Source organism: Lactiplantibacillus modestisalitolerans (assembly GCF_005405425.1).
Lineage (GTDB): Bacteria > Bacillota > Bacilli > Lactobacillales > Lactobacillaceae > Lactiplantibacillus > Lactiplantibacillus modestisalitolerans.
This window is the reverse complement of sequence record NZ_BJEA01000022.1, coordinates 1-41,163: the sequence shown is the minus strand read 5'-3', so window position 1 is coordinate 41,163 and position 41,163 is coordinate 1. Positions and strand designations below refer to the sequence as shown.

39 protein-coding genes are annotated in these 41,163 nt (G+C 50.1%); 23 read left to right on the top strand and 16 right to left on the bottom strand.

What is annotated here, in order from left to right; genetic code table 11:
- Positions 1-105: 105 nt before the first annotated feature.
- On the top strand, positions 106-420 hold the full coding sequence (locus FFM79_RS11690) for a fluoride efflux transporter FluC (protein ID WP_225424450.1): 315 nt from the start codon (positions 106-108) through the stop codon (positions 418-420).
- A complete protein-coding gene (locus FFM79_RS11685) occupies positions 420-779 on the top strand; it encodes a fluoride efflux transporter FluC (RefSeq protein ID WP_137643663.1) in 360 nt (119 codons plus the stop codon). Before FFM79_RS11690 ends, FFM79_RS11685 begins: the two co-directional genes overlap by 1 nt.
- A 99-nt stretch (positions 780-878) precedes the next feature.
- Here the strand turns inward: FFM79_RS11685 and FFM79_RS11680 are convergent, their stop codons facing one another.
- Positions 879-1,073 carry a small multidrug resistance protein gene (locus tag FFM79_RS11680; protein WP_137643662.1) on the bottom strand — a complete coding sequence of 65 codons (195 nt, stop codon included), beginning with the start codon at positions 1,071-1,073 and terminating at the stop codon, positions 879-881.
- A gap of 123 nt (positions 1,074-1,196) precedes the next feature.
- Positions 1,197-2,384 carry an acetate/propionate family kinase gene (locus tag FFM79_RS11675; RefSeq protein ID WP_137643661.1) on the bottom strand — a complete coding sequence of 396 codons (1,188 nt, stop codon included), beginning with the start codon at positions 2,382-2,384 and terminating at the stop codon, positions 1,197-1,199.
- Between the two features lie 111 nt (positions 2,385-2,495).
- Here FFM79_RS11675 and FFM79_RS11670 point away from each other — a divergent pair, with 111 nt between their 5' ends.
- Positions 2,496-3,371, top strand: a complete 876-nt coding sequence (locus tag FFM79_RS11670) for an NFACT RNA binding domain-containing protein (protein WP_137643660.1) — start codon at positions 2,496-2,498, stop codon at positions 3,369-3,371.
- Positions 3,372-3,460: 89 nt separating this feature from the next.
- Here the strand turns inward: FFM79_RS11670 and FFM79_RS11665 are convergent, their stop codons facing one another.
- A complete protein-coding gene (locus tag FFM79_RS11665; protein WP_137643659.1) occupies positions 3,461-3,685 on the bottom strand; it encodes a hypothetical protein in 225 nt (74 codons plus the stop codon).
- 460 nt (positions 3,686-4,145) lie between these two features.
- Positions 4,146-4,769: a histidine phosphatase family protein gene (locus FFM79_RS11660; protein ID WP_137643658.1), complete on the bottom strand. Its 624-nt coding sequence runs from the start codon at positions 4,767-4,769 to the stop codon at positions 4,146-4,148.
- Positions 4,770-5,134: 365 nt separating this feature from the next.
- Between FFM79_RS11660 and serC the strand changes: the two genes are divergently transcribed.
- The 8 genes from serC to FFM79_RS11625 all read left to right on the top strand — a co-directional run bounded on the left by serC (position 5,135) and on the right by FFM79_RS11625 (position 13,601).
- Complete coding sequence (gene serC / locus FFM79_RS11655; RefSeq protein ID WP_137643657.1) at positions 5,135-6,220, top strand: 3-phosphoserine/phosphohydroxythreonine transaminase; 1,086 nt, start codon at positions 5,135-5,137, stop codon at positions 6,218-6,220.
- A 2-nt stretch (positions 6,221-6,222) separates the two neighbouring features.
- A complete protein-coding gene (locus tag FFM79_RS11650) occupies positions 6,223-7,392 on the top strand; it encodes a phosphoglycerate dehydrogenase (RefSeq protein WP_137643656.1) in 1,170 nt (389 codons plus the stop codon).
- A 10-nt stretch (positions 7,393-7,402) separates the two neighbouring features.
- On the top strand, positions 7,403-7,843 hold the full coding sequence (locus FFM79_RS11645) for a GNAT family N-acetyltransferase (protein WP_137643655.1): 441 nt from the start codon (positions 7,403-7,405) through the stop codon (positions 7,841-7,843).
- A 199-nt stretch (positions 7,844-8,042) separates the two neighbouring features.
- On the top strand, positions 8,043-9,707 hold the full coding sequence (locus tag FFM79_RS11640; RefSeq protein ID WP_137643654.1) for a peptide ABC transporter substrate-binding protein: 1,665 nt from the start codon (positions 8,043-8,045) through the stop codon (positions 9,705-9,707).
- Between the two features lie 202 nt (positions 9,708-9,909).
- Positions 9,910-10,767, top strand: a complete 858-nt coding sequence (locus FFM79_RS11635; protein WP_137643653.1) for a helix-turn-helix transcriptional regulator — start codon at positions 9,910-9,912, stop codon at positions 10,765-10,767.
- Between the two features lie 78 nt (positions 10,768-10,845).
- Positions 10,846-10,971 carry a hypothetical protein gene (locus FFM79_RS12820; protein ID WP_263854457.1) on the top strand — a complete coding sequence of 42 codons (126 nt, stop codon included), beginning with the start codon at positions 10,846-10,848 and terminating at the stop codon, positions 10,969-10,971.
- Positions 10,972-11,521: 550 nt separating this feature from the next.
- Positions 11,522-11,740 (top strand): hypothetical protein, encoded by a 219-nt coding sequence (locus FFM79_RS11630; protein ID WP_137643652.1) that lies wholly within the window; start codon positions 11,522-11,524, stop codon positions 11,738-11,740.
- A gap of 961 nt (positions 11,741-12,701) precedes the next feature.
- Positions 12,702-13,601 carry a LysR family transcriptional regulator gene (locus tag FFM79_RS11625; RefSeq protein ID WP_137643651.1) on the top strand — a complete coding sequence of 300 codons (900 nt, stop codon included), beginning with the start codon at positions 12,702-12,704 and terminating at the stop codon, positions 13,599-13,601.
- A 158-nt stretch (positions 13,602-13,759) separates the two neighbouring features.
- Here FFM79_RS11625 and FFM79_RS11620 read toward each other — a convergent pair whose 3' ends face one another.
- Entirely contained in the window at positions 13,760-15,433 is a 1,674-nt protein-coding gene (locus FFM79_RS11620; protein WP_137643650.1) for a glycoside hydrolase family 13 protein, read from the bottom strand.
- Positions 15,434-15,891: 458 nt separating this feature from the next.
- Between FFM79_RS11620 and nhaC the strand changes: the two genes are divergently transcribed.
- Together nhaC and FFM79_RS11610 are read left to right on the top strand one after the other, a co-directional pair.
- Positions 15,892-17,304 carry a Na+/H+ antiporter NhaC gene (gene nhaC / locus FFM79_RS11615; protein WP_137643649.1) on the top strand — a complete coding sequence of 471 codons (1,413 nt, stop codon included), beginning with the start codon at positions 15,892-15,894 and terminating at the stop codon, positions 17,302-17,304.
- 110 nt (positions 17,305-17,414) lie between these two features.
- On the top strand, positions 17,415-18,329 hold the full coding sequence (locus tag FFM79_RS11610) for an NADP-dependent oxidoreductase (protein ID WP_137643648.1): 915 nt from the start codon (positions 17,415-17,417) through the stop codon (positions 18,327-18,329).
- Between the two features lie 482 nt (positions 18,330-18,811).
- Here FFM79_RS11610 and FFM79_RS11605 read toward each other — a convergent pair whose 3' ends face one another.
- Complete coding sequence (locus tag FFM79_RS11605; protein ID WP_170177461.1) at positions 18,812-19,294, bottom strand: flavodoxin; 483 nt, start codon at positions 19,292-19,294, stop codon at positions 18,812-18,814.
- Positions 19,295-19,457: 163 nt separating this feature from the next.
- Here FFM79_RS11605 and FFM79_RS11600 point away from each other — a divergent pair, with 163 nt between their 5' ends.
- The 4 genes from FFM79_RS11600 to FFM79_RS11585 all read left to right on the top strand — a co-directional run bounded on the left by FFM79_RS11600 (position 19,458) and on the right by FFM79_RS11585 (position 22,690).
- Complete coding sequence (locus tag FFM79_RS11600) at positions 19,458-20,033, top strand: TMEM175 family protein (protein WP_170177460.1); 576 nt, start codon at positions 19,458-19,460, stop codon at positions 20,031-20,033.
- Between the two features lie 123 nt (positions 20,034-20,156).
- Positions 20,157-20,894: an SDR family oxidoreductase gene (locus FFM79_RS11595; protein WP_137643645.1), complete on the top strand. Its 738-nt coding sequence runs from the start codon at positions 20,157-20,159 to the stop codon at positions 20,892-20,894.
- Positions 20,895-20,999: 105 nt separating this feature from the next.
- Complete coding sequence (locus FFM79_RS11590) at positions 21,000-21,887, top strand: LysR family transcriptional regulator (RefSeq protein WP_170177459.1); 888 nt, start codon at positions 21,000-21,002, stop codon at positions 21,885-21,887.
- 284 nt (positions 21,888-22,171) lie between these two features.
- Positions 22,172-22,690 (top strand): folate family ECF transporter S component, encoded by a 519-nt coding sequence (locus FFM79_RS11585; protein ID WP_137643643.1) that lies wholly within the window; start codon positions 22,172-22,174, stop codon positions 22,688-22,690.
- Positions 22,691-22,757: 67 nt separating this feature from the next.
- Here the strand turns inward: FFM79_RS11585 and FFM79_RS11580 are convergent, their stop codons facing one another.
- The 8 genes from FFM79_RS11580 to FFM79_RS11545 all read right to left on the bottom strand — a co-directional run bounded on the left by FFM79_RS11580 (position 22,758) and on the right by FFM79_RS11545 (position 32,097).
- Positions 22,758-24,281 (bottom strand): flavocytochrome c, encoded by a 1,524-nt coding sequence (locus FFM79_RS11580; RefSeq protein WP_137643642.1) that lies wholly within the window; start codon positions 24,279-24,281, stop codon positions 22,758-22,760.
- A gap of 191 nt (positions 24,282-24,472) precedes the next feature.
- Positions 24,473-26,002: an acyl-CoA dehydrogenase family protein gene (locus tag FFM79_RS11575; protein ID WP_137643641.1), complete on the bottom strand. Its 1,530-nt coding sequence runs from the start codon at positions 26,000-26,002 to the stop codon at positions 24,473-24,475.
- 189 nt (positions 26,003-26,191) lie between these two features.
- On the bottom strand, positions 26,192-26,839 hold the full coding sequence (locus FFM79_RS11570) for a TetR/AcrR family transcriptional regulator (RefSeq protein ID WP_137643640.1): 648 nt from the start codon (positions 26,837-26,839) through the stop codon (positions 26,192-26,194).
- Positions 26,840-26,857: 18 nt separating this feature from the next.
- Positions 26,858-28,474, bottom strand: coding sequence for an ABC transporter permease (locus tag FFM79_RS11565; protein WP_137643639.1), 1,617 nt, complete (start codon positions 28,472-28,474; stop codon positions 26,858-26,860).
- A 5-nt stretch (positions 28,475-28,479) separates the two neighbouring features.
- Positions 28,480-29,397, bottom strand: coding sequence for an ABC transporter ATP-binding protein (locus FFM79_RS11560; protein ID WP_137643638.1), 918 nt, complete (start codon positions 29,395-29,397; stop codon positions 28,480-28,482).
- A gap of 611 nt (positions 29,398-30,008) precedes the next feature.
- Entirely contained in the window at positions 30,009-30,515 is a 507-nt protein-coding gene (locus FFM79_RS11555) for an alcohol dehydrogenase (protein ID WP_137643637.1), read from the bottom strand.
- A gap of 408 nt (positions 30,516-30,923) precedes the next feature.
- The gene (locus tag FFM79_RS11550) at positions 30,924-31,253 is read right to left on the bottom strand and encodes a helix-turn-helix transcriptional regulator (RefSeq protein ID WP_137643636.1); all 330 of its coding nucleotides are present in this window, start codon (positions 31,251-31,253) and stop codon (positions 30,924-30,926) included.
- Positions 31,254-31,380: 127 nt separating this feature from the next.
- The gene (locus FFM79_RS11545; RefSeq protein WP_137643635.1) at positions 31,381-32,097 is read right to left on the bottom strand and encodes a GntR family transcriptional regulator; all 717 of its coding nucleotides are present in this window, start codon (positions 32,095-32,097) and stop codon (positions 31,381-31,383) included.
- Positions 32,098-32,290: 193 nt separating this feature from the next.
- On the opposite strand from FFM79_RS11545, the gene FFM79_RS11540 reads away from it, so the two are divergent.
- From FFM79_RS11540 to FFM79_RS11525, 4 genes are all read left to right on the top strand, one after another.
- Positions 32,291-32,560, top strand: coding sequence for a hypothetical protein (locus FFM79_RS11540; RefSeq protein WP_137643634.1), 270 nt, complete (start codon positions 32,291-32,293; stop codon positions 32,558-32,560).
- Positions 32,561-32,935: 375 nt separating this feature from the next.
- The gene (locus FFM79_RS11535) at positions 32,936-33,496 is read left to right on the top strand and encodes an ECF-type riboflavin transporter substrate-binding protein (protein WP_137643633.1); all 561 of its coding nucleotides are present in this window, start codon (positions 32,936-32,938) and stop codon (positions 33,494-33,496) included.
- 3 nt (positions 33,497-33,499) lie between these two features.
- Positions 33,500-35,218 (top strand): ABC transporter ATP-binding protein, encoded by a 1,719-nt coding sequence (locus FFM79_RS11530; RefSeq protein WP_137643632.1) that lies wholly within the window; start codon positions 33,500-33,502, stop codon positions 35,216-35,218.
- A complete protein-coding gene (locus tag FFM79_RS11525) occupies positions 35,200-36,039 on the top strand; it encodes an energy-coupling factor transporter transmembrane component T family protein (RefSeq protein WP_137643631.1) in 840 nt (279 codons plus the stop codon). Before FFM79_RS11530 ends, FFM79_RS11525 begins: the two co-directional genes overlap by 19 nt.
- Before the next feature lie 134 nt (positions 36,040-36,173).
- On the opposite strand, the gene FFM79_RS11520 is transcribed toward FFM79_RS11525, so the two are convergent.
- The gene (locus tag FFM79_RS11520) at positions 36,174-37,700 is read right to left on the bottom strand and encodes a hypothetical protein (protein ID WP_137643630.1); all 1,527 of its coding nucleotides are present in this window, start codon (positions 37,698-37,700) and stop codon (positions 36,174-36,176) included.
- Between the two features lie 138 nt (positions 37,701-37,838).
- On the opposite strand from FFM79_RS11520, the gene FFM79_RS11515 reads away from it, so the two are divergent.
- A complete protein-coding gene (locus FFM79_RS11515) occupies positions 37,839-38,192 on the top strand; it encodes a hypothetical protein (protein WP_137643629.1) in 354 nt (117 codons plus the stop codon).
- 71 nt (positions 38,193-38,263) lie between these two features.
- Here the strand turns inward: FFM79_RS11515 and FFM79_RS11510 are convergent, their stop codons facing one another.
- Complete coding sequence (locus FFM79_RS11510) at positions 38,264-39,958, bottom strand: oleate hydratase (RefSeq protein ID WP_137643628.1); 1,695 nt, start codon at positions 39,956-39,958, stop codon at positions 38,264-38,266.
- 228 nt (positions 39,959-40,186) lie between these two features.
- Between FFM79_RS11510 and FFM79_RS11505 the strand changes: the two genes are divergently transcribed.
- Complete coding sequence (locus FFM79_RS11505) at positions 40,187-40,840, top strand: DUF6198 family protein (protein ID WP_137643665.1); 654 nt, start codon at positions 40,187-40,189, stop codon at positions 40,838-40,840.
- Positions 40,841-41,163 lie beyond the last annotated feature (323 nt).

The following is a 41,163-nucleotide window of genomic DNA, read 5'->3' as shown; positions in this document are numbered from 1 at the left end:
TTTGAGCTTCTTAACTGACGCCCACCCGCGAGGGTGCATTGCCTAAACGTTTTCGGATAGAACCTGTTTAGTTGCAGATTTTTTACGCCGAAGCCCGTTACTTTAGTGACGGGAGAGTTCACGAGTACCCTGATTGTTAACCTCGTTGGGGCCTTCCTACTTAGCTTTATAACCACCGGCCTCCCCGCCAAGTTGCCGGTTAGTCCGACCCTGATGACTGGTTTGAGTACCGGCCTAATTGGGAGTTTCACGACTTTTTCAACCTTCTCCGTTGAAACGCTACAGTTAATTCAAAGTGGCCATAGCGTTTTGGCAAGTGGCTATTTAGCCCTCAGCCTTGGTGGTGCCTCCGTAGCAGCTTGGTTAGCTATTAGCTGTAATAACCGGTGGTTACAGCATCCTAAGGGTGGTGCTGATTGATGGGACCCGCTTTACTCGTCGGAGTTGGCGCATCGGCGGGGGCTCTCATTCGCTACGGCATTATGACGATTGCCCGCCCACTTAATGACCGCTGGCAACTCCCCGTTACGACGTTATTAATCAACCTAAGCGGTGCGGCCTGCCTTGGCTGGCTACTCGCGCTTTCTTTGACCACCTCCTGGCAACTATTTCTAGGTACCGGCCTTCTCGGCGGTTACACGACCTTTTCAACGATGATTAACGAACTCGTATTACTCGTCCGCCATCACCACCGCAAAACGGCTAGTTATTACGTGCTTCTCAGCACCTTGGGCGGGCTTGCGTGCGCTTGGCTTGGCCAACTACTCGCTTTCAATTAGAGTCTGGATATTACCGTCCTATGGAAAAGGGAGGCTGCGAACACATCGCAGTCTCCCTTTTAGTTTTTGAATCAATGCTGACACACGCGCTTTACGTTATTAATGACTGAGGGGACTCGCCAACCACACGACGCCGGCAATTGCAATCACGGCCAGGCCAATCCAGAGCATGAACCGCAGCAAGAATAAGCCGATGACGATGGTGAAAAGAATCCCAATTAATTTAAAACCAATTTTAAAGACAACTTTTAGCAACCAGAATGCAATCACTAAAGCAATCAAAAAACCGATCATGTTTGCGCTCTAAAGTAGAGCTTCCCTCCTTGACGATACCGGTGCGCCGGTATCCTTAAGTCTTAGTTTACCAGCTGGTTTGCGTCCCGCCTAGTCCTGTGCTCAGAATTTAAGGTGTTCTTATTAATCTTGTAACGCTGCAACCTGGCGAACCATCGCTAACTCTTCGTCCGTTGGGATGAGCAGCACTTTAATCTTAGAGTCGGCACTGCTAATAACCCCTTCGGCTCCCGCCGCGTTTAAAGTGGGGTCAAGCGCAACCCCGAAGATTTTCAACCCGTCAACGATTTGTTGCCGTAATTCAGCGTTGTGTTCCCCAATGCCACCGGCAAAGATCAACGCGTCAGCGCGTTGCAATTCAGTTAGGTAACTCCCAGCGTACTTCACAATCCGGTTAACAAAGATTTCAATTGCCAGTTTGGCCCGGGGGTTAGTTTGTTCCTGGGCCTTAATTTCCCGCATATCAGGGGAAATCCCGGAAACGCCTAACAAACCGGATTCATTATTTAACATCATCATGATTTCATTCGGGTCGGTCACGTTTTGTTGTTGCATTAAGAACGGTAAGACCGCCGGATCCACGTCTCCGGCACGGGTTCCCATCGTCACCCCAGTCAGCGGCGTAAAGCCCATCGAGGTATCGTAGGCGCGCCCATTTTTAACCGCGGCCAACGAGGCGCCACTCCCCAAGTGCATCGTTACTAAGTTGACTTGGTCCTTGGGTTGCTTCAATAATTCCGCAGCGCGGCCAGTTAAATAGCCGTGTGAAATTCCGTGTTCCCCATAACGCCGAATATGGTAGCGTTTCGTGAGGTCGTACGGCAGGCTATAGATGGCATTCATTTCGGGTAAGTCCGTAAAGAATTGGCTATCAAACACCGCGTACTGCTTAACGTCCGGGAGCGTTTGGGCCATCGTTTCAATCCCCTTGGCTTCCATCGGGTTATGAAGCGGCGCGAAGTTACTCAAGTCCTTGATGGCCGCTAACACATCCGGCGTCACTTCCACCGCGTGCTTAAACTGCTCGCCACCGGCAACGACCCGGTGCGCAACCGCCGTAATTTCGCTTAGGTCCGCGATAACGTCTAACCGTTGCAATTCCGTTAACATCATCTGGGCGGCATGATTTTGATCTAAATTATCAACCGTCGTTTCGTATTTTTGATGATCACCATACTTAATCGTAAAAATGGAACCAGGCATACTGATCCGTTCAACCAAACCACTAGCAACCACCGTTTCAGCGGGCATTTCAAATAATTGCCACTTTAACGAGGAACTACCGGCATTAATAATTAATGTTTTTTGCATTTCAAAATCACTCTCCCCTTAATAGGATACCGAACTTTTCTGAAAAATGGTGAACTATTTTCGAGCGTGTATAATATAACTTAACCACTGAAAACAAAGGACGATTTTTAAATGACAACTTTAAGCGATGTTGAACTCGTTCAACGCGGGCTCCAACACCAATTACACCACACTGAAAAACAACTGGAATCACTAACTAAGGCCCTAGCCCACATGGCTGATCCGGCCGAACTCAAACTAAAGGGGACGCTCCTAAAAACGTACGCCCATCAAATCGAGGGCCGCCATAATTACGTTGAAGTCCCCGATTACCGCAACCCTGAGCACCAGGTAACGATTCAACTCGACAGCAGCAAGTCAATTATGGCTAACGCTGAAAACTACTTCGACCGTTACCGTAAGTTAAAACGCGGACACGCCACCGTACTCGCTAACCGCCAGCAAGCCGAAGCTAATTTAGCTCAACAACGCGCCCGTCAGCAAGGTTTCGATCCCAATGATGCTGATCAAGTGACCGCGCTAAAAACGGCATTAATTGCGGAGGGCGCCATTCATACGCAGGTTTTACATTCATCGAAGGCCCCCGCGCCCGCTCATCCGCGGCGCTTTTACACCCACGACCACGTGTTAGTGGAGGTCGGCAAAAATAGTCATCAAAATGATCACTTAACGCTGACCGCCCGCAAGGACTACTACTGGATGCACGCGGGCGGCGAAATTCCGGGCTCCCACGTTGTCATCCACAGCACTCAGCCCACCGAAGCGACGCTCCAAGAAGCAGCCGTTTTAACGGCCTACTATAGTAAGGGCCGGGGGTTAAAGCGGGTCCCGGTCGACGTCCTCAAGGTTGGGCAGCTCCACAAACCCCACGGCGCTAAATCGGGATTAGTCACCTTTAGTGGTGGGGCCCGTACAATCACGGTCGTCCCCGACGCTCATTTGGTAAAAGAACTACGGGACCCGCGCGACCGGCCAACAACTGAATAACCGTATTTAAAAAGGCTTGCCGTTACCGACAAGCCTTTTTACTTGGCAGCGCGTCACCAGTTCCGCTGGTCCGCTCCCCCGGTGATCCGTTACGACCGTTGCCACCAAGATTCCTTTAGAAAATCAATGCCGGTTACTTGCGCCAGTGCGACCGCGGTTACCACGCCTGCGCGCTGGTTTAGCAACAACCGCGTCCCGTTAACTGCCGCAATTAAACCGCTGGGACGTTGCCCGTCCGCTAAGGTTAACCGCACGACACAATTCAATTCATAGGCTTGTAATAACGACGCTTCAATTGGTTTCAACTGTTCCATTCAGATCACCCCATCGAAAATAATAGCTATATCATAGCACAGATTTAGAACGTACGTTCGCAATTTATCATTACAATTTGATGACGTTGCCAGGGCGCCGTTCTGTCCGCTTCAATAATCCACATCGTTAACTAATTAAGCTGTAAATGACCCGGGTAACCGAACATTTTATTAAAAAATTCCAATAACGGCCGGTCAACTTTAATGAACTTAGTCCCTTGAATTCAATCGTCATTGCCGATTCAAAATATTTAGCGCGCAAGTTCCAATTAACGAGTAATCATCAACATGCCCCGCTAATAATCCAACCATAAAAACAGGTGGTCCCGGCATGCCCGGAACCACCCGACTTAGGAGTTTTATAGATATGTGGTCGCCTGTTGCGATCCAACCGCGTTACACGCGTCATGCACCGCGGTCACCATTAATTGTAAATCGAATTACTGGTGACGTTAAATAATTAGAAGCCAAATTGACGATTATAATACGTTAAGTAGGCCCGCTCTGCTTGCGCGTTCACCGTAATTTTGGTGACACTCGTATTATCAGGCTCCGGTAAACTCATCGGGTCGGCCGGTTTCAGAACTGCCATGGCCATTGCCTTAACGGTAAAGCCGTGGGTAACGACGATAATTTGCTCGTCCGGATACCGTTGCGCCGTCGCCGTCAAAAAGTCCCTGACCCGGGCCACCACGTGATCAAACGTTTCACCCGCGGTCGCAACGTCAACGTAGCTTGGCAAAACGTCCTTTAACTGGGGGTCAAAGTACTGCGGGTAAGTTGCCAATAGGTCCGCGTTTTTTTGACCGTCCCACTGGCCGTACGAGATTTCTAGTAGGCGCTCGTCGGTCGTGACCGGCAAGTCGTGGCCGTGATTTAAAATCGCCGCGGTCGCCCGGGTGCGGTCAAGGGGACTACAAATCAGCCGGTCGGCAAAACTAATATCAAACGCAGTCCGTAAGGCTTGCGCTTGTTGCTTACCAGTTGCGTTCAATTGAGTTATGGCGGTGTTGATCGTGCCCTGTTTCAGATTTTGAGCATTGGCAGTCGTCTGCCCATGCCGGATTACGTAAAAATTAGTCATGCGCGTGCGTCCCTTCTAGTATTAAGTCTAAATTAAGATTAACCGACTTTTCTTAATTGTGCCATCATTTTTTCTCATCAACCGGCTTGACAAATTTCGGTTTCCTTGCTAAGTTTGAAGCAACGAAATTAAGGAGCGGTTTACATGTTTAACCTAACACAACCCAATTTAAAAGTCTCCTCCTGGTCTACACATTCATCTGTGTTGGCCTAATTTCGTCTGAAATCACAGCCCGAACACGGATGTTCTTCACATTCGATGCGCCGGGCGTTCTCTTAACTTGTCTTTAACCGTCCTGGTGGTCGAACGTGACCGTCAGGACTTTTTTACTGCCAAAAAACCATTTTTAGAAAGTAGGAACTGCCATGCCAACCTATAATTTTTCCGCCGGTCCGGCCGTCATGCCGCAACCAGTTGTTGCTCAAATCCAAGCCGAATTACCTTCCTTCCACGATTCTCAGATGAGTATCATGGAAATCTCACACCGTTCGGCACTCTTCGATCAGGTCATTAATGAGGCCGAACAAGATTTACGTGATTTGATGCAGATTCCGGACAACTACCGGGTGCTCTTTTTCCAAGGTGGCGGAACGTTACAGTTTACCGCGGCGCCACTGAACTTAGCGACTAAGCACCACCACATTGGGCTACTAGATAGTGGACACTGGGCGAGCCGGGCCGCTGACGAAGCGCAACGGGTCAACACCACGGTCGATATTCTTGGTAGCGGCGCAGCTAACCACTTCACCGCCCTACCGTACCCCGAACAACCGGTTGACCAGCAGTTAGATTACGTCCACTTAACGACCAACAACACGATTGAAGGCACGATGTATACCAAGTTACCGGAAACGGGCCGGGTTCCCCTCGTGGCCGACATGTCGTCCAACTTTTTGGGCCAACCCTACAACGTTCGCGACTTCGGCATGATTTTTGCCGGTGCTCAGAAAAACTTAGGACCGGCGGGCTTGACCATCGTCATCGTTCGTGACGACTTGCTTGGTCACGCAACCAACCTCCCCAGCATGCTCGATTACCAACTGTTTGCGGATAAACGCTCAATGTTCAACACGCCGCCAGTATTCGCCATTTACGCGGCTGGCTTAGTCTTAAAATGGTTAAAAGCCCAGGGCGGGTTGAAAGCCATCGCCAACCGCAACCAGCAAAAAGCCGGGTTACTTTATGACTTTCTCGACCAGTCCAAACTGTTCACCAACCCGGTCAAACCAGCCGACCGCTCAACCATGAACGTGCCATTTGTTACCGGTGACGCCGCCGTCGACCAGGCCGTTATTGCGGGTGCGACTGAACACGGGCTCCTCAATTTAAAGGGCCACCGGTTAGTTGGCGGGATGCGTGCTAGTCTGTACAACGCGATGCCGCAAGCTGGCGTTCAAGCGCTGGTTGATTACTTGGAAAACTTTGAACAACATAATAAAGGAGTGCACTAACGATGTATCAAATTAAAACTTATAACGCCATTGCCCAGGCCGGGCTCGACACCTTTACGACCGATTACGCCATCAATCAATCCGACCAACCGGACGCTTACTTAATTCGTTCCGTTGACTTACACCCAGAGACGCTACCGAAGTCCTTAAAAGTCATCGCCCGCGCTGGGGCTGGTTATAACAACGTCCCGTTAGATCGCGCCACCGCCAACGGAACCGCCGTCTTTAATACCCCCGGTAGTAACGCCAACGCCGTGAAGGAGCTGATCGTGGCCCTCCTCGTAATCGCCTCCCGGAACCTGATGGCGGCCGCCAACTACTCGGCAAAGCACACCGAAGCGGACGTTTCCCAACGAACGGAGCACGATAAGACCAAGTTTAACGGGACAGAATTGCTCGGGAAAACGCTCGCCGTCATTGGGCTCGGTCACGTCGGCTCACTCGTCGCCAATGCCGCGCTTAACCTCGGCATGAACGTCATCGGTTACGACCCCTACCTATCAGCCGACGCCGCTTGGAACATCGCTAAGCCGGTACAGCGGGCCGCAACCTTGGCCGCTGCCGTCAAAAACGCGGATTACGTGACGGTTCACGTACCTAAGAATGAGGACACCGTTAACTTGATTGATCAGGACGAACTCGCCGCCATGCCGGCCACCGCCCAGTTATTCAACTACTCGCGGATTGGGATCGTCAACAACGCGGCCGCCGTGGCCGCGTTGCACGCCGGTCAGCTTGCCCACTACTACACGGACTTCGGTGAACCCCAGTTGGCGGATGATCCCCAAGTCACGGTCACACCGCACATTGGCGGTTCGACGGTCGAAGCGGAGATCAACGGGGCCACCCAGGCGGCCAAAACGATCATGACCTACCTTGAGACCGGAAACGTCCACGCAGCCATTAACTTGCCGGACTTGAACGTGCCGTTCAACGCGGCCTACCGTTTCACCGTGATTCACGAAAACGTGCCGAACATGGTCAGCCAGATTACGTCGAAGTTGGCGGCTGCCAACCTTAACATTGCAACGATGGCCAACGCGGCCAAGGCCCACACGGCTTACACGATCATTGACGTTGACGACCTCGACCACCAAAGCAGCCAGCAGTTAATTGACGCGTTATACCAGATTCCGGCAGTTGCCCGTGTCCGGCTGTTAATCCACCATTAAGGATGATTGCATGCAAATTCAGTTATTACAGCGCCCGACTAACCAACAACTCGACCAACTAATGGCGTTGTGGCTCGACGGCAACCTGCACGCCCACCCGTTCGTTAAAGCGGACTATTGGCGTAAGCAGGCCCCAGCAGTGCGTACGGCTTTAACGCAAGCCCAACTAATCGTGGCGCAAACCGCACCCACCGAACCGTTTTGTGGCTTTCTCGGTTTACAGGGGTGTTACATCGCGGGGCTATTCGTGGCTCCCGCGGCCCAGCAACAGGGGGTTGGAAGCGCCCTCCTCACCGCGGCTAAGGCCCGCCAACCCAAACTTCAGTTGGCCGTCTACGTCGCCAACCGCAAGGCCGTGGCGTTTTATCATCACAGTGGCTTTCAAGTCCACCAGCAAAGCGTGGATAAGGCAACCCGCCAACCCGAATACACGATGCGTTGGCACCGTTAGGCCCGTCCTTAACATGCTTGCGTTTTGAACACTATTCACTTTCACTAATAAAGGTCGTAACCGATTTGAACGCGGTTGCGACCTTTTTTTCGTTAATTATTTTAATTATTAGAAAATAAAGATTGATTTTAATCATTTTTTAATGTATTCTCATCTCTATATCATACATAGTCATTTTTTTGGTAGGGGGAATATCTATATGCAATGGAAAACAGTTGCAACGGCGGCGGCCGTCACGGTCACCGCTGGCGTTTTACTTACAGGTTGTGGCAGTAAATCGTCATCTAGTTCACAGAATGCCGGCAATACATCCGGTGACATGGCCAAAACGCAGGTCCTAAATTGGTCGGAAAATGGTCAGGATATTACGACTTTGGACCCGTCGAAAGCGACCGACGTGATTAGTGGGACGATGATCAGTAACTCGCAAGAAGGGCTGTACCGCTTAGGTAAAAACAGTAAGGCAACCCCCGGGATTGCGACTAAGACCAAGGTTTCTAAGGATAAGTTAACGTATACCTTTACGTTACGGAAAAACGCTAAGTGGAGTAACGGCGACCCCGTAACGGCAAAGGACTTCGTTTACGGCTGGCGGCGCACGGTTAACCCTAAGACCGCATCCCAATACGCCTACCTCTATTCTGGGATCAAAAACGCGGACAAAATCACCAAGGGTAAAGCTAAGGTTTCATCCCTGGGGATTAAAGCCGATGGCAAGTACAAGTTGACCGTTAGCCTGGAAAAACCAATGCAATACTTTAAGTTGCTAATGGGCTTCGTGGTCTTCTTCCCACAAAACCAAAATGCCGTTGAAAAATACGGGAAACAATACGGGACGAGCGCTAGCAAGATGGTTTACAACGGGCCGTTCAAGATGACCGGCTGGAAGGGGACCAACTCAACTTGGACCCTGGTTCGCAACAATAATTACTGGGACAAGAAGCACGTTTACTTGACCAAGATCCACGACCAAGTAGTTAAGTCGACGACAACCGCCTTTAACTTATTCCAGAGTGGTAAGTTGGATCAAGCCACCCTTTCTGGTCAACAAGTTAAGAACGAAAAGAACAACTCGAAGTTGGTTATCCGTAAATCTTCCCGGTTAAACTACATTGAATTTAACCAGAAGAAGGTTAAAGCGCTCGCCAACACTAAGATCCGCAAGGCAATGTCATTGACGTTGAACCGCAAGCAGTTGGTCTCCAACGTTTTAGGGGACGGTTCAGTGACACCGAAGGGCTTCGTCACAACCGGACTTGCTAAGGATCCAACCACGGGTAAGGACTTCGCCACTGAAAACAGTGTCAAAGATTCCGTTACTCACGATACCGCCAAGGCTAAACAGCTTTGGAAGGAAGGACTTCAAGAAACTGGTAAGAAGTCGTTAACGATCACCTTAACTCACGACGACACCGACCAAATGAAGGCCCTCTCCGAATACGTTCAAGGTCAATTGGAGAAGGAATTACCAGGCTTAACCGTTAAAAGTGTTACCGTTCCTTACAAGACGCGGATTGCCCGTGAAATTGCCGGGAACTTCCAGATGGTTATCTCCGCATGGCAAGCGGACTTCGCGGACCCAATTTCCGACTTGGGTATCATGACCTCCGATAACTCGTACAACTTCGGTAGCTGGAACAACGCCGAATTTGACGCCGCTATCAAGGAAGCTAATAACACGACGAGCAAGTCCGCACGTTGGGCAGCGTTAGCGAAGGCTGAAAAGACGATTGGGACTGACCAAGGGGTCGCACCATTGTCACAAAACGTCATCGCGCAAATGGTCAACCCGAAGTTGAAGGGGCTGGTTTACAACACTGCCGGCATCAACTACAACTTCAAGAGTGCCTACATGGCTAAGTAAAATAATTTGAACCGCAAGCCCCTTTAGGTGGGACAATGGGACGTTTACCGCAGCAGCGGTAGACGTCTTTTTAGCGTTGAAATATATTTTAAGAATATTTTTGATACCAATTCAATATTGACATTATTATATAAAAAGCGTTTAATTGATAATGAAAGCAGTTTCATTACTGGTAATCAAAGACTAAAAAGGATGTGTTCGCTTGAACATTGAACTGTTTATCGCCCGGCGCAAAGCCCTGGGCCTCTCACAAAAGGCTTTAGCCGATGGGATCTGTACCCAGGCCACCCTGAGCAAGTTCGAAAATAACGGGAAAGCTCCCGCAATTCGAATCGTTGCGCAGCTCTGCCAGCGACTAAACCTTCAATTAGAAGACGTCTTTCCAACCGAGCGGGTCGCCGACGCCGCCGTTTTGAAAGTCCTCGAACAGGTGGAATTTGATCTAATTACGGCCGAATTCCAAGATGCTGAGAAGCAATTAGCCAAAATTGCGCACCAACCGCGCCACGACCAAGAGACAAAGTTACAGTATTGCTATTTAAAGGGGTACGTGGCCGCTTTAACCGACCAGCCCATCAGTGACGTGCTCTTTAACTTCGATCAAATCATCACCGATTTAGACGAAGCCCACATTACGATCTATACCCAACTCGCCTATTGCGGCACTGGGATTGCTTACCAGCGCGATGGGGATAACGAGAAGGCTCAGTACTACTTTGAAAAGGTCCGCCACGCCTTGCCGAACCTCTCGCTAGAAACGACGGCTAGCGTTTGGCGCGTGATTAATCTTTCTTATTATACTGGTGCTTTTTACGCGCACCTCGGTGAACAGGCGGAGGGCTTACGCCTATTAAACTACGGCATCAAAGTTTGCTCGCAGTTCCACGTCACCTACTACGCCGCGCGCATCAAATTTTTACAAGCCCAGCTTGCAACTGACCGCGACCAAGTTCAAGAGTATTTATGTGACGCGGCCGCCTTTGCAAGAATTAATACCAACCGGCAATTACTTAAGAAAATATCAAATTATTCGCAAAGTCATTCAATACCGGCAAAATAATTGCAATTCGCTGAGAAGTCACTTACACTGCAAGTATCAAGAGATGTTGCTTTAGCACTCGTAAAGGGGGTTCTGTCCATGTTATTAGCAGGTTTATTAACCGCAGCTGGTTTGGCAGCTGCCGCCGGTGTCATCGCTGGCAGTAACCGCGAACCCGCCGCACAACCAGTCAGAATCGATCACGAGCGGCAGAATCGCCGTTAGTGATACTTTAACTATTGAACCGTATTCGGCTATCACCATTTAAAGACGCAAAAAGGACCGTGCCATTGTCATGGTCCTTTTTGCGTGCCTCCAATCCGCTCAGAAGCGCTAACCACTAGAACGCCGCCCCTTATTAAGGTCTATGATATTTGGTGTTGATCTGCTAAGAAGGTTGCCAATTGAATTTTCAATCAGTTCGTTGTGATTAGCGAAATAGCAAGCAAGATTACATTATATTTAGTAACCATTCTGCAGGATTATCTGCATTAATTGTGACTTATCAGAGTCACCCAAGAAACTCAATATAAAAACCAGTCTAGCCAGTAGCGGGTGTAACCATGGCTCAGTGGTTTTTCTGAGTGAGCTCAAATCGATGCCCGCAGTGTTCCAGCCACCCGGTTACACCCGCTGCTGGCGGCAATTTCAACACCAATTAGTACAGAACCCTTATTACCCTGATTACTACCGCAAGGGCTTCGCATTGACTTGGAACCGTTCTCGTAATTATAATTATTTTTATTGCAATTGTTTCACGATGAAAGGAACTCATATGAACGATAAATTTATTTTAACGAACGTCCGGCTCGTCTTCGCCCTCATTACAATTATTGGGGCCGCCGTTATTACGAACCGCGTCCTGCCCGCCGACTTATATCCGACCCTGCGCCACTACTTTACGGTGATGGTTATTCTGGGAATCGGCCTCGACATCGTCGGGCGCTACCAACTGAGCGCCCGGACTACCGAGCAAAAGCGCTCCCGTAAGTAACGTCAATTCTCATTAGCCCCCTAGGTTTATCACCCAATTAAATAATTAATATTTATAGTCAATTAACCAACAACCCTTAAAAGTGGGATTTATAGCTATTTTGTCTTAGTTGGTATTATAATTATTTATGTAAAAAATGATTAACCGCAATCCCATTAACTGGGCATCCCGATTTGCCACTGACACACCTACTTAATCGCGGTCGCTAACACCGGCTCAAAATAGAACAACCCCTTAACTAATAAGTGGTGCTTATATAACCTTCGTCAATAAGTTTAAACTTAATCTTATGTTCGTTAAAACTTGCTTATCCTTATTCGATTAGTTTATAGTTTAAAGGGGTTAACTTTATCCGGCCCGTTTGGGGTTCCTAAAATGGTAAGCGCTGTCACGACACGGGTTCGCCAGTTGACTTTAGACCAATTTTAATTTATCACCCGATATCCAACAGGGGGTTAACTGATAATTATTTTTTATACCGTTACTATTTTCAACTATCTAGTGATAATTTTAATTAAAAAAGTAATTTTATCAGTATAATCACCACTTATCCATTGACCCCTTTAACTTATTGCGGTAATGTTTGACTGATGACCTACGTTTATCATGGTTTTACGGGCAAAAACGGCTCGTCAACACCCTGATTAGGCCCATTCGCAAGTTATGACACCCCTTTAACTGATAATCAAAACGGATGACATCAAAGTGGCATCCGCATTAAATTAACACCTATACCAATCATCTGTTTGGCGTTATTAATAATCCTTATAATTGGCAAACTTGCCTGCCCATCACTTCGATTAGGCGCTAGGTTAGTACCCGTTAAAACGGGCCACTTTCCGAGTCCCAATCATGGTATGATTAAGCTAACCTACCAAGTTGACGCTGGCACGACGCGTACTGTGGGGTCGTCATTATTAAGCGCTGAATACTCATCATTTTTTCGGAGGCAGTATTTGTCATGAATATTAAAGATTTGTACTATTTCCAACGCCTGATTAGCACCCAGAGCTACACCCAAACGGCGGCCGACTTTTACGTTAGCCAGCCCACGATTTCTCAGGCCATCAAACGCTTGGAGCGTCACTTTCAGACGACGCTCTTCTTTCGCCAGGCTAAAACTAAGGCGCTCGTGTTAACACCTAGCGGTCAGCAATTACTGCTTGCAGCCAATGATATTATCAACCACTGGCAACACGTTAACGAATCCATTAGCCACTTACGGCAACATACGCTACGACTTGGAATCGAACCATCCGTCAGTGAACATTACTTACCTACGATTACCAAGCCCATTATTGATCAGGGATTGCTCAAAAGCGTTCATACGGTTGAAATGGGCGCTAACCAACTCGTTAAACAGGTTCTAGCTGGTCAACTCGACTTAGCAATTAGCGGCAACCTCGACCAAACCCTTGACGAACGGCTAGCAGTGACCCCGTTACGGCCATTCGACTTTAAGATTTTAGCCAGTCCCAAGCATCCGCTCGCCCAAATGGATGAGCCGACCTTTGCGGACGCACTAAAGTCACCCTTCGTCATTTTAAACGCGACCTACTTAAACAAGCTCGTCTTCCGGCAACTTGCTGAACAGCTTTCCATTGAGCCCCAGATTCTGTTTGAATCTGATAGTAGTACCCTGATAAGTGGACTCGTCCGTGAAGACCTCGCCCTCGGTTTTGTTTCCGACGTCACGATGCTCAGCCACCAAGAAGACCTCGTGGAACTACCTATCAGGGGCGTACAGGTACCAAACGTCCACATCAACTTAATTCGGCGGGCCCACCAGTTCCCAATCGGGTTATTTAAACAAGTGATGGACATCGTCGAGCAGACCTTTAAGGACGACGCCCAATCTTGACCATCTAGTCAAAAATAGGACCGTGACTCAAGTCACGGTCCTATTTTTTGTCGCATCATATTAATAGCCGAAACGTGCGCCAAAAGTCAGCTGGCGGCATATCAACACCAATTGGTACAAAACCATTTTTGTCTGCCATTCAATTAAAGGTCCTGCGGTTAGAACTGATATACTTTGGCCTCGTACGCCCGTAGTACGTCCCCGCGGTCATCATCGTAATTGCTAATCAGTAGGGTTGCGGTTGCCGGTAATTCACTAAAATGACGGGTCTGAGTAGCAGCCGTAAAGTTACAAATTACAAGCAGGTGCTGCTGATGATTACTACGCAGGTAGGCGTATACCGCCGGATCCTCAGCCAATAGCAGCCGATAATTTCCCGTCGTAATTACTGGCAACTGATGGCGCAACTTGATTAGGCGCTGATAATAACTCAAGATCGAACCCGGCGTCGTCTGAGCCTTCTGGGCGTTGATCCGCAAGTAATTTGGGTTAACCTTTAACCAGGGCGTCCCCGTTGTGAAGCCCGCGTTAGCACTCGCATCCCACTGCATCGGCGTCCGCGCATTGTCGCGCGATTGGCGGCCTAAGTAGCGTAGCATCGTGGCCGCTGAAACCCGCCGTTCCTGTTCAACTAGCTGATGATAACGATTCAAACTATCTAAATCCTGATAATCGCTCAGCTTTGTAAAGTGGGCGTTGGTCATTGCGAGTTCCTCACCCGCGTAAATATACGGCGTTCCTTGTAGGAAATGCAACATAGTCGCCAACATTTTGGCCGAGCGCTGCCGGTAAACCGGGCGTTCGTCCCCGAAACGTGACACGATGCGCGGTTGGTCGTGATTGTTCCAATACAAACTGTTCCACGCCCGGTCGGCCAGTCCCGTTTGCCACTTGCTAAGGCACCGTTTCAGCGCGGGGAGTGCGACCCGCTGATCCGACCACTTGCCGAGCGCCGCATCCGCATTGCCGTCCAAGTTCATGTGTTCAAACTCAAATACCATGTTGAGCTCTCGACGGTGCAGGCCAGCGTAGTCGCAAGCTAGGGTGGTCGTGACCCCCGGCATCTCACCCACCGTGATGAGTTGATGACCACTCAAGACCTGGGCGTTTAATTCTTGTAAAAATTCGTTGAGGCGCGGACCGTTAGCAACGTACTGCCCGATCGGATCGAAGCGGCCCGCCGGGGTCGACCGCTTTGTACGAAAGTCCTGCGGTTTTGAGATCATGTTGATCACGTCAAAGCGGAAGCCGTCCACCCCCTTGGCTACCCAAAAGTTCAGCATATCGTAAAGCGCCCGGCGTAAATGCGGATTTTCCCAGTTAAAATCGGGCTGTTCCGGTGCAAACGAGTGCAGGTAGTACTGCTTGCGACTGGCGACGTAGGTCCAAGCGCTCCCCCCGAATTCGGCCCCCCAATTATTCGGCTCATGACCATCAACCGGATCCCGCCAAATATAATAATCAGCATACCGATTATCGCGGTTACGCGCACTTTCAACGAACCAGGGGTGTTGATCTGAAGAATGGTTCAAAACCATGTCGAGCATGACCTTCAGCTTTTTCAGATGGGCCGTCGCCAGCAGCTCCTCAAAGTCGGCCATTGTCCCGAACTCCGGATTAATTTCGTAATAGTCACTCACGTCATAGCCGTTGTCCACGCCCGGTGACGGGTAAATGGGGTTCAACCACACCACGTCGGCTCCCAGGTGCTTAATGTAAGCCAACCGGCGCGTAATCCCGGGTAAATCACCGATTCCGTCCCCGTTTGAATCCTGAAACGACCGCGGGTAAACTTGGTAAACGACCGCGGATTGCCACCACTGTGTTGCCATGCCAACATCCTCCTTTTGATAAGCTCCTGATTCTGTAAATTAGTGCCAACTTAATCAGTAGTTAAGCGGCACGAACCACTTCTATTTTAGCATTAGCCGCCCATTTCCCGCACCCGGTACCGCTCCAAAAAACAACCCGGAGTTGACGGAAGCGTGGGAACATGCTATCATCACCTTTAAATTCATAACGAACGTTAAACTTACTCTCAAGTAACAACTTAGCTGGGGGTCAGAAAGTCGGTGGTTGCTGCGAACCGATCAGGCTAAGATTGATGAAATACGGTAAGCGATGTCCGGGTACGCCCGGCGGATAATAACTAGAGCCGTTAACTGCTAGTGAGTGGAGTCCAATTGGGGCTCAAGCTGGGTGGTACCACGGTCCGATCAATCGTCCCTGTTGCAGTTGTCTGCAACGGGGACGATTTTTTTTGCACTTTAATTTAAGGAGTGACACAACTATGGAAAAAAGTACGAAGTGGCGACCAGTCCACCTATTCGAAGCATTAATCGTTTTATTAATTATGTTAGCTATCATGGGCCTCGGGGTCATTAAATTTGGGCTCTCACCACAAACGCCCGTCATTCTCGTGATTGCGTTGGTCATTGCCTGGGCACGCGTTCGCGGTGCCCAGTGGGACGACATTCACGGCGGCATTATCGACGGCATCAAGACCGGGATCATCCCAATTTTTATCTTTTTACTAATTGGGGCGTTGATCAGCGTCTGGATTGCGGCCGGGATCATCCCCTCAATGATGGTCTTCGGCTTCCACCTCGTTTCCGCGCAGTGGTTCGTCCCGTCCGTCTTCCTCGTTTGCGCCATCATCGGGACCTCCATTGGGAGCGCCTTTACGATTATTTCAACGATTGGGATTGCCCTCTTCGGAATCGGGACCACGATGGGCATTAACCCCGCACTCATTGCCGGGGCAATTATTTCCGGCGCAATTTTTGGGGATAAAACGTCGCCGCTTTCCGATTCAACCAACTTGGCCGCCGCAATTGCCGAAAGCGACCTGTTCAGCCACATCCGCAACTTAATGTGGACAACGATTCCAGCATTCTTAGTCTCCCTCGTCCTATACACGATTCTCGGTAACGGGGCCGCTACGACCAACCACTTAGGCAAGGTCCAAGCAACCCTCACGACCCTTAATCAGAACTTTACAATTACGTGGTGGGCCGCGGTGCCACTGCTGATCATGCTGACCTGCGCACTGTTAAAAATTCCCGCAATCGCAACCCTCCTAATTAACATTGGCTGGGCAATCGGGATGCTCTACGTCGAACAACCCCACATCGCCGTCGCTAAAATTGCGACGATGATTGAAAGTGGCTTCGTCGCCAAAACCGGTAACGCGAGTGTTGACGCCCTCCTATCGCGGGGTGGCATCAGTGCCATGATGGGGACGGTATCCCTAATCTTACTGACACTCGCACTCGGGGGCTTGTTAATGCGGTTTAACTTGATCCAAACCGCAATGGTGCCGCTTGCTAAGCGTTTAAAGGGAACCGGTGCGACGGTTACCGCAACCATCTTAGCTGGCATCGGCGTCAACATTTTCGTCGGCGAACAATACCTATCCGTGATCTTACCCGGGAAAGCGTTTAAAGCCACTTTTAACGAACGGGGCTTAGCGAACCTGGCGCTTAGTCGGGTGCTTGAAGATGGGGGGACCGTCATCAACTACCTCGTTCCGTGGGGCGTGGCGGCGGCTTTCGCGGCCAGCACCCTCGGCGTACCGACGCTCAGTTACCTACCATTCTGTTTCTTTAGCTTGCTGTCACCAATCTTCTCCATTCTTAGTGGCTTCACGGGAATTGGCCTTAAGCGGATGCCCGCCGTCAGTGCCCAACCGATCGAAGACTAAAAAAATTGACCGAACAAAACCCGACTTCTAAACGTGCTTGCTTGTGATTTTTGACCCCCACCCGCTACAATTAGGCAAAAGCACGCTTGACTATCAAGGAGGGAAAAACGATGCTTGCATATGGTTATCGAAAATTTGGGGGTCCAGCCGTTTTTGAAGCACTCACGCAGCCAGTCATTCAACCAACTGGCAATCAATTAGTGTTAGAAACGCTGGCGGTTAATTTAAATCAGCAGGAACAATTAGAACGTAATGGGGACGATCCTAACGTCACCTTTCCAGTCATTCCGGGAAGGGACGTCGTTGGTCGCATCATTGCAATGGGCCCCGCCGTCCAAGATTGGTCGCTTGGAACGGTCGTCGCGGCCCGCACGGAACACGTTTATGCTGATCAAGTTTGTTTGGACGCCGACTTAGCGGTGACCGTTCCAGACAACGTGACGCCGGCCGACGCGGTAAGCTTAATTACGCCCGGGATCATTGCCCACAAAACGGTGCGCTACTACGCGGACATCCGTCCGGAGCAAACCGTGATCGTTAAGGGCGCCGATACGAGCGTTGGTTTACTCACGGTTCAATTAGCGAAACGCATGGGGGCGCACGTAATTGCCGTTGGGGTCGCCGCAAGTGCGGACACGCTAACCGCTTTGGGCGTTGACCAGTTTGTTTCTAGCGACCGCCAAAATCCCACCCACGTTTTGGCAGACCAGGGTGACGTGGTGATCGACGTGGACGCCGCGACCAATGCGGGTAAGGCAGACCTAGCGATGGCCAAGTTTGATGCGACAATCGTTTCGTTTGCGCACCGCTTGCCGGCAACTAGTAAATCAATTAATTTTCAATCAATTCAGCCAACTAACGTGATTTCGGATCAGGCGACGTTACAATTATTATTTAAGTTGTTGAGTACGGATCAGTTGGTGACGACGGTGGCGGCGACGTTCCCGTTGACGTTGCAGGGAATCGTCCAGGCGCACGAGGCGTTGGAGCGGCCGCACCGCGGGCAGTTGGTGGTGAAGAAGTAAAGAGTGGTTGCCCGGCCGTTTAGGTGCCGAGCATAGCCGAAAAACCCGATGATGGCGGGCTTTGCCATTGTCGGGTTTTATGGCTAGGCGCAAGCACCTGGCCGGGCAACCACGTTTCGACTCACTTGAGTGCCCCGGGTGCTAGGGGAATTATCCCTGGGTTTGGGATGGTTTCACTAGCATTGTTAAGCGCAGGGAGCTGCCTGTTGGACCACGTTTCGGCTATTTGGAGTGACGCGTGATGTTTTGGCGGCTTCTATGCCCCCTTACACAAAGTCAGCACAACCTTTACAAGATCAATACACAGTTTTAACGCAAACCTCACAACCTTTCGGTATATTTGAACATGCAACACCCCCTAGGTATTGCATCAATGCGTACCACCTATCTTCATTAGTACAGCGACAAAACGTCATGCCCGTTTCGTCGTTACCACCCCAGTCCGCTCACTGGGGTGGTTTTTTATCATGGGCAAGGTTAGACTAGTGTTCAAATTTGTCTAACCAGTTATTTAGCACAACGGTTAATTTTGCCGGTTGATTCAGCGTGGTCATGGTTAGTGGGAGCCCAAATTGGTAGTTGCCATTTTGCAATGCGGACTTCAGAGATTCAGTATAGTGTTCGTCGTGATCATAGTAGGTCCAAAAAGCGGCAACTGGTTTGCCTTGAAAATCGACTTGTTCAAGAAAAGCACGTAGGGGGTTGGCAATCGCCTTACCCCAAACCGGACCACCAAGGATAAACTGATCGTAATTGGTAAAGTCGGGAAAATCAGTAACTAACGCCGGCATTTGATGGGCTGCCATTTCTGCTTGTGCTTGGTCCCAAGCCGCCCACATACTGGCGGCATAGTTACGCTTAGGCTTGATTTGGTAGTAGTCGGCATGAATCTCACTAGCCAGTTGTTTAGCAACCGCTTCGCCAGTACCAGTTTTTGAATAATCAATGATTAATATTCGTGCCATTATTGGACTTCCTTTCATAATTGCAGGATACTGCTAATTGAACGAGTTAATTAATTTGTTAATGGCATTAGCATAATACCACCATGGTTAGTTGTAAAATAGTTATTATGAATGCGAAGCAATGACTTTAAGTTATATAATAATTATCAAGGAGTGTGTTGTGATGAATAAAGGACGGGTTGAGGCGTTTACGGATGCGATTGTCGCAATTATTATGACGATTATGGTTTTAGAAATGAAAGTACCGGAAGGTCCTAGTTTAAAGGCGCTATTTGCAGAACGTGTGTATTTTTTTGCTTATCTAATTAGCTTCTTTCTGATTGCAACAACGTGGTATAGCCATCATTATTTGTTTACCCATGCAAAATGGATTTCAAAACGCGCTTTTTGGGCTAATTGTATCTGGCTTTTTATGATGTCACTATCGCCCGTCGCAACTGGGTGGATTGGTGCGTATCCGAATTCACGGACGACCGCTGGCTTTTATCTACTGGTATATGTTTTGTGGGGACTGGCGTTTCGATTATTGGTGTACAGTTTAATACGTGATAATTCAGAAAGCCGTCAACAACTACAATTATTAGTACAGCCAAAACGTAGTATTTTTGAGATGATCGCAATCGTGGCCTGCCTAGTGGCCATAAATTTTGTCCCAGTGCTTTGTATTGTTATTTTGGGATTAGACGGACTATTTTGGATTGTTTATACGCCACGAGAATCTGACAAGCCAAATCATTAGACATTACTATTAGTTATATTTTAATATGCTCAATAACTATTTTACGGACTCTCATTGACACGGTATGCTGGATTCGTTAGTTAAGTTAGTCACAGTAATATTAAGTCAGTGGAGGATTATAAAATGGATTTAAGCCACAAAGTTATTGTCATTATGGGTGCCTCATCAGGAATTGGGGCCGCAACGGCACGGCGACTTGCTAAGGATAACGCTAAACTATTTTTAGCTGCGCGACGCTTAGAACGACTAGATAGCATTAAAGCAGAGTTTCCATCCGTAGCGATTGAAACTTTTAAGGCAGACGTTACTGATTTTGAACAGGTTAAGGCAGTTATTGATGCGGCCCAGAAAGCTTACGGCCGAGTCGACGTCCTTTATAACAACGCCGGGATTATGCCGACCGCTCCTTTAGTTGAAGGACGTCGGGATGAATGGCAAAATATGTTACAGATTAATATTATGGGAGTTCTAAACGGAATTGCCGCTGTTTTACCCGCAATGGCAAAGCGCCAAAGTGGTCACATTATCACGACCGATTCAGTGGCCGGTCACGTAGTGGGTCCTGATAGTGCTGTTTACAGTGGGACTAAGTATGCCGTCCGTGCGATTATGGACGGGTTACGCCAAGAGCAGGCCGAAAATAGTATTAAAACGACGATTATTTCACCAGGAAGTACTGGGACTGAATTATTCAATTCAATCAACGATGCCGATCAAAAACAATTTGCTGAAGATTTCTTCAAAAATATTAACGGCTTACAGCCAGATCAGGTGGCTTCGGCGGTTGAATATGCGATTGGTACGGCAGATAATATGTCCGTCAGTGAAGTGATTGTTCGACCAACCCGACAATCACTATAAATTTATTAGAACGTTTTAGCCACGGTGCTCAATTGTGCCGTGGCTTTTTGACGCTATGGGTATTGTATAATAAAGTGACTATTCAAGATTTAGGAGGGTGTGACGTTGGAATTACGAGTTTTAAACTATTTTGTTACGATTACGCAGGAAGGTAATATTTCAGGGGCAGCCAATGTTTTGCACGTTTCGCAATCCACGTTGTCGCGTCAAATCCAAGACCTAGAAGCAGAGTTGGATACCACGTTATTTACCCGTGGTCGCCGCGGAATCAAGTTAACCGCTGATGGCCAATTTTTATATTCACGAGCGGTTGAAATGTTACAATTGGCAGCTACTACGACGCGGACCATCAATACTAAGCAACTCGTTGCCGGTGACTTGTATATCGGTGCCGGCGAAAATTTCACCAGTGATTTAATTGCCAGAATTTTTTATCAGATAGTGACGACATATCCGACCGTAAACGTTAATCTTGTTAGTACAACTGGGGACGTTATTCGGGAAAGATTAGAGCAAGGCACCTTAGATTTTGGTATCATTTCCACGGATGAGCGGTTACCGGAGTATGCGCAATTACAATTTCCACAATCAGACGCCTGGGGGTTAGTCATGCCACGCGAACACGAATTAACGACTCATGCCGGCTTAACGCCGTCCGACTTGGTGGGACATCGCATTCTACTAGCCCGACAGGCGGATGTCCAGCGAACCCTTGAAAAGTGGGCGGGTTCGTATCGTGAGCAACTAACAATTGTTGGCTCTTACGACATGTATTACAGCATGCACGTATTAGTTCGCAATCGCGTTGGCTTAGCTTTTTCGTTTGATAAACCAGATTATCACTTGCCGGACAGTTCGCTTGTCTTTAGACCGTTGATTGGGATGCCGCGGGTTGCGTCTAAATTAATTTGGAAAAGGGAACGGCCCCACTCACGCTTAGCGGAACTTTTTCTAACTAAATTGAATAATGAGTTGAACCGACTTCGCCATTAAAAGGCCGTGATATTAGCCACAGCCCCTTGTGCGTCGCTTCATATTTAATAGCCGAAACGTGCGCCAAAAGTCAGTTAACGTATGATCAAGCAAAAAGCTAGTAAACCAGTTTTCCGTTACCGAAGGCTGGTTTTTTTATTGCGCCGCCATTACCAGCCATAGCGCTATGCTGTCCATAGCGTTTTTGGAATTTAGTTCTAGCCCATCTTTTCCCGTGTCTTGACTAGTATTATCCCACCTTTTCCATTAAAATACATACATATCATGAATGGGGGATTGATTACATGTACACTGCACCAACGCTTAAGAAAATTACCTTATTGGGGATCCTAACGGCGATGCAAATCGTTTTGGGAAGTCTGCTATCAATTCAGTTTTTAACGACGAAAATTGCCTTTGCCTTTATCATCGTCGCAATTACAGCCCGCTTATTTTCACCACTAGTAACGGCTGGCAGTACCGGCTTAGCCTACTTTTTGGGGATGGTCCTGTTTCCAAAATTCACCTTCTTCCCGGGTTTCATCCTAACGGCCTTCTTGACCGGCTTAACTTTCGGGATTGCCTTTTATCACCAGACTAGCTTGGGGCGCATTCTAATCGCTAACTTCATCGTCGTTTTCATTTGGAACTTCGTTTTAAATAGTTTATGGCTCCACATCATGTACCTCACACCGTGGGGCGCGTTACTAACGACCCGCTTCATCCAGGAAGTCGTCACCTACATTTGTTACACCAGTATTCTCGTCGTCCTCTTTAAAGTACCAATCATCAACCAACTGACGACCCGCTTCAAACTCCAATAAACGACAAAAATAGACCGCGAACGGGATTTAGCCGCTCGCGGTCTTCGTTTATTTTATGCTAATGAACTTATTTAACGTAGTTGGCAACTTGGGTCCCTGCTTGGCGCCCAAAGATGACGATTTCAGCAACGGAGTTCCCACCAATTCGGTTGTCCCCGTGCAGGCCGCCAGTCACTTCCCCAGCAGCGTACAGTCCTGGAATCGCCTGACCAGACTTCTTCAAGACTTGCGTTTGCGGGTTGATCTTCACGCCACCCATGGTGTAATGAATCCCCGGTGCAATCTTGATGGCATAGTACTTCGGCGTCTTCAACTGATTGTCCATCCCGGTTGTCCGGTCGAATTGACTATCCTTTTTGTTCTGAACGTCCGTATTCCACGTTTTGACCGTCGTGGCTAACTGGCTGCTAGAAACGTCCATCTTCTTGGCTAGGTCAGCTAAACTATCGCCGGCAATGACCATGCCCTTCTTCTGGTACTGGCTAATGGCTTTAACGCGCTCCTTAACGCCACCATCAAAGACGACGTAAGCGTACTGGCCGTCCTGTTTATTAATGGCTTCGGAAACCACGTCCCGGGTGCCCATTTCGTTCGTAAAGCGTTGACCATTCCGGTTAACTAGGATTCCGCCTTCACCCCGAACCGCTTCACCAACTAAGTACGGCGGCTTTTGATAGACGGTTGGGTGAATCTGAATCTTATCCATGTCGACCGTGTACCCACCAAGAGCGGTTACGAGTTTGATCCCGTCACCGGTACTGCCGGCTTGGTTAGTTGTCACGTACTTGGCAAGGTCGGGCCGGTACTGTTTGATCATAGCCTTACTTGCGCCGTAACCCCCGGTCGTCACGATGACGGCCTTGGAGCTAATGGTCTTGGTCTTATCCTGATTAAACTTAACCTTCACGCCGTCGACCTTGCCGTCATTTTCGTTGATCTTAGTGACGTCGGCGTTAACGTAGATTGGTATGTTATTTTTCTTAACGTTTTTCAATAAGCCGTTCACCAAGTAGCCGCCGACCGCGGAACCATCCGCTGGGCGGTGCGTCCGCTTCGCGCTCATCCCACCGGTAATCGTCAGGTTGGTCAGCTTAATTCCCATGCTATCCAGCCAATCCACGGCGCTCGCGGAATGGTCCACGAAAAACCGGAGCATTTGCTTATCGTTAGTGCCGTGCCCACCTTTGAGGGTTTCCTCGTAAAACTTATCGTTGGAGTCCTTAATTCCCGCCTTGGTCTGAACCTTGGTTTCAGAAGCGTTCATCCCCGACGAGGCCTTCAACGTATTCCCACCAGCAACCGGCATCTTTTCAAGAATAACTGGCTTTAGGCCCTTATCCTTGGCAGCTAAGGCGGCCGACATCCCGGCACCCCCAGCCCCAACAATTACCACGTCGTACTTTGATTTGAGGTCCTTCATCGACGAATACTGGGACTTAGACGCCCCCGTCGTGGCCTCCGCCTTTTTGGAACTGGTGGTCTTGGAGCTGCTACTTGCCTTTTTGCTACTACTATTCGAGCTACCACAGCCCGCTAAGCTGGCAGCAACCATGCTCAGGCTCGCCGCAATGGCGAATAACCGTGTCTTCATAATATGATCCCCCTAAATTTTTGTGATATTGTGAAGTTGTTAGTTAATCATAACATGGTTAAACCCCACTACCATAGCCCTAATCAGCGGGTTTTAGTCAGACAATCGGCTTAAATTGTCGCTTTTTTGAAAAAAGACGCACAAACGCAACCGGCAGTGGCGCTGAACCACCAAGGGGGGGCGCCGGTTGACTAATTGAGGGCGGCAATCATGCCATCTAGGAAGTCGGCAGCGCGGCCAACGAACGCTTGCTGGGCCACGGCAATCACCGGCGCTTGATCATTCGAACTAACGGCCACGACGTGCTGGGCGCCCAAAATGTTCATCAGTAGCGCGTCGTCCCCAAGTACCCCAACCGTTAGTAATACTTCGGGGTGCACGGACCGGTCCAGGACGGGGGTCAGCGGCGCTGAACTGGCTTGGGCCAGTGCCGGTGTAACCGCCACGGCCGCCCCAATCCACTTAGCTAACTGGCGCGCTTTGGCCTGATCCTGTGGATCCTGTGCTCCAGTGCCCAAAACCAGTAACCGTTTGGCCGTTATTAGGGTCCCAACTTTGACCGGAACGTCGTGCGTTAAGTGCAACTGTTTAACGACCCGGTGTAAATCGGCTACTGCCAACCTTTCGGGAGCGGTTCCGTCCGTTGGGGTTGCTGCCGGTGCCGCGGCTTGGGCGAACTGCGCCTGCGCGACCGTTTCCCGCAATTCGGTCTCCGTTCCTAATAGCCGCGGCAAGGTTGCCAAATCGCGGTACAACGTCAGTAACGGGCTCTGTTCGCTGTAAGCATACGGACCAAGAATTTCAAAAAGGGGCGCTAACGGCGCGGTGCCCACCCGGTTAGCCATTAAACCCGCTAAGTTCGCCGCCGGTTCAAAATCTTCGGCAGCGTCCGCCTGACTGGCCGCATTCAAGGCTAACAACGCCAACGATTGCGTTTGCGCCGTTAACGGTGCCAGTTCCGCCAGTGGGGGCTGTTCGCGCACGGCCATCACCCGTACGAGGTGGTCGGCGCGCTGATAAAGTCCCGCCATCAGGGCCGTCAGCAACAACCGGCCGTAAGCTTGAGCTTGCCGCATTAGCGTGATTCCCGCCCCAACGGCGCCTAGCCGGTCCGCCGACGTCACTACAACGTGGTCAAGCCGCACGTCCGCTACGGCCACCCCACGCAGTCCTAAAAGCCCTGGCGCTACGGCCGGCTGTACTCCCGCACGCTCCAGTGGAATTAAAAACGCACTCGGCTGGTCAGCCGGCGCGTGGGCGATGATTAATAACTGACCCCCAAGGTCCGCGTTGATAACGGTGGTGAACTGCCCGGTCAACTGCCAACCATCGGCCGTTTCAACTGCGGCCACCGGCTCAAGGTCCAGGACGTCACCCGCAAGGTTGGGCAACGCCGCAATTGGGTTTGCGTCTAAGGCTCGTTTTTGCACGGTAGTGCCGTATTCAGCCACTAGGTTCGCCACCTGCCAACTCGTGATCAACCGTACACCGACGCCCGCCGAATTTTCACTCACCGCCCACGCCGTTAACACTTGCCGCTGAACCCGTTCCGCTGACGGTCCCGCTTCGAATAATTTTGCCCGTTTTAAGGCTGCGATTAAATCAGCGCTCAAGTGCCCATGCGTTTCCACGTCACTTGCTAGCGCTGCTAATTCTTGCCGTTTCAATGCCCGGAGTTGCCGCCACCAGAGTGCCTGTTTTTCCGTTAAATGCAGTGTCATCTCGTTCCCCCATTTCTACACGTCTTAATACGTCTAAGTTACCATATTTTCCCGGGAACCGTCGTAAAAAAGAGTACGCCAAAAGTCGGTTAGCTGGTAAACAAAGCCCGCTGACTTTTGGCGCACGTTTCGGCTATTAAATATGAGGAGCCCCACAAAATGCCGTGACTTATGTCACAGCATCCTAAATTAAGCTTCCGGTTTGGTAAATCCGTGCTCCAAGATTCCCATGTAAACCTTGGCCCGTTCAACGAGCCACTGAACGTCGGCCATCGAATGGATATCCGCGTTCTGACGCATATGGGTTTGAAACTCCGTAAAAATTTGCGTGTAGGTACTCATGATTAGGTTGACCACTAAGTCGCGGTCTAAATCCGCCCGGAGCGGCATGCGGTCCAACACCTGTTGAATCATCGTTTGAACCGTCTGCATCGATTCGTCGTATACCCCGCGTAATTCGGCCTGCAACTCTGGTGGTAGACGGTCGATTTCACCGTACGCGGCAATCATCAGTTGCATTTCATCCGGGTGGGCTTGTCCAAACGCCGTTTTATACTTGGTTCCCTGAACCACCAACGAAACGAGGTCATCGGGAATTGCGTAGACGCGCGGATCAATCGTCGCTCTAATCTGCGCCACCGTCCACTTAACGGTCGCGAGGTACAACGCCTGCTTATTTCCATAATAATGAAAGATCAGGCCCTTTGAAACCGCGGCTTCAGCGGCGATAACGTCCGTTTTGGCCCGCTGATACCCGTGGTGGGCAAACGTGTGCAGGGCCGCTTGCATAATCCGCTGGACCTTTTCGGGATCTTGGGGAACTTTTCGACTTGGCATGCGCGTTCATCCTTTCCGCTACTGCGCCAAGTCACGGCGCCGGTAGCCAACTGCTGCTAGCATTAATATTAGCACAGTTAGCCCAAAGAACCAGACGTTAGTGGCCCAGTTCACGGCTTTAACGGGGACTTTGTCAACGAATCCGAACGGCGTTAACCGTTGCGCCCAACGGGGGAGGTCAATCAGCTTGCCAAGGTACATGCTAAAAAAGGCGTACGCTAGCCAGGCCCAGGACAGGGCGCGCCAGCGGGGAAGCCACCCGGTCAATAGGCTGGCAACCGCAATCATGACGAGCATGGCGGGCACGTAGGCCGTAAAAATGTGCCAGTAAGTTGACCAGTGTAGCGGGTCCGTCATACTCTGGACGCCAACGAGGTACATTCCCAATAATCCCGCCAGATAAACCAGACTACCAGTCAGTACCGCCCAACCGGTGTAGCTCGCCCAAACGTGCCAGCGCCCCGTCGCGGTGGCGTACAGCTGATGCAGGTAACCCTTTTGCTCATCACTAACGAGTTGCAACATAATTTGCAGCGCTGGAATCGCCGCCAGCACCACCAGGACGATGGCCAGAATCGCTAAAAAATTTTTGACGATCACGCGATTAGCGGCGGCCAGGCCGGCCGTACCCAGAACTTGTTTGATCATCGGGTTGCTTTGAGCTAGGTCCCCGATCGTGTTAAAAACGGACGCGTAGGCGCCCCCTAAAACCAAACTGGCAAGCAACCAAGCAACTAAGCTGCCCCGGTGAAGGCGGCCAACTAAACTGACGGGTCCGCGTAAGTAAACGCTGGCTCGGCGCCGCCCTAACCGGGGTGGTAACCAGCCAGCTCCGAGGTCGCGCCGGGCATTTAGCCCCAGCGCAACCCCTAAGGCCAGCAGGCCAAATAACCCGTAATTACCAACTGGAAGCCAATTTTCCGCCTGGTAAGCCCCGAGCTTTTCAACCCAACCGAACGGGATCCACCAAGTTAACTGTGGGTTCTGCAGGTCCGTCAGCATGCGTCCAATGTACATCCCACCAAGGAGCGCGTAACTCAGCATTAGACTGCCCCGCGCCGAACTAGCCAGTTGGGCACAAACTAGGCTCAGCATGCCGAACGCCCAACCCGTGCTGGCCAAACCGAGTGCTAGCACCCAGTTGCCACTGGTCGTCGCACCGGGCATGTCAATGAGTTGTAACCCGCTACCTAACAAGCCGCCAATTAAGGCGTTGAGTCCCGTGAGTAGGAGCGCCGTTGCCAGTAATGGTGCTAACCGACCGACGCCGTGCGCCCGCACTAATTCAAGTAAGCCCGCATCTTCGTCTTCTCTGGCACTTCCCACGGCGAGTTGGTAATTCATAACAATTAGAATTAGGGCCGTAAACACGGGCATCTCCATGGCGAAAGCGGCCGCCACCGTCTGCCGTACCGGGGTCGCAACCGGGCCAAAAAGTGCGACCATCGCGTCCGTTTTCAGGGTCTTGGCAATTTCAGCCAACGCCGCCGGGGTCTGATAAATTTGACTAAAGCTTGCCGCAATCACCAGCATCCCCATGACTAGTGCCACTAACCACGCCGTCAGCTTAACCCGATTTTGCCGGGCATTAACGCGCAGTAGTAAGCCCGTTCGTTGAAACCATTGCTGCTTCATCCGACTCACTTCCCTTCAACTGAACGAGTACCGTCAGCCGCGTAGTACCGCATAAATAAATCGGCTAACGTCGGGGGTGCGGTTGTCAGGCTCACTAACTGGTGCGCGCTCAAATATTGCATGACCGCCGTCAACTGGTCCGCATCAACCGCAAAACTAACGTGGTTTGCGTCTGCGTGGGCTTGAACCCCGTGGACGCCCGCCATTGCTGCTAATTCTGGTAATTGCTGGACCGTCCGCACGTCAACCGTCGTCCGCGTCAGGTGGCGCATTGCCGCTAACGTCCCGGTCTCGATAATGCGGCCATCACGAATAATCGCAATTCGATCACACATTTTTTCCACCTCGGACAAAATGTGACTCGATAGCAGGACACTCTTCCCGCGCCGCTTTAGTTGTAGTACCTCGTCTTGAAACGTTTGCTCGTTTAATGGATCCAACCCCGATGTCGGCTCATCGAAAATGTAAAAATCCGCATCGGTAGAAAACGCCGCAATTAGCGCCACCTTCTGCCGGTTCCCCTTAGAATACGTACGTGCTTTTTTCCGCGGGTCCAGTTGAAACTTTTGAATGAGCTCGTCCGTCCGAGCACTGTGAGTTTGGCCGTTCAACCGCAAAAACAGGTCAATGATCTCCCCACCGCTTAGGTTCGGCCAGAGGTACACGTCCCCGGGAACGTAGGCGATTCGGCGGTGAATCGCCACGCTGTCGCGCCAAACGTCTTGACCAAAAAGCGTTGCCGTACCGTGGCTTGCCCGGATAATTCCCAGTAGCACTCGAATCGTCGTTGACTTACCCGCCCCGTTCGGCCCAATAAAGCCAAACACTTCCCCAGGATAAATTTCAAAATCAATCTTTTTTAACGCTTGCACCGGTCCAAAATTTTTTTGAACGTTCGCAATTTTTAAAATTGGTGTCGTCATTAAAATGACCTCCTATCAGCCGTAAAGCGGGTGTGGCCACCCACCGTGCTTGAAATTAGCTTGATTATAAATCTGGTTGACTTCAAAGTCAATGACTGACGAGTCAATTCAATTGGCGACTAGTCATCACGTTAACGACGCTCCCTATTAAGGACTCTGTACCGCTTGGTGTTGAGCTTATCACCAGCCGGCTATTCCCGCTACCGGCGGCAATATTATTCCTGATACAGTGTACTTATTTCCCGGGAAATAAGCGCACAAACACGGTAATACCTACACTCTTAATATTTTATTTTTTACCGTTTGTAACATAATCTGCCAACCAAAAACGGCTCCCAACCACCTCGTTGATTACTATTACTGGTTAAAAAAGGACCCTATCCCAAACAGGATAAAGTCGCAGCGGCAGGTTGCATGATTACTCATACCACGGACTCGCAGTTCAATAAGGTCCATACCTTATAATTTAATCTTAGCAATCCCTTGTGTGTCGCCAAACGTGCATCAGCGACTTTTGGTCCACTCTAAAAAAAAGCAGTTACTAAGTCAACTGACCTAATAACTGCTGCATTTCAATCCGCACCGGGACTACCTTCAAAGTATGTATCCGCTTAGTCCACCGATTGGGCTTGATCTTTTGATTTTTGATAATCTTCTAAGATTGGCATCACGTAACGCTTTTCCGCTTGCTTACGGGCAACGATTGCGTCGTCCATATCAGCAAACTGCTGATTTAAAACGAGCCGCCCACGGTACATTAAGCGAGCAACCCACTTTTGGGAACAACGATCAAATGAAACCCCAATCACACCACTCCGGTTCCGACTGTTTGGTTTTAAGCGATCGACCGAAGTCCCTTGGTAGAGGGGTAAGTTGTCGCTTCGACCCATATTGCGCCGCGTTTTTGGATTGTTATAGATGTTTTTCCGACTGACATCGGCCCGCAAACAACCACAGCTCTTGGTAATTCCGCGCCGCAACCGGTAACTATCAACAATTACCTGACGACCACACTCACACTGGCATAACCAGCGGGCGTTACCGTTAGACGCGCTTTCCGCACGCTCGAGCACCGTCAATCGATTAAACGTCTGTCCCGTTAAATCTTTTAGTCGCATTAAACTCACCTCACCATTTTGATTCGGCCACCGGCTTCCGGTCGACCTTATAAATATAACTTAACCCGATTTTATGAAAATAGTGTGACGAATAAAAAAACATTTATTGGTTAATTCATCAATATTTTAATAATCAATCAGGATACCACACATTCCGGGCTTGTCTTTAAGATAAGAATACTACTATTTTTATTTAAAGTCATTAAATATCATTTATTTTATATTCGGAACAACGCAAATTTGCTGACCGCTTCCCGCCACTTAACTTACGAACTGGTCCGACTTAAAACGCAACAAGGGACTGTGACATTAGTCACAGCCCCTTGCTTATTTCCGAATGTTAATAGCCAAAACGTGCGCCAAAAGTCAGCCGGCTTTTGGCAACTCTCAGATAAGTTTCACAAGCTGTTAAACGCGCGCTTCCGCGCAAATTTGGCTCAATAACCGCAGGCGGTTAGCCTCCGCGGCCAGAACGGCCTGGCCGCTACCGGTAATCACGTAACTGTGTTGGTCGTGCGCATCAACGCTTTCTTTAATTAAGTAGTCCTGCGTCATGGCATGTAAGTTAGTAAATAGGGTCCCCATCCCCAATTGAAGTTGTCCGCGCGTTAGCGCGGCGATTTTTGCGGGCAGCGCCGCCCCCAAGATTGGTTCTTGCACACTAACCAGCGTTAAAAATTCAGCCTCAGTTAGTGGTTCATATTTACTAATTAGGCGTTCATAAAAATCGGTCGCCATACCCGGTGCCCCCTTTTTGCGCATAATAAAAGCGCTTTCTTCTAGCGCTTTTATTATCGCGTGGCCCCCGCAGAAAAGCAACTATTCGCAAAGCCCCGCCTTAGATTGTTAAGCAACCGGTCGTTTATTAGTGGACTTGAACATCCGCCACGACCCGGCTAGTTTGGTACGGAAAGTGCGATTCCGACACTTCAAAGGGTTGCCCGTCGTCCATATAACTAATTTGATTAATCACTAAAATCGGTTCGTCCAGGGTCGCCCCCATGGCTTCCACGTCATCCTGCGTGGCGCGCGCTGCCGAGATAATCCGGTGTGAGCCCGCAATGCGTTTGCCGCTTTCTTTTTCCAGGTAGCCGTAAACCGACCCGCCCAATACTTTGCGCGTTAACATGACAATGTTAGTCGGCATGATCGTGTGCTCGTAAGCCCAGACCTTGCCTTCAACGTAACGAACCCGCCGAATCACATAAACGGGATCCATTTCGTCAATCAATAACTTTTCAGCTTCCCACTTCGTTGGGAGGCGCGCCTGTAATTCTAAGACCTTACTGGTGACCTTTTTACCACGGTTTGTCTGGGTCGTTCCCAGTGGTTTATCGATCAACGTTTCTTGATGGTGCTCGCGAATCCGGAAATCTTTCCGGACAAACGTCCCGGCACCCCGCTTTGAATACACTAAACCTTCGATAATTAGCAGTTGAATTGCCTTGTGAATCGTAATCCGAGTGGTATCAAACGCGGCTGCCAGCTTATTTTGATCGGGCATCAGTTCGCCGGGTTCGTACTTACCCGAACGAATCGATTGACGTAAGCTATCCGCAATTGTTTCATATTTATAAGCCAAAACTAGTCACATTCTTTCTAATTGAACTCTATGTCCCCTAGTTTACGCCTTTTAAACCCTAAATGAAATTATTTGTATATACTTTTATATTATTTTGATAATTTTTATTTTAAAGCAGATTAATTCAGTTCCCGGTGCTCCCCCAGTATACTGGTATTAAAGAAGTAACGACCACTTAGGAAGGTGACTTAGAATGGAAGTACACTCACTCAATTTGGACCAAGACGCAGTTATTTACTCGGCCGCAATCAAGGCCCTCGCAGATTTTCAGCCCGAAGTTAACGTTGATTTCTCAAAACTCTCTAATCAAGAAGAAGCCCGCATTCTTGCCAAGGAAACGACGGCCCAATTCACCCCTATTTTCGAAAAGTTACTGGAACAAGGTTACGCTAAGGCCATCTCAAAGGGGCAGCTCGCTGAATGGGGCGCCTACTACTTAGCTCACAAAGTTCATGGTAAATAAAATCCGGCCGTTTCCGATGTAACCGCGTTCATTTGTTCGGTTTTACTTGAACCCCTCCCTAAATCAGCGTATGCTGTAATAAGTTAAATTCAGATTAAAAAAAGCTGTGACGAGATGAGTAGGTCGAGTGTTCGCCTAAAGAGAACCGTGGGTGCTGAAACACGGTGTCGAACCCGATTGAAGATGGTCTCGAAGAAGCGGTTGACGGGGAAGATTCGTCATCGGAGCGATCCGTTATCATCATGATAAGCCCTATTGGGGAAATCTAGGTGGTAACACGCAAACGCGTCCTTGAAAGTCTAAACTTTCGGGCGCGTTTTTTCGTGCCTTTTATTAATCCGAATTTTAACCCACCATTTAATAAGGGAGTGTTCCATTATGCAAAAGCAATCATCATCAATTCGGACCGTGGTCGCCACCGGGATTGGCGCCGCCGTCATTTTTGTTCTTATGAAGTTCGTCGCCATTCCAACCGGGGTGCCGAACACGCAGGTCAACGTTGCCATGGGCTTTCTTGCCCTACTCGGTGCCATTTTTGGACCGGTCGCTGCCGGCTTAGCGGTTTTCATCGGCCACGCCCTAAACGACTTCGTCACGTACGGGTCGCCGTGGTGGACCTGGGTAATCGTGGACGGCCTGATTGGCTTTGCCTTTGGCCTAGCGCACAAACGGCTCAACATTCAAAACGGGAAACTCGGGACTGCCAAATTGGTCTGGTTTAACATCTACCAAATCGTGGTTAATTTTATCGGCTGGGTGCTTTTAGCACCGACTGGTGATATTATTATTTATCATGAACCGGCCAACAAAGTCTTTATCCAAGGGATCGTTACTTGGATTACCGATTCAATCTCAGTTGCCATTATTGGGACGATTCTGCTCGTCTTGTACGCCCGCACGCGGACCAAGGGTGGGAGCTTAACAAAGGAACGTTAACCTATGAGCGCACCGATTATTAGTTTCAAAGATTTTTCTTTTCAATACCATAGTCAATCTGAACCAACTTTGCGGCACATTAACCTGGATATTTATCCGGGGGAAAAGGTGCTGATTGCCGGGCCTTCTGGCTGCGGTAAATCAACGCTGGGCCGCTGTTTAAACGGTTTAATTCCGCAGTCTTTTCCGGGCAAACTGACGGGCAGTGTGACCGTCGCGGGTACGGAAATGCGCGCCAGCTCGATTTTTGACCGCTCGCTCGCGGTCGGAACCGTGTTGCAAGATCCGGATAGCCAGTTTGTAGGCTTGACCGTGGCGGAAGACGTGGCGTTTTCGTTAGAAAATGACCAGCAACCGCAAGCCGCAATGAAGGCGGCCACTGCCAAGTGGGCACGGACCTTAGATTTAACCGAGTTACTGAGCCACCGCCCCCAAGAACTGTCGGGTGGGCAGAAGCAACGAGTCGCCATGGCGGGCGTGTTGATCGATAACAGTAAGATTTTATTATTCGACGAACCGCTGGCAAGCCTTGACCCGGCGTCCGGGAAAGCTTCAATGGCGCTGGTCGAACAATTGACGCGCAGTGACAACTTAACCGTTATTATTATTGAACATCGCATTGAAGACGTGCTGCAACAACCAATTGACCGGCTCGTGGTCATGCAAGACGGTCAAATCGTCGCTAACGACCGCCCCGAAACCATTTTACGCCAGTCGTTACTCGCTCAACTCGGTTTACGGGAGCCACTCTATTTGTCGGCTCTAAAGTTTGCGGGCGTGCCTCTCGATAGCTGTCGGCACTTAGACCGGTTACCAGAATTAACAGTGCCCAACCTCACGGCACAGCTGCAACGCTGGACAAACGGCGTCCAACTCAAGCAGCCGGTCCGTCACGACGAAGCATTGCTGACGATTGAGCACCTCCAATTTGGGTACGACCCCGATCGGCCAATTATTAACGACCTTTCCGTGACGCTCAACCGCGGGGAAATGATTAGCTTAGTTGGGCAAAACGGGACTGGTAAGTCAACACTTAACAACCTGATTACCGGCTTTTTGACCCCGCAAGCGGGAACGATGCGGTTTAACGGTCACCCGTTAGCTGGCCAATCCGTCAAGGAACGCGCTGATCAAATTGGGTACATCTTACAAGACCCCAACCAAATGTTATCGAAAACCATGATTTTTGACGAAGTCGCGGCGGGCCTCGTCCTGCGGGGCGTTGACGAAGTGACGATCGAGCAACGGGTTAACCGGGTACTAAAGGTCTGCGGTTTATACGAATTTCGGCACTGGCCCACGGCGGCCCTTAGTTTTGGGCAAAAAAAGCGGGTCACCATCGCGGCGATTTTAGTTATGCAGCCCGCCATGCTGATTCTTGACGAACCGACCGCCGGCCAAGATTTAAAGCACTACACTGAAATGATGCGCTTTTTGACCCAGTTAAACCGCGAACAGCAGATCACCATCATGTTGATCACGCACGACATGCACCTGATGCTGGAATACACCGACCGCACCATCGTTCTCGGTAACGGCGGTATCTTAATGGACGCGGCCCCGGCCGACGTGTTAACTAACGCCACCATCATCGAGCAGGCGTCACTAGCCAAAACCAGCCTGTACCAATTGGCGGAGGCGCACCACATTGACCCAACCGAATTCGTCGCTAAATTCGTTCAAACTGACCGGGAGGCGCGCAAATGCAACACCAACTCTTAATTGGCTACGACGACCGCCACACCTTTTTGAACCGCCTAAGTGGGAGCACGAAACTACTTTGCTTCGTGGGTTTGTCGATCATCGGGATGATGACCTACGACACCCGCTACCTGCTTGCGATCATGGCGTTATCGCTCGTTGTTTTTCGCTTTTCTAAAATTAAGTACCGCGACGTGTCGTTCGTTTTAAGCGTCATTGTCGGTTTTTCCGTTTTAAACCTGGTGATGGTTTACGTTTTCGCACCGCACTACGGCGTCTCCATTTACGGCACCGAGCACTTACTGCTGGGAACTAGCGATCACTATTTTAATTTGACGGTCGAACAACTCTTTTACGAGTTCAACCTGCTATTAAAATATACGTTTGCCGTGCCGCTCGCGTTGATTTTTCTAATGACGACCAACCCGAGTGAGTTTGCCGCCAGTTTAAACAAAATTGGCATTTCCTACCGCATCAGCTACTCGGTCGCCATTGCGCTTCGTTACATTCCGGACGTTCAGGCGGACTACCGGACAATTAGTTTAGCGCAACAGGCCCGCGGGTTTGAAATGTCGAAAAAAGCGCACTTGCTGACCCGGGTTCGGGGTGGCCTCCAGATTTTACTCCCCCTGATTTTTTCGAGCCTCGACCGGATTGAAACCATCAGTCAGGCGATGGAGCTGCGCCGCTTTGGCAAGGGGAAGAAACGCAGTTGGTACATGGCCCAGCGGTTCAAGCGTAACGACTACTTGGCACTAGCCATCGTTGCCGTCCTGATTTTAATTGGCATTGCTCTTTTCAAGGTCAACGGGGGCCGCTTTTGGAATCCATTTAAGGCTTAACGACTGATAGTCCCATCATTATATTTTTAACTGACCACCTCTAATGCAAAAAAATCCCATCAACCGTTGTCATCACGGTGATGGGATTTTTGCGTAACTGGGTGATGCAAAGACCAATGTTTCACGTGAAACAATTAAACTTTTTTAGCCGTTAACAAGGTTTGAACCCGTTGCAGGGCCGCCTGATGGTCACCCGCATACTGCTGGGAAACATAGTAATGGGCAACCGTTTCTTGTAGTGTCGCTTGTTGCGCTGCGGGTAGCTGGTAGTAACTAATCAACTGATTCTGAACCGTTGCCAGCGAAACGGTAGGCCGCACCGCCCGCTCACAAAACGTTTGGAGTTCTGCCGCCGTAATCGTCGTTCGGGGAATTGGCGTTAACGTTGCGTGGGTCGTCAACCGGTGGCCGATGGCGCGCTGAACGGCCGGACTCGCCTGAGTCGCTAACCAGTTTTGAATGGCTGCGGGCGTTGTTTGTTGCGCCAGCTGGTGAAACCACGTCAGTGAAAGCGTCTGACCCCAACGCGTGGTCAATAACCGTTGCCAGTCATGTTGCTGAGCCGCTGGCGACGGGTAGTCCCAGCCCCAGCAACTATTAAACAGGTCGTCGTAAAAACGAGTCGTTTCCCGCGCGTCCAATTGCCGGGTCACCTGGTCTAAATCTTGCACCAGGTCTTTCGCTAACATGCCCGACCGGCGGCCCTTTAGCTGCCCAGTCTGCCGGTACTCGTTGACTAGTTGGCTAAACTGATAAGCGTTGAGCAACGGCCGGGACGTTGTCGGGGCACTCAGTTGGCCAAACCGGCGCTTGGCAACCGCTAAGTCCGGTCGAAGCACAATGATGGCGGCCAAGTCCGCCAGGTAGCGTCGGTAGGCCGCACTATGGCGCAGGCGCTCCCGGGCGGTTTGGACCGATTGCTGCCGTTGCTGCTGTTGGGCGTGCTGCGCTTGCTCGACTTGCTGTTCAGCCAGTTTACGCGCACTGGCGATTGCGGTTTGCTCGGTTTCAACCAGTTGCTGGTAGGTACGTTGGGCGGGGGCCAGCTGTTTTAAAGGTACGGTCGGCGTCCGGTGCCGTAAGTAAGTCGTCACCGTCGCGGTCGTTTCGCGCCGCAGGGTCCGAGCTTGCGGTCGGTGGGTTGCTGGTAATTCAGGCAACCACGGTTCGGCGAACATGATCGCCGGCACGCTGGGGAGCTGGGTCGTTAAAGTCTGGTATTGCTGGACGGCATAAAAGTTATCTTCGGTCGTAATCACCATCAGGTAGCGGGTTTCCGCGTTCATAAACTTTTTCACGCACTCGGAACCCACGATCAGTTCGCGCTGGTTGGCCTTACTGACAACGTGGTATTCGTACCGTACCGGCTGATGGCAAAGCTCGCAACGGTGCCACTGCCGCCGGGCGCTACTTGGATTGATCACGTACGGCAGGCTTGCGAGTAACTGCCATTCATGGCTGCAAGCGCGCAACCAGGCGGCGTGCTGCTTCACAATCAAATTGCGGACCGTGGCCTTTAAAAACGGGCTATCAGCCTTAACGGTCACGTGTTGGTGTAATAGGGAACTAATTTCGTGTAAACTACTATGCCGGCGCGCCCGTTCACTTAGTAAAAAGAACCGGTTTTCCGCGGGCGTAATCAGCGTGGTTGCTGCGGGCATCGGCCACCCTCCTCTCAAAAATTGCTCTTCTAGCATAGCATATGACTGTTAATTATGATAACTGAATACCAATCGTTTCTAGTTGTCTGGCTGGACGCAACGGGCTTAAACTAGCATGCAGTTAAGGGGGCTGATTCGTTGAAAAAAATTCGCTTAACCGCACCCGCTAGTCGAAAGTCGTGGCGGTTCTGGCGTAGCTCGTCAGCACCGGTCACGATCACCGTTGCCCACGCGGCCACCCAACTGTATCAGGTAAACCGGCTGGTGCCGTTACGGGCGCAACCGACCCTGATTAACCGCGGTCAGCGGCTGCACCAAATCAGCTTTACCGCTGACCACGCCGCACTCGTCCGCGCCCAGTCCCAACCGTTAGCAGCGACCACTACTTGCGTCGCGACCATGCGGTTGACGTTGATTAACGGTCACCAAACCGTTCAGTACACGCAATTGACCACCCCACGGGGCCAATTAGTCGGTTGGCAACGTGGTTAACGGCCGACAAAAGGCGCCGGGAAAATTCCCGGCGCCTTTTCGCGTTGACGTGCTAGTTTAGCCCGCCCCAACTAATCAAACATTTTTTTCGTGGCTTTTAAGAGGGTCTTCGGATCCTTATCATAACGCGGTGTCTTGACCAAGTTTTCCATTGGCACGCCCGCAAAGTGGTAAGCCGCCATTTCACCCGAGCGAACCGCACTCTGTTCCGTAAAGACCATCTGATACGGCTGCTCCGCAAACTCACCGGTAAAGGCCAAGTTCGTCGCGTGCTTTGGCAAGACTTCCGGCCGGTCCGCCTTCGCCCGGTTATTAAAGAGCGCCGACGCGTACGGCATGTAAACCGGAATGCAGTTAACGATGCTTGCCAAGATTTCTTTTTCTTTATCCTTGATATTCCCAGGACCTGGATCAACTTTTGAAAGTTGACCAATCAATTCTTGGGCCATTTCTTTCCCGGTCATTTGAATGTACGGTTTGTGGACAAATTCCCCTTGGCGGCGCGGATACAAGAAGTAGCCCCACAGCACAGTTTCATTCGGCTTCTGGGTCGTAAAGTGCGGCTGGTGGTGCACCACGATCGACATATTAACGTCCTTTTGATTCAACGGCGTAATTGGCGTCGTTGACAAGAACGAATTTAACGCGTTCCCCGGCTCCTGCGTCGTGATTCGAACGATCTCGTTTAGGAAGAGGTGGTTCTTGGTCGTCAGCGTAAAGCTGGACCACTCGCTGGCGTTGCGGTCGTTAAAGAACTTATCCGGTGAACCCAGGTTGTAAAACCGCTCCGTCGCCTTCTTCCACAGCGCAGCACTGATTCCGTAATCCATATTTTCCGGGGCCGGCGTATCGTAATCCCCCATCGTGGCCGAGTCCGTAATTGAGCCGTTCGTAAAGATGACCGCGGTATCGTCGTCAACCTCAACGTCGTAAGTTGACTGGGACTGTCCGTCCTGAACGACCAGTCCGGTGACCGTAATTTCATCCTGCATCGCCGTGTCCTTGAATTGCCAGTCAGTCACAATTTGGTTGTCCTTGAAAATGACCCCCTGACCTTCCAAATACTTAATCAACGGTAACATAATACTTTCAAACTGGTTGTAACGGGTGCGGTTAACGCCAACCAGGTGTTCAATTTGTGTAAATTCATAAATCATTTCGTGCATGTAGCGCCGTAATTCCATTGCGGAACTCTGGGTTCGAAACGCAAAGGTCGTTTCCCACATGTACCAGAAATTGGTCCGGAACATGTGCGGATCATCCTTAAAGTAGTCGGCGATCGACACGTTATCCAGCTGGGTCTCATCCTTATCCGGCATCAGTACGAGCTTACTCAACAGGGCCCGGTCCTTATTATTCAGGCCGAGTTTGCCGGCGTTAATAATGCCCTTGCCCGCTTGCATCAGCCGCGCCACGTCGTAAGTCCGGTGCTTGGCATCGAAGTCACGGGTATCTTCGGCGGCGGTCATCCCGGGTTCCGTAATCGACGGAATCCGGTCTAACAAGTCCATCAGGTCGACGTAGGTCCGGTAGTTGAGCATCCGGCCACCCCGCGCGACGTACCCAGTCGTATTGGCTAACGGGTGCGCCCGGTTCCAGTATTCATCCGTAAAATCGGTCGTAGCCCCACCATCGTTGGCACCGTGGCGGTCAACCCCGTAAAAGGTAATATTTTTGCCATCCCAATGGCCATCTTGAATCAGATAAACGGCGGCCGCCATGTTGGCTAGGCCGGCCCCAATCATAATCGCTTTCGTTTTAATCATAAGAACGCCTCCATAATTTTAAAGAAATTACTGTTAACGCTTACAACCACATTATACAACTTAGATACCACTTGTCTAGTTTGAATTGAATTTACTAAATTTCTAATGTGCGACTAGTTACTTAAGTTGGTTTTAATTGTCATAACTAACCATTCGGCGTTATGATAAATTCCAGCAATAATTATAGGAGGCGCCGCTTTGTCAACATCATCTACCACTGGTAATTCAATGCCCGTCCGCTTAGTCGCCTTAGTTTGTAGCCTCGTTTTAAACGCCTGCGGGAACGCACTCTGCGTTTCTTCGAACGTTGGGAGCGGTTTTTGGACCGCAGCAGCCGTTAACTTGCACGCCGCCTTTGGGTTTGACGTCGGCGTGATGCTTTTCTGTATTGGGCTCACGAACGCTCTGACCAACCAAGTCCTGATTCGCCGAATTGACATTCCCCGTTTCGTTGGTGAAATCGGGTTCGTCCTTTGCTTTAGTTACTTCGTTGACCTCTTTACGACCATCTTTACCGCCATTGGCATGCCTAGTTGGCCGTGGCTGGTGCGAATGTTCATTTCACTGCTCGGAGTGACCACGTTCTGCATTGCCATTTCGCTGTATCAGCGCGCCAACATTTTGATGCACCCAAACGACGATACGACCAACATCTTACGGTTTATGTATTTAAAGGGCAACGCGACCGCGGCCCAGTTAATTGACTTCGTCCCACCCATTTTGATTATGGTGGTCACGTTCTTCTTCACGCACCAGGTTCAGGCCGTTAACGTGGGGACGATCTATTCGTTCTTTATGAATGGCATTCTGATTGCGACCGCCGACCGGTTAATTTTCCCAAAACTAGTACACAACTTTAAAGTTGATCCAACCGAAAACTAATAATTTGATAAAAAAGTTCCCAAGCGCAAGCCCGGGGACTTTTTTGGTTCTGTACCAATTGGTGTCGGAATTGCCGCCAGCAGCGGGTGTCACCGGTTAAAAAAGGACCTCATCCCAAACAGGATAAGGTCGCAGTGGTGGCTTGCATGCATAAGACGGTCCAATAAGGTCCATACCTTATAATATAATTTTAGTAGTCTCACATTGATATTTCCAATTTCAATCATTGGGAGACCTGTTTAGTTTACACTCATTTAGCCGTGAGGGCGGTCCTAAAGTGGCTCAGTGGTGTCGTTTGCGTTAGTCGGGGTTGTTTCCCGACT

What these genes read in the sequence shown, in the direction of transcription:
- FFM79_RS11575 (WP_137643641.1), bottom strand. Translation starts at nt 26,002, where the DNA reads ATGACACTGCATTTAACGGAAAAACAGGCACTCTGGTGGCGGCAACTC.
- FFM79_RS11680 (WP_137643662.1), bottom strand. Translation starts at nt 1,073, where the DNA reads ATGATCGGTTTTTTGATTGCTTTAGTGATTGCATTCTGGTTGCTAAAA.
- FFM79_RS11540 (WP_137643634.1), top strand. Translation starts at nt 32,291, where the DNA reads ATGGAAGTACACTCACTCAATTTGGACCAAGACGCAGTTATTTACTCG.
- FFM79_RS11660 (WP_137643658.1), bottom strand. Translation starts at nt 4,769, where the DNA reads ATGACTAATTTTTACGTAATCCGGCATGGGCAGACGACTGCCAATGCT.
- FFM79_RS11665 (WP_137643659.1), bottom strand. Translation starts at nt 3,685, where the DNA reads ATGGAACAGTTGAAACCAATTGAAGCGTCGTTATTACAAGCCTATGAA.
- serC (WP_137643657.1), top strand. Translation starts at nt 5,135, where the DNA reads ATGCCAACCTATAATTTTTCCGCCGGTCCGGCCGTCATGCCGCAACCA.
- FFM79_RS11625 (WP_137643651.1), top strand. Translation starts at nt 12,702, where the DNA reads ATGAATATTAAAGATTTGTACTATTTCCAACGCCTGATTAGCACCCAG.
- nhaC (WP_137643649.1), top strand. Translation starts at nt 15,892, where the DNA reads ATGGAAAAAAGTACGAAGTGGCGACCAGTCCACCTATTCGAAGCATTA.
- FFM79_RS11645 (WP_137643655.1), top strand. Translation starts at nt 7,403, where the DNA reads ATGCAAATTCAGTTATTACAGCGCCCGACTAACCAACAACTCGACCAA.
- FFM79_RS11585 (WP_137643643.1), top strand. Translation starts at nt 22,172, where the DNA reads ATGTACACTGCACCAACGCTTAAGAAAATTACCTTATTGGGGATCCTA.
- FFM79_RS11630 (WP_137643652.1), top strand. Translation starts at nt 11,522, where the DNA reads ATGAACGATAAATTTATTTTAACGAACGTCCGGCTCGTCTTCGCCCTC.
- FFM79_RS11555 (WP_137643637.1), bottom strand. Translation starts at nt 30,515, where the DNA reads ATGCGACTAAAAGATTTAACGGGACAGACGTTTAATCGATTGACGGTG.
- FFM79_RS11650 (WP_137643656.1), top strand. Translation starts at nt 6,223, where the DNA reads ATGTATCAAATTAAAACTTATAACGCCATTGCCCAGGCCGGGCTCGAC.
- FFM79_RS11560 (WP_137643638.1), bottom strand. Translation starts at nt 29,397, where the DNA reads ATGACGACACCAATTTTAAAAATTGCGAACGTTCAAAAAAATTTTGGA.
- FFM79_RS11520 (WP_137643630.1), bottom strand. Translation starts at nt 37,700, where the DNA reads ATGCCCGCAGCAACCACGCTGATTACGCCCGCGGAAAACCGGTTCTTT.
- FFM79_RS11530 (WP_137643632.1), top strand. Translation starts at nt 33,500, where the DNA reads ATGAGCGCACCGATTATTAGTTTCAAAGATTTTTCTTTTCAATACCAT.
- FFM79_RS11685 (WP_137643663.1), top strand. Translation starts at nt 420, where the DNA reads ATGGGACCCGCTTTACTCGTCGGAGTTGGCGCATCGGCGGGGGCTCTC.
- FFM79_RS11550 (WP_137643636.1), bottom strand. Translation starts at nt 31,253, where the DNA reads ATGGCGACCGATTTTTATGAACGCCTAATTAGTAAATATGAACCACTA.
- FFM79_RS12820 (WP_263854457.1), top strand. Translation starts at nt 10,846, where the DNA reads ATGTTATTAGCAGGTTTATTAACCGCAGCTGGTTTGGCAGCTGCCGCC.
- FFM79_RS11670 (WP_137643660.1), top strand. Translation starts at nt 2,496, where the DNA reads ATGACAACTTTAAGCGATGTTGAACTCGTTCAACGCGGGCTCCAACAC.
- FFM79_RS11605 (WP_170177461.1), bottom strand. Translation starts at nt 19,294, where the DNA reads ATGGCACGAATATTAATCATTGATTATTCAAAAACTGGTACTGGCGAA.
- FFM79_RS11600 (WP_170177460.1), top strand. Translation starts at nt 19,458, where the DNA reads ATGAATAAAGGACGGGTTGAGGCGTTTACGGATGCGATTGTCGCAATT.
- FFM79_RS11595 (WP_137643645.1), top strand. Translation starts at nt 20,157, where the DNA reads ATGGATTTAAGCCACAAAGTTATTGTCATTATGGGTGCCTCATCAGGA.
- FFM79_RS11675 (WP_137643661.1), bottom strand. Translation starts at nt 2,384, where the DNA reads ATGCAAAAAACATTAATTATTAATGCCGGTAGTTCCTCGTTAAAGTGG.
- FFM79_RS11505 (WP_137643665.1), top strand. Translation starts at nt 40,187, where the DNA reads ATGCCCGTCCGCTTAGTCGCCTTAGTTTGTAGCCTCGTTTTAAACGCC.
- FFM79_RS11640 (WP_137643654.1), top strand. Translation starts at nt 8,043, where the DNA reads ATGCAATGGAAAACAGTTGCAACGGCGGCGGCCGTCACGGTCACCGCT.
- FFM79_RS11510 (WP_137643628.1), bottom strand. Translation starts at nt 39,958, where the DNA reads ATGATTAAAACGAAAGCGATTATGATTGGGGCCGGCCTAGCCAACATG.
- FFM79_RS11610 (WP_137643648.1), top strand. Translation starts at nt 17,415, where the DNA reads ATGCTTGCATATGGTTATCGAAAATTTGGGGGTCCAGCCGTTTTTGAA.
- FFM79_RS11580 (WP_137643642.1), bottom strand. Translation starts at nt 24,281, where the DNA reads ATGAAGACACGGTTATTCGCCATTGCGGCGAGCCTGAGCATGGTTGCT.
- FFM79_RS11620 (WP_137643650.1), bottom strand. Translation starts at nt 15,433, where the DNA reads ATGGCAACACAGTGGTGGCAATCCGCGGTCGTTTACCAAGTTTACCCG.
- FFM79_RS11565 (WP_137643639.1), bottom strand. Translation starts at nt 28,474, where the DNA reads ATGAAGCAGCAATGGTTTCAACGAACGGGCTTACTACTGCGCGTTAAT.
- FFM79_RS11570 (WP_137643640.1), bottom strand. Translation starts at nt 26,839, where the DNA reads ATGCCAAGTCGAAAAGTTCCCCAAGATCCCGAAAAGGTCCAGCGGATT.
- FFM79_RS11525 (WP_137643631.1), top strand. Translation starts at nt 35,200, where the DNA reads ATGCAACACCAACTCTTAATTGGCTACGACGACCGCCACACCTTTTTG.